This is a genomic window from Bradyrhizobium sp. CCBAU 11361, assembly GCF_028128935.1.
GTDB lineage: Bacteria > Pseudomonadota > Alphaproteobacteria > Rhizobiales > Xanthobacteraceae > Bradyrhizobium > Bradyrhizobium niftali.
Genome location: NZ_LBJZ01000198.1, coordinates 57,048 through 112,620, shown reverse-complemented (window position 1 = coordinate 112,620; position 55,573 = coordinate 57,048). Strand labels below are relative to the sequence as shown.

General features: G+C 65.2%; 61 protein-coding genes (2 of these 61 only partly in view). 10 read left to right on the top strand and 51 right to left on the bottom strand.

The window, feature by feature from the left end; genetic code table 11:
• The 33 genes from flhA to motA all read right to left on the bottom strand — a co-directional run.
• Positions 1-1,803, bottom strand: partial view of a flagellar biosynthesis protein FlhA gene (gene flhA / locus XI08_RS40360; RefSeq protein ID WP_271578703.1) — the 5' portion only. Its footprint begins 279 nt before the window's first position; the window shows 1,803 of its 2,082 coding nt (coding positions 1-1,803); its start codon is at positions 1,801-1,803; the stop codon falls past the left edge of the window.
• Between the two features lie 76 nt (positions 1,804-1,879).
• Positions 1,880-2,146, bottom strand: a complete 267-nt coding sequence (gene fliQ / locus XI08_RS40355) for a flagellar biosynthesis protein FliQ (RefSeq protein ID WP_008130649.1) — start codon at positions 2,144-2,146, stop codon at positions 1,880-1,882.
• The gene (flgD, locus tag XI08_RS40350) at positions 2,143-2,565 is read right to left on the bottom strand and encodes a flagellar hook assembly protein FlgD (RefSeq protein ID WP_027546129.1); all 423 of its coding nucleotides are present in this window, start codon (positions 2,563-2,565) and stop codon (positions 2,143-2,145) included. The genes fliQ and flgD overlap by 4 nt, the downstream gene beginning before the upstream one ends.
• Before the next feature lie 15 nt (positions 2,566-2,580).
• Positions 2,581-2,991 carry a flagellar biosynthesis repressor FlbT gene (gene flbT, locus XI08_RS40345; RefSeq protein WP_027546128.1) on the bottom strand — a complete coding sequence of 137 codons (411 nt, stop codon included), beginning with the start codon at positions 2,989-2,991 and terminating at the stop codon, positions 2,581-2,583.
• A complete protein-coding gene (gene flaF, locus XI08_RS40340; RefSeq protein WP_271578702.1) occupies positions 2,991-3,335 on the bottom strand; it encodes a flagellar biosynthesis regulator FlaF in 345 nt (114 codons plus the stop codon). Before flaF ends, flbT begins: the two co-directional genes overlap by 1 nt.
• A gap of 67 nt (positions 3,336-3,402) precedes the next feature.
• The gene (locus XI08_RS40335; RefSeq protein ID WP_027546126.1) at positions 3,403-4,449 is read right to left on the bottom strand and encodes a flagellar hook-associated family protein; all 1,047 of its coding nucleotides are present in this window, start codon (positions 4,447-4,449) and stop codon (positions 3,403-3,405) included.
• A gap of 3 nt (positions 4,450-4,452) precedes the next feature.
• Entirely contained in the window at positions 4,453-5,931 is a 1,479-nt protein-coding gene (flgK, locus tag XI08_RS40330; RefSeq protein ID WP_271578701.1) for a flagellar hook-associated protein FlgK, read from the bottom strand.
• 34 nt (positions 5,932-5,965) lie between these two features.
• Positions 5,966-7,198 (bottom strand): flagellar hook protein FlgE, encoded by a 1,233-nt coding sequence (locus XI08_RS40325; protein WP_027546124.1) that lies wholly within the window; start codon positions 7,196-7,198, stop codon positions 5,966-5,968.
• A gap of 90 nt (positions 7,199-7,288) precedes the next feature.
• The gene (locus XI08_RS40320) at positions 7,289-7,870 is read right to left on the bottom strand and encodes a transglycosylase SLT domain-containing protein (protein ID WP_271578700.1); all 582 of its coding nucleotides are present in this window, start codon (positions 7,868-7,870) and stop codon (positions 7,289-7,291) included.
• Positions 7,821-9,155, bottom strand: a complete 1,335-nt coding sequence (gene fliK, locus XI08_RS40315; RefSeq protein WP_271578699.1) for a flagellar hook-length control protein FliK — start codon at positions 9,153-9,155, stop codon at positions 7,821-7,823. Before fliK ends, XI08_RS40320 begins: the two co-directional genes overlap by 50 nt.
• Complete coding sequence (locus XI08_RS40310) at positions 9,152-10,345, bottom strand: chemotaxis protein (RefSeq protein WP_271578698.1); 1,194 nt, start codon at positions 10,343-10,345, stop codon at positions 9,152-9,154. The genes fliK and XI08_RS40310 overlap by 4 nt, the downstream gene beginning before the upstream one ends.
• Positions 10,342-11,667 (bottom strand): MotB family protein, encoded by a 1,326-nt coding sequence (locus XI08_RS40305; protein WP_271578697.1) that lies wholly within the window; start codon positions 11,665-11,667, stop codon positions 10,342-10,344. Before XI08_RS40305 ends, XI08_RS40310 begins: the two co-directional genes overlap by 4 nt.
• Positions 11,668-11,673: 6 nt before the next feature.
• Positions 11,674-12,375 (bottom strand): hypothetical protein, encoded by a 702-nt coding sequence (locus tag XI08_RS40300; RefSeq protein ID WP_271578696.1) that lies wholly within the window; start codon positions 12,373-12,375, stop codon positions 11,674-11,676.
• Positions 12,372-14,000, bottom strand: coding sequence for a flagellar basal-body MS-ring/collar protein FliF (gene fliF / locus XI08_RS40295; protein WP_027546118.1), 1,629 nt, complete (start codon positions 13,998-14,000; stop codon positions 12,372-12,374). Before fliF ends, XI08_RS40300 begins: the two co-directional genes overlap by 4 nt.
• 105 nt (positions 14,001-14,105) lie before the next feature.
• Entirely contained in the window at positions 14,106-14,255 is a 150-nt protein-coding gene (locus XI08_RS40290; RefSeq protein ID WP_167770980.1) for a hypothetical protein, read from the bottom strand.
• Positions 14,256-14,304: 49 nt separating this feature from the next.
• Positions 14,305-15,252 (bottom strand): flagellin N-terminal helical domain-containing protein, encoded by a 948-nt coding sequence (locus XI08_RS40285; RefSeq protein WP_027546117.1) that lies wholly within the window; start codon positions 15,250-15,252, stop codon positions 14,305-14,307.
• Positions 15,253-15,529: 277 nt separating this feature from the next.
• A complete protein-coding gene (locus tag XI08_RS40280; protein ID WP_027546116.1) occupies positions 15,530-16,471 on the bottom strand; it encodes a flagellin N-terminal helical domain-containing protein in 942 nt (313 codons plus the stop codon).
• A gap of 265 nt (positions 16,472-16,736) precedes the next feature.
• Positions 16,737-17,477: a flagellar type III secretion system pore protein FliP gene (gene fliP / locus XI08_RS40275; protein WP_027546115.1), complete on the bottom strand. Its 741-nt coding sequence runs from the start codon at positions 17,475-17,477 to the stop codon at positions 16,737-16,739.
• Positions 17,474-17,917, bottom strand: coding sequence for a flagellar basal body-associated FliL family protein (locus XI08_RS40270; protein ID WP_271578695.1), 444 nt, complete (start codon positions 17,915-17,917; stop codon positions 17,474-17,476). The genes fliP and XI08_RS40270 overlap by 4 nt, the downstream gene beginning before the upstream one ends.
• Before the next feature lie 42 nt (positions 17,918-17,959).
• Complete coding sequence (gene flgH, locus XI08_RS40265; protein ID WP_271578694.1) at positions 17,960-18,655, bottom strand: flagellar basal body L-ring protein FlgH; 696 nt, start codon at positions 18,653-18,655, stop codon at positions 17,960-17,962.
• The gene (locus XI08_RS40260) at positions 18,656-19,423 is read right to left on the bottom strand and encodes a hypothetical protein (protein WP_271578693.1); all 768 of its coding nucleotides are present in this window, start codon (positions 19,421-19,423) and stop codon (positions 18,656-18,658) included.
• A 67-nt stretch (positions 19,424-19,490) separates the two neighbouring features.
• Positions 19,491-20,621, bottom strand: coding sequence for a flagellar basal body P-ring protein FlgI (flgI, locus tag XI08_RS40255; RefSeq protein ID WP_027546111.1), 1,131 nt, complete (start codon positions 20,619-20,621; stop codon positions 19,491-19,493).
• Entirely contained in the window at positions 20,618-21,094 is a 477-nt protein-coding gene (flgA, locus tag XI08_RS40250; RefSeq protein ID WP_271578692.1) for a flagellar basal body P-ring formation chaperone FlgA, read from the bottom strand. Before flgA ends, flgI begins: the two co-directional genes overlap by 4 nt.
• Positions 21,095-21,107: 13 nt before the next feature.
• Positions 21,108-21,896 carry a flagellar basal-body rod protein FlgG gene (gene flgG / locus XI08_RS40245; protein WP_135175745.1) on the bottom strand — a complete coding sequence of 263 codons (789 nt, stop codon included), beginning with the start codon at positions 21,894-21,896 and terminating at the stop codon, positions 21,108-21,110.
• A gap of 17 nt (positions 21,897-21,913) precedes the next feature.
• The gene (locus tag XI08_RS40240; RefSeq protein WP_135175746.1) at positions 21,914-22,243 is read right to left on the bottom strand and encodes a flagellar hook-basal body complex protein FliE; all 330 of its coding nucleotides are present in this window, start codon (positions 22,241-22,243) and stop codon (positions 21,914-21,916) included.
• 2 nt (positions 22,244-22,245) lie between these two features.
• Positions 22,246-22,662, bottom strand: coding sequence for a flagellar basal body rod protein FlgC (gene flgC / locus XI08_RS40235; protein ID WP_027546108.1), 417 nt, complete (start codon positions 22,660-22,662; stop codon positions 22,246-22,248).
• 11 nt (positions 22,663-22,673) lie between these two features.
• Complete coding sequence (gene flgB, locus XI08_RS40230) at positions 22,674-23,075, bottom strand: flagellar basal body rod protein FlgB (protein WP_271578691.1); 402 nt, start codon at positions 23,073-23,075, stop codon at positions 22,674-22,676.
• A 65-nt stretch (positions 23,076-23,140) separates the two neighbouring features.
• The gene (flhB, locus tag XI08_RS40225) at positions 23,141-24,226 is read right to left on the bottom strand and encodes a flagellar biosynthesis protein FlhB (RefSeq protein WP_027546106.1); all 1,086 of its coding nucleotides are present in this window, start codon (positions 24,224-24,226) and stop codon (positions 23,141-23,143) included.
• Positions 24,227-24,239: 13 nt separating this feature from the next.
• Positions 24,240-25,280: a flagellar motor switch protein FliG gene (locus tag XI08_RS40220; RefSeq protein ID WP_027546105.1), complete on the bottom strand. Its 1,041-nt coding sequence runs from the start codon at positions 25,278-25,280 to the stop codon at positions 24,240-24,242.
• A gap of 2 nt (positions 25,281-25,282) precedes the next feature.
• Positions 25,283-25,657 (bottom strand): flagellar motor switch protein FliN, encoded by a 375-nt coding sequence (gene fliN, locus XI08_RS40215; protein ID WP_011089617.1) that lies wholly within the window; start codon positions 25,655-25,657, stop codon positions 25,283-25,285.
• Between the two features lie 76 nt (positions 25,658-25,733).
• Positions 25,734-26,048, bottom strand: a complete 315-nt coding sequence (locus tag XI08_RS40210; protein WP_027546104.1) for a hypothetical protein — start codon at positions 26,046-26,048, stop codon at positions 25,734-25,736.
• Complete coding sequence (locus XI08_RS40205) at positions 26,029-26,970, bottom strand: flagellar motor switch protein FliM (RefSeq protein ID WP_271578690.1); 942 nt, start codon at positions 26,968-26,970, stop codon at positions 26,029-26,031. Before XI08_RS40205 ends, XI08_RS40210 begins: the two co-directional genes overlap by 20 nt.
• Positions 26,967-27,863, bottom strand: a complete 897-nt coding sequence (gene motA, locus XI08_RS40200) for a flagellar motor stator protein MotA (RefSeq protein WP_271578689.1) — start codon at positions 27,861-27,863, stop codon at positions 26,967-26,969. Before motA ends, XI08_RS40205 begins: the two co-directional genes overlap by 4 nt.
• Positions 27,864-28,006: 143 nt before the next feature.
• On the opposite strand from motA, the gene XI08_RS40195 reads away from it, so the two are divergent.
• From XI08_RS40195 to XI08_RS40175, 5 genes are all read left to right on the top strand, one after another.
• The gene (locus XI08_RS40195) at positions 28,007-28,795 is read left to right on the top strand and encodes a DUF1217 domain-containing protein (protein WP_271578688.1); all 789 of its coding nucleotides are present in this window, start codon (positions 28,007-28,009) and stop codon (positions 28,793-28,795) included.
• 3 nt (positions 28,796-28,798) lie between these two features.
• On the top strand, positions 28,799-29,527 hold the full coding sequence (gene flgF / locus XI08_RS40190) for a flagellar basal-body rod protein FlgF (protein WP_027546100.1): 729 nt from the start codon (positions 28,799-28,801) through the stop codon (positions 29,525-29,527).
• A 36-nt stretch (positions 29,528-29,563) separates the two neighbouring features.
• Complete coding sequence (gene fliI, locus XI08_RS40185; protein WP_271578687.1) at positions 29,564-30,889, top strand: flagellar protein export ATPase FliI; 1,326 nt, start codon at positions 29,564-29,566, stop codon at positions 30,887-30,889.
• Positions 30,890-31,728: 839 nt separating this feature from the next.
• Positions 31,729-32,376 carry a MarR family winged helix-turn-helix transcriptional regulator gene (locus XI08_RS40180; protein WP_271578686.1) on the top strand — a complete coding sequence of 216 codons (648 nt, stop codon included), beginning with the start codon at positions 31,729-31,731 and terminating at the stop codon, positions 32,374-32,376.
• Positions 32,377-33,722: 1,346 nt separating this feature from the next.
• On the top strand, positions 33,723-34,787 hold the full coding sequence (locus tag XI08_RS40175) for a ketopantoate reductase family protein (protein WP_271578685.1): 1,065 nt from the start codon (positions 33,723-33,725) through the stop codon (positions 34,785-34,787).
• 42 nt (positions 34,788-34,829) lie between these two features.
• Here the strand turns inward: XI08_RS40175 and XI08_RS40170 are convergent, their stop codons facing one another.
• Positions 34,830-35,414 carry a LysE family translocator gene (locus XI08_RS40170; protein WP_271578684.1) on the bottom strand — a complete coding sequence of 195 codons (585 nt, stop codon included), beginning with the start codon at positions 35,412-35,414 and terminating at the stop codon, positions 34,830-34,832.
• Between the two features lie 186 nt (positions 35,415-35,600).
• Between XI08_RS40170 and XI08_RS40165 the strand changes: the two genes are divergently transcribed.
• Positions 35,601-37,112 (top strand): ATP-binding protein, encoded by a 1,512-nt coding sequence (locus XI08_RS40165; RefSeq protein WP_135175756.1) that lies wholly within the window; start codon positions 35,601-35,603, stop codon positions 37,110-37,112.
• A 3-nt stretch (positions 37,113-37,115) separates the two neighbouring features.
• Here XI08_RS40165 and XI08_RS40160 read toward each other — a convergent pair whose 3' ends face one another.
• The 8 genes from XI08_RS40160 to XI08_RS40125 all read right to left on the bottom strand — a co-directional run bounded on the left by XI08_RS40160 (position 37,116) and on the right by XI08_RS40125 (position 45,063).
• The gene (locus XI08_RS40160; RefSeq protein ID WP_271578683.1) at positions 37,116-37,856 is read right to left on the bottom strand and encodes an ABC transporter ATP-binding protein; all 741 of its coding nucleotides are present in this window, start codon (positions 37,854-37,856) and stop codon (positions 37,116-37,118) included.
• Complete coding sequence (locus XI08_RS40155) at positions 37,853-38,701, bottom strand: ABC transporter ATP-binding protein (protein ID WP_271578682.1); 849 nt, start codon at positions 38,699-38,701, stop codon at positions 37,853-37,855. The genes XI08_RS40160 and XI08_RS40155 overlap by 4 nt, the downstream gene beginning before the upstream one ends.
• Positions 38,701-40,524, bottom strand: a complete 1,824-nt coding sequence (locus XI08_RS40150; protein ID WP_271578681.1) for an ABC transporter permease — start codon at positions 40,522-40,524, stop codon at positions 38,701-38,703. The genes XI08_RS40155 and XI08_RS40150 overlap by 1 nt, the downstream gene beginning before the upstream one ends.
• Positions 40,525-40,659: 135 nt before the next feature.
• On the bottom strand, positions 40,660-41,817 hold the full coding sequence (locus XI08_RS40145; RefSeq protein WP_271578680.1) for an ABC transporter substrate-binding protein: 1,158 nt from the start codon (positions 41,815-41,817) through the stop codon (positions 40,660-40,662).
• A 59-nt stretch (positions 41,818-41,876) separates the two neighbouring features.
• Complete coding sequence (locus XI08_RS40140) at positions 41,877-42,461, bottom strand: alkylhydroperoxidase domain protein (RefSeq protein WP_271578679.1); 585 nt, start codon at positions 42,459-42,461, stop codon at positions 41,877-41,879.
• Positions 42,462-42,472: 11 nt separating this feature from the next.
• Entirely contained in the window at positions 42,473-43,072 is a 600-nt protein-coding gene (locus tag XI08_RS40135; protein ID WP_271578678.1) for a CMD domain protein, read from the bottom strand.
• 32 nt (positions 43,073-43,104) lie between these two features.
• A complete protein-coding gene (locus XI08_RS40130) occupies positions 43,105-44,142 on the bottom strand; it encodes a putative FMN-dependent luciferase-like monooxygenase (protein ID WP_271578677.1) in 1,038 nt (345 codons plus the stop codon).
• Between the two features lie 126 nt (positions 44,143-44,268).
• Positions 44,269-45,063, bottom strand: coding sequence for a MetQ/NlpA family ABC transporter substrate-binding protein (locus XI08_RS40125; protein WP_027546088.1), 795 nt, complete (start codon positions 45,061-45,063; stop codon positions 44,269-44,271).
• 52 nt (positions 45,064-45,115) lie between these two features.
• Between XI08_RS40125 and XI08_RS40120 the strand changes: the two genes are divergently transcribed.
• The gene (locus tag XI08_RS40120) at positions 45,116-45,271 is read left to right on the top strand and encodes a hypothetical protein (RefSeq protein ID WP_271578676.1); all 156 of its coding nucleotides are present in this window, start codon (positions 45,116-45,118) and stop codon (positions 45,269-45,271) included.
• 7 nt (positions 45,272-45,278) lie between these two features.
• On the opposite strand, the gene XI08_RS40115 is transcribed toward XI08_RS40120, so the two are convergent.
• Entirely contained in the window at positions 45,279-46,736 is a 1,458-nt protein-coding gene (locus XI08_RS40115; protein WP_271578675.1) for an MATE family efflux transporter, read from the bottom strand.
• A gap of 143 nt (positions 46,737-46,879) precedes the next feature.
• Between XI08_RS40115 and XI08_RS40110 the strand changes: the two genes are divergently transcribed.
• Positions 46,880-47,458: a TetR/AcrR family transcriptional regulator gene (locus tag XI08_RS40110; RefSeq protein ID WP_271578674.1), complete on the top strand. Its 579-nt coding sequence runs from the start codon at positions 46,880-46,882 to the stop codon at positions 47,456-47,458.
• 74 nt (positions 47,459-47,532) lie between these two features.
• On the opposite strand, the gene XI08_RS40105 is transcribed toward XI08_RS40110, so the two are convergent.
• Complete coding sequence (locus XI08_RS40105) at positions 47,533-48,720, bottom strand: CaiB/BaiF CoA transferase family protein (RefSeq protein ID WP_271578673.1); 1,188 nt, start codon at positions 48,718-48,720, stop codon at positions 47,533-47,535.
• Positions 48,721-48,883: 163 nt separating this feature from the next.
• Between XI08_RS40105 and XI08_RS40100 the strand changes: the two genes are divergently transcribed.
• Together XI08_RS40100 and XI08_RS40095 are read left to right on the top strand one after the other, a co-directional pair.
• Positions 48,884-49,771 (top strand): VOC family protein, encoded by an 888-nt coding sequence (locus XI08_RS40100; RefSeq protein ID WP_271578672.1) that lies wholly within the window; start codon positions 48,884-48,886, stop codon positions 49,769-49,771.
• 120 nt (positions 49,772-49,891) lie between these two features.
• Positions 49,892-50,623, top strand: coding sequence for a hypothetical protein (locus tag XI08_RS40095; RefSeq protein ID WP_271578671.1), 732 nt, complete (start codon positions 49,892-49,894; stop codon positions 50,621-50,623).
• Between the two features lie 142 nt (positions 50,624-50,765).
• Here the strand turns inward: XI08_RS40095 and XI08_RS40090 are convergent, their stop codons facing one another.
• From XI08_RS40090 to XI08_RS40060, 7 genes are all read right to left on the bottom strand, one after another.
• Positions 50,766-50,903, bottom strand: coding sequence for a hypothetical protein (locus XI08_RS40090; protein ID WP_271578670.1), 138 nt, complete (start codon positions 50,901-50,903; stop codon positions 50,766-50,768).
• A 31-nt stretch (positions 50,904-50,934) separates the two neighbouring features.
• Positions 50,935-52,041, bottom strand: a complete 1,107-nt coding sequence (locus XI08_RS40085) for a HoxN/HupN/NixA family nickel/cobalt transporter (protein ID WP_271578669.1) — start codon at positions 52,039-52,041, stop codon at positions 50,935-50,937.
• Between the two features lie 162 nt (positions 52,042-52,203).
• Positions 52,204-52,974: an amino acid ABC transporter ATP-binding protein gene (locus XI08_RS40080; protein ID WP_271578668.1), complete on the bottom strand. Its 771-nt coding sequence runs from the start codon at positions 52,972-52,974 to the stop codon at positions 52,204-52,206.
• A gap of 16 nt (positions 52,975-52,990) precedes the next feature.
• A complete protein-coding gene (locus XI08_RS40075) occupies positions 52,991-53,833 on the bottom strand; it encodes a transporter substrate-binding domain-containing protein (protein WP_271578667.1) in 843 nt (280 codons plus the stop codon).
• 43 nt (positions 53,834-53,876) lie between these two features.
• On the bottom strand, positions 53,877-54,518 hold the full coding sequence (locus XI08_RS40070) for an amino acid ABC transporter permease (RefSeq protein WP_271578666.1): 642 nt from the start codon (positions 54,516-54,518) through the stop codon (positions 53,877-53,879).
• Positions 54,519-54,524: 6 nt separating this feature from the next.
• Positions 54,525-55,190, bottom strand: coding sequence for an amino acid ABC transporter permease (locus XI08_RS40065; protein WP_271578665.1), 666 nt, complete (start codon positions 55,188-55,190; stop codon positions 54,525-54,527).
• A gap of 100 nt (positions 55,191-55,290) precedes the next feature.
• Positions 55,291-55,573, bottom strand: the 3' portion of a protein-coding gene (locus tag XI08_RS40060; protein ID WP_271578664.1) for a Gfo/Idh/MocA family protein. 818 nt of this gene lie beyond the right edge of the window; 283 of the gene's 1,101 nt are visible here — the last part of the coding sequence; its start codon lies off the right edge, out of view; the stop codon is at positions 55,291-55,293.

Below are 55,573 nucleotides of genomic sequence, written 5' to 3'. Positions count from 1 at the left end.
GCGATTGCCGAGGCGGACCACGTTGAGCACGCCGTTGTCGGAGAGGTCGCCGCAGATCTGCTGGGCAAGGCGCGTGCGGACATGTTCTGCGACCTGTTCGGAGCGCCGCACATGGGGCGCGATCTCGGCGATCGCCTCCAGGATCAGATGGAGGTTGCGGATCGACACGCGCTCGGCCAGCAGGATCTTCAGGACCGACAGCAGGCCCGAATAGGAGATCTGTGACGGGCAGAGATCCTCGATCAGGCGCTTGTATTCGGGATCGAGCCGGTCGAGCAGCGCGCGCATGTCCTTGTAGGACAGGAGCTGGGCGAGGTTCGCCCTGATCACTTCGCTCAGATGCGTGAGCAGCACCGACAGATTGTCGACCGGCTTGCAGCCCTGCCGCCTGACTTCGTCGGTGAAGGCTTCCGTCACCCACAGCGCCTTCATGCCGAAGGCGGGTTCGATCACCTCCTCGCCGGGCACGTCGGGCTTGCCGTCCTTGTCGACCAGCACCAGCACCTCGCCGAGCCTGAGCTCGCCATGCGCGACGCGGGTGTCGTGGATCCGGATCTGGTATCCCTTGGGATCGATCGACAGATTGTCGGTGAGCTTGATCTCCGGAACGACGAAGCCGTACTGCTTGGCGAACTTCTTGCGGATCTTGGCCACGCGATGGGCAAGCTCGGTGCGCGAGCCCAACAGATGGACCGAAAGGTGGCCGCCGAGCGCCAGTTCGATCTCCGCGGTCTTGAGCGATTCCTTGACGGATTCCTTGGCCTCGGCCTGGGTGCGTTCGTCGGCCTTGCGCGCATCCTCTTTCCGCTCCCGCGCCGCCTGCCGCCTGGGCAGCGTGTAACCGACGAAGGCCATGACGCCGCCGAGCAGCACGAACGGCGCCATCGGCAGCCCCGGCATGAAGGCGAGCACGAACATCATCAATGCGGCGGCCGACACGGCGCGCGGATAGCCGCTGAGCTGCCGCAGCACGGCCTGCTCCGCCGAGCCCCTGGTGCCGCCCTTGGAGACCAGCAGGCCCGCCGACAGCGACACGATCAGCGCCGGCATCTGCGACACCAGGCCGTCGCCGACGGAGAGCTTGGTATAGACGTCGGCGGCGCGCGACAGCGTCAGGCCGTGATGGGTGACGCCGATGATGATGCCGCCGAAGATGTTGATCGCGGTGATGATCAGGCCGGCGATGGCATCGCCGCGGACGAATTTCGACGCACCGTCCATGGCGCCGAAGAATGCGCTCTCCTCTTCGAGCTCCCTGCGCCGGCGCTGGGCTTCCTTGTCGTCGATCAGGCCCGCCGACAGGTCCGCGTCGATCGCCATCTGCTTGCCGGGAATGGCGTCAAGGGTGAAGCGGGCGCCGACTTCCGCGATACGGGTCGCGCCCTTGGTGATCACGACGAAATTCACAGTGACGAGGATCGCGAAGATGATCAGGCCGATGACGAAGTCGCCGCCCATGACGAATTTCGAGAAGCCGGCGACGACATGGCCCGCGGCCTGCTCGCCCTCGCCGCCGCGCGACAGGATCAGGCGGGTGGTCGCGACGTTGAGCGCCAGCCGCAGGATCGTTGCGATCAGCAGCACGGTCGGGAAGGCGGAGAAGTCGAGCGGCCGCTGGATCCACAGCGCGACCATCAGGATCAGCGCCGACAGCGCAATCGAGAACGCCAGGCCGAGATCGATCAGGATCGGCGGTATCGGCAGGAACAGGATCGTGAGCATGGCCACGATGCCGCCTGCAAAAAAGGCATCCGCCCCGAGTCGTCGCGGGGTTGGCAGGCTAGCAGCTAACGTATCGGCCATGGGTCACCGGCAGAGGGTCCGCCCCGTAATCTGCCGTGCAAAGCTTACGCGAGGGTGGTGGCCGAGGCCTCGCGGCTCAGAAGCCGCGCTCGATATGCGAATAGACCATCTCGGTGAAGGTGGAGAGATGCGCGCCGATGAAGGAGCCGGAGATGGCGACGACCACCAGAATGACGATGATCTTCGGAACGAAGGTCAGCGTCACCTCCTGGATCTGGGTCAAGGCCTGGATCAGCGCAATGATGGTGCCGACCAGCATCGCCGCCCCGACGGCAGGCCCGGAGGCGACGATGATGGTCCAGATCGCCGCCTGGACGATGTCGAGGGCGTCCCGCTCGTTCATGACTGGCTGATCGTGAGCCCGGGCCCGATCGCGACTTTCGTGCCGTTCTCGAGGGTCGCGACGGAGCCGTCGCTGTTGATGGAGACCGACTTGACCTTGCCCGAGAAGGTCGCACCGGTCGAGTCGGTGAAGCTGACGGTTTTTCCGATCAGCCCGTCGGCCTGCGACAGCGATTGCGAAGACAGCAGCGCATCCAGCTTGGTGTTGGTCTGCATGGCCTGCTCGACCGTCGAGAGCTGGGCGAACTGGCTCATATATTGCGAGGTATCCATCGGATTGGTCGGATCCTGGTTCTTCATCTCGGCGACGAGAAGCTGAAGAAAGGTATTGTAGTCGACGCTGTTGCTCGACGTGGACGTCGTGGAGCTGGTCGAACTGGACGACTTGCTGGTGCTGTCGGTCGCGCTGGTAACGTTCATCTAGCCTCTCCGCTGTCAGGCAGCCTCGAATGGGATGTTGGTGGCGACGCCGGCCAGGATGGCCTGCTCCACCGGGAACAGCGCCCGGATCCGCTTCAGCGCCTCGAAGTAGCGGGTTGCACCGACCAGCTCGTCGATCGCGACAAGCCCGTCCAGCATCTCGCGGCTTTCGCACACCGCGACCAGGGCCGCGTGGTGCTGGCCGTAGAGCGCCGAGGCATCGCGGACATCGGTCGGGTTCATCAGCATGAGCTGGACGATGAAATAGAGCTGCCGCATCGCCGTGGTGGCGTCGGAGGCCTGCATGATCTGCCCCTCGAGCAGAAACATCACGTCGTTGACGAGCTCGACGGAGACCTTGCGGTCCACGCGCAGCACCGCCCCGTTGATGTAGATCCGTTCGCCCGCCCGCAAGGAGATCTTCATTAGAGTGCGTCTCGGATCAGGCGGTTGATTTCGATGAGCTGCATCACGTCGCCCGACTTCTCTTCGCGAAGGCGATCCGCCTCCTTGATGACCCACAAGCCGATCGAGATGATCTCGGCGCGCAGCTTGTCCGGGAGGCCGTTTTCCGGGTGCGCGAGATCCTCGATGAAGATCGTCCACAGCCGGCGCACATAGAGCAGGCTCTCGACCAGATCCTCGAAACTGAAGCGCCCCTTCTGGATCCGCTCGAGCCGGTCGATGCCGAGGCTGAGCGCCTGCCGCTCGCGGCCTCTCTCCTGATAGCCGCTCTCTTCAACGACAGCTTCATAGGCTTCAAACGTCATCAGGACCACTCTGCGCAGAAAACTGGATAGCAAGACAAAGGGTGCGAACCTTGCAAATGAGCTTGGCTCAGAGGTAGTTGATGAGGCTGATCTTCTGGAGCTGCGAGGTCAGCGCCAGCGCCGTCTGGATCTGGGTCTGCAGGGTGTTGACCCGGACCGCGGCTTCCGCCGGATCGACCTTCTCCATACCGATGATCTGATTGTTGAGAATGTCCTGCTGCGCCTTCAGCTTGTCGGTTGCGGAGGTGAGCCGCTGCTGGACCGTGCCGACGCTGCCGCCGAGCGTAGCAAGATCCGTGATGGCGTTACCAACGAGGCCGATGGCCTTGTCAACGACGACCTGGAACGTATCCTGGCTCAGCTTCGCGTTCCCGAGATCCGCCATCATGGTGTAGGCCTCGGCGAGCCTGCGGAAGCCGGTCTGGTTGGCGCTAACGGACGTATCGGCGATCTCGGTCGTGGAAATACGGCTCTGCATGACCTGGTCGGTGGCCGATGACCAGTTGGTGTTCCAGGCCGGGCTCGCGAACTCGGCATCGAAGGTGGTGTTGAGAAAGGTCTGCATCTGGGCCGCGGTAATGCTGCTGACGCTCGCCGAAGATTGCGAGAAACCGAAGGTCGCAAGGAAATCGGCGTCGACCTGGTTCTTGCTGGCCGAGCCCGCGGTGTAGGCCGTGATCGGCGTGTTCTGCGTGTTGATGCCCGAAAAAAGAGACGAGCCGTTGTAGGAGACGTTCAGCGCGCCGATCAGATCCTGGAGGTTGGAGGACGCAGGCGGCAGGATGATCCGCCCACCGCCGTCGGTACTGCGGGCCGCGATCAGGTCCTTGAGGAAGTCCGTTGCGGTCTTGCCGAGCTGGGTGATCCGGTCTTGCGTCGTGTTGAGGCGTCCCGAGACGAGCTCGTTGGTATCGACGAGTTGATCGGCGAAGCCCCAGTCCGCCCGCAGGGTGAGGTCGCCTCCCGTCGTGGCACCAAGCTCGAGGCCAACATCGGCGAAACGGCTGGTGGTCGCCTCCTTCGACGCCTTGCTCAGCGCAGCCTGGTTGTTCGTGATCGAGGACCTCAACGACGACGACAGCATCAAGGTCGAGATGTAGTTCGCGCTCATCATGGCTTAATTCCCCACGGCGGCCAGCAGGCTCTGCAACATTTCGTCGACGGTCGAGATGATCTTCGACGAGGCCGAATAGGTGCGCTCGACCTGAAGCATCAAGGACATCTCGTCGTCCATGTTGACGCCGCTGACGTTGGACAGCGCCGCGGTGCTGCGGTCGAGCAGCGTTTTCTGGTAGGTGACGTTGGAGTCCGCGGTCTTGCGCTGGTTTTCGATCCAGCTCGTCGACGACGACGCGAAGTCGATCAAGCTGCCACTCGGCTTGCCTTGCGTGGTTGCATCGAACGGCTGCGACGCATCCATGTTGCCGATGAGCTGGTGTAGCCGGACCGAGTAGCCGGCGTTGCCGGCGGTGTTGTATCGATAAGCCGGGTTGCCGCTGATCGCGCCGTCGCGCAGCAGGTTCGGGTTTCCGCCCAAGGCCGGATCGACGGAGGCAGCGACCGTAATCGTGCCGGCGAGGCCGACCGAGACGGTGGCGCTCGCCGGTATCGCCGGCGCGCCGGGATAGGTGAAGAGACCGGGAACGTCGGCCAGGGTCGGGACGGGCGACTGGTCGCTTTCCTTGAACGCATTGATCAAACCGCGCGCGACTTCGTCGAGCTGGCTCTGGTATGTGACCGTATCATTGTCGCGCAACTGGGCGAGGCCCGCAAGCTTGCCCGACTTCAGCGGCATCACGGAATTGGCGCCGGTCACCGGCACGCCGTCGATATAGACCGCATTGCCCGTGGTGCCGGGCGTATAGATGTTGGTCGCGGTGAAGCTGACGGTTCGCGCCGTCTTGTCGAACAGCACGACGCCGCTGTCGGTGTAGAGCGCCGCGTCGCCGTTAGGTCGCAGCGACATGGTGACGCCGAGCTCCTGCGACAGCTGCGAGACAATGTTGTCGCGCTGATCGAGATAGTCGGTGATGTCGTCGCCTGAGATCGTGCCCTTCACGATCTCGGTGTTCACGGTCTGGAACTGGGAGAGCAGCTGATTGATGTTTTGAACCGACGTTTTCATGTCGGCATCCGCGCCCTCACGAACCGACTGCACGGTCTGGGTCGCCTCATTGAGCGCGGTCGCCATGTCCTTGGCGGACGTGACCGCCGCCTGCGCCAGGGTGGTGTTGTCCGGGGCGTTGGCATATTGCTGCAGCGCCTTCTTCAGCGCATTGAGCTGCGCCGTCGGCGACTGGTCGAGCTCCGTATCGTCCACCGTGGCAGATGCGATCTTCTGGAGCCCGTCATAGATCGCGTTCTGCTTGGCCGACGACGAGGTCGCGACCAAGACGTTGTTGTAGAGACCCGAGCTGGCGGCGCGCTGGATCGCCGCCACATAGACGCCGGCCCCGGGGAGGTTGTCCAGCACGGCGATCTTGCGCGAATAGCCGGCTGCGCTGGCACCGGCAATGTTGCGCGAGATGGTCGAGGACTGGATACCCGACGCCATGAGCGAAGCGCGGGCGGAGTCGAGAGCGGCGGTAAGGGACATGATTTGCTCTGGCCCGGGATGAGCGCTTGAGGATTCAGCGCTTCAGGTTGACGACGACGTCCAGAAGGTCGGAGCCGGTCTGGAACGTTTTCGAGTTCGCAGTGAAGCCGCGCTGCGCCTCGATCATCCCGGTGAGTTCGTCCGCGAGATCGACGTTGGAATCTTCCAGGGCGCTGGACTGAACCGTACCGAGCCCGCCGGTGCCGGCATTCGCGGCCTGCGCATTGCCTGAATTCATGTTGGTCGAATAGACGTTGCCCGGCTCCGGCGTCAGATTGTCCGGGCTCGCGACGTCGGCGAGCATGATCGTGTAGAGCGTCAGCTGCTGCCCGTTCTTGAGGGTGGCTGTCACGTGACCCGCGGTGTCGACATTGACCTTGTCGATGGCCGAGGGAACGCTGCCATTGACGGTGGCCTTGAAGCTGAAGTCGGTGCCGACCTGCGTCATGTTCGACAGGTTCATGGTGAGCGCCGCGCCGCCGGGGACGGTTACGGTGAGACCCGTCGGGCTCGCGGCCGCCAGCGTGCCTTTTCCGGCCGCCGTGGTATCGAAGGTGAAGGTGGTTGCGGCAGCAAGTGAGGCACCGGTCGCGGAGTTATAGAGCTGCACCTGCCAGGTGTCCGAGCCGGCCGCCGTCGCGGTGTGGGACATATAGACGTCAAGCGTAACGGCCTGGCCGATATTGTTGTAGGCCACGATCGAACTCTTCGATGAATATGACGCCGGACCGGGCGGGCCGGCAATGACAGCCGCCGTCGGATCCAGATTGCCGGTCGTGAGTGTCCCCGCCGTCGACGGCACCGGCACCTGCGAGACCTGCGCGACGTTCACGATCTGCATTCCCGAGAGGCTGTTCTGCGAGAAATTGGTCACGAGGCCGGGCTGTCCCAGAAGGTAGAAGCCGGCCGCGTTGACCAGATTGCCCTGGGCGTCCGGCACGAACGAGCCGGCTCGCGTCAAAAACTGCTGCGTATTGTTGGCGTTCGACACCACGAAGAAGCCGTTGCCCTGGACGGCGAGATCCGTGGTCGACGTGGTGAACTGCGTATGTCCCTGGTCGCTGATGGCGTAGCGAACGGTCGTCTCGACGGCGCCGGAATCGTAATTACCCGAACCGCTCTTCAGGATCAGCGAGGAGAATTCGGTGGAGGCCCGCTTGTAACCGGTCGTGTTGACGTTCGCGATGTTGTCCGAGACCGTCGACAGCTTGTTGGACTGCGCAGACATGCCGGAAACGCCGGTGCGCATAACACCATACAGGCTCATGAATTGGGCTCCTTTGGTAGGTTGCAGCTACAATGAGGGTTCTTGCTTGCGCGGGGCTGATGATCGGGAACCATGCACAACTTCCTGTTGTCAGGTTGTCTTCGGCTGACAGAAGGAGCGCGCGTTGTCGGTCCACGCGCCGAAGCCGCTCGAGACGAGGTGAGCCACGATGTGACAGACATAGCGCTTCTGCGCCGGCTGGTTGTTCGGGCCTGCGTTGTAGCGTGCGACCGCCATGGTCCAGCTGCCCTCGCGCTGCTTCAGCTCTTTCAGGAAGCGTGCGGCGTATTCGACGTTCTTCGCGGGATCGAACATCGCGCGCACCGAAGCGAACTTGTCGCCGTGATAATAATGGTTGATCTGCATGCAGCCGAGGTCGATCAGCTTGATGCCCTTAGCTCGCATCGCCTCGAAATTCGCGATCGCGTCGTTCATGTCCTTCGCGAACACGGTCTGGCCGTCGGCGCCGAGCGCGTAAGGGTGAAGCGAACCGCGCCGTCCGGTCTCGGTGAGGCCGACCGCATAGAGAATGCCGAGCGGAATCCCGTGCTCATGGGACGCGCGCGCCATCTCGCGCTCGCAGGGGCGCGCGCTGTCGGCGGCCGCCTCGGCGGCGCCGGCGTTACAGATAAACAGGGCCGCGACGAATCTGCGGCGCCACGTCCTGGTCATGACGCGTCTCCTGGTTGGACTGGCGCTCCTGCCGGGCCTGTCTCGCATCGCCGTCCGATTGTCCCGACGACGTGCCGGCGCCGTCGAACGTGCCTTGCGACTGTGACGAGGGCTGTTGCTGGCCCGAGAACTGCGGCTGCGACTGGCCGGAGCCGCTCTGGAATCCATCCAGCGAGCCGTGCTGGACGGGGGCGACGTCGGCGACGTAGCCGGCCGACTGCATCAGCTCGCGGATCGAGTCGCGCTGCTGGTCCAGCATCTGGCTCGTGTCCTTGCGTTCGGCCGCGAGATGGATGGAGACCTCCGAGCCGACGAGGCGGAGGCGCACGGTGACATTGCCGAGCGTCGGTGGCTCGAGATTGACCGTCAGGATCTTGAGCGGCTGGTCCGGCGCATTGGTCTGGGACGTCGCGAGATCGGGTGCTGCGGACGCCGCCGGCGCCGAGGATTCCTTCAGCTCGGTAACCACCGCGTTGGCGACCTGTTGCGGCGCGTTGAACTGCGCCGGGGGCAGATGGGTCTCCTGCTGGACCACGGTGACCTTGGTCGCCTCGGGCAATGCGTCCCGGGCCGAAGCCTTGACGGCACGTTCGACATTGGCCGTGACGGCCTCGAAGCCCGGCGTCGCGGGCATTGCCTTTGACGAACTCTCGTTGCCCTGCAGCGCGGCGGCCGCCACCTGCGAAGCCGCGGCCTGTGAGCGCGTGCCTGTCGGACCGGCAGAAGGCGGCGCGGAATCGGCGATAGCGACCTTCGCCATGCCCGTCGCCTGAACCTCGCCCTTCGTCGCGGAGGAGCGCTCGTCGCGCGCGGGCGCGTCCTTCCTGTCCCCAGCCGGTGACTGCACCTGCAGCTTCACGACCGGCACGGCGGCGAGCTCCTGTCCGACGATCGCGGGAATGCTCGGCCGGCTCGCAACGTCCGCCTTCGCGGCCTGGTCGACCGGATTTTGCGTCTCCGACGACTGGTCGGACTTCTGGTCGGACGACTTGTGACCGGACTTGGCCTCGTCGGTCGCCTCGGTGCGTTCGCTCACCGCCTCGTCCTTCCCGGCCGGATGCGCGAGGTGCGCGCGCAGCGTTCCGGCCTTCACGGTCGTATCGCCGCCCTCGTCTTTGAGCGCCCGCTTGGCCAGGTTCGAGACGGTGTGGAGCAGATCGTTGAACGACGAATCCGCCTGCGATTTCGTCCCGGCGCTCTTCGCCGAGCGCGACGTCCCGCGCATATTGAGGCTCCCGGCGAGCCCCGAAAAAACCTGTCCGGCGGTTCCGCTGAGCTTGGTCATGGGCGGCGATCCCTGGTGAGAAGTTCGAGTTCGCCGAGCTCCTTCCGCGCACGCGCGAGAGTCCCGGTCGATGAGGCGAGATCGAGACGCGCCGGCGTGGCCGGAGGCTTGTCGGCGGTGGCGGCAGATCCGCCCGCGAACGGTTTGCGGACATCGAGCGCGAGCTGGACCGTTGCATTCAGCAGGGGAACGTCGCGCTCGGGCAGCTTCGACCGGTCGAGCGCCTTCAGCTCGGCGAGACCGCCGTCATATTCGTCGGTGAGCACCCGCGAGGCGCCACGGAAGAAATGCGCACGCTCGCGCTCCGGCGAGGCATCGGCGCTGAGCGTCAGCGCCCGCTCGCCGGCGAGCCGGGTCACGGCCATCCGTCCACGCACCATGGCACTGCGCGCGATGACGAGATAGAGCTTGAGGCGGCTACTGCGATCGATCTGCTCCAGCATGGTGACGATCCGCGCAAAGCGGCGCTCGTCGAGAGCGAGGCTCGATTGCGTCAGGCCCGTGGAGAAGCGCTGCCAGAAATCGCCGGCATAAACCGAGTTGCGGTAATGGCGGATATAGGCCAGCGTCAGGAACTCGAACTTGTCGAAATCCTCGGCCTGCCCGACCAGCAGGATCTCGCGCCGCAGCGCAGCCTCCTCCACCAGCGTGCCGGGCAGGAGCAGGCGCGCGTCGTCCAGACGCTCGATCGCGAGAGAGGCCTCGGTGCGTGCGAATAGCGCGCCCTGGACCAGCGCGACCTGTCCGCCCAGACCCGACGGAATCGTCCTGGGCTTGACGTCCCTGAGCAGCTCGCGCGCTTCGTCCTGCCGGCCCTCGACATAGGCGAGCGCGCCGTCGAACAGCCGCCCGTCGACGTTCATCTTGTCGCGCGGCAGCTTGCGGACTAGTTGCGGCGCGCCGCCGCTGAGCAGGTAGATGACGACGGCCTGGCCGTTCTGCGGGTTGCTCCACACGCTCGCATCGGCGGCGAGAAATTTCTCGCCGATCTGCCGGATCAGCGCGATGTGGCCGCCATGCGCGGCGGTGTCGCCGTTGGCGATGCCGTCCTGCACGGCCTGCAATGCGCGCACGAGCTCGTAGGGTTCACCCGATGTCGACGCCGGAGCCGGCGCCGGATCGGCCAGCGCGCGTGCCGCCGCGAACGGCAGCAGCACCAGCAGGGCGGCACGGAGGAGCGGCCTGATCAAGGGCGCTTCTCCCGGATCAGGATCTCGATCCGGCGATTTTGCGCGGCCGCCGGGTCGTTCGGAAGTTTCGGCCGCCGGTCGGCGTAGCCTTCGACATGCTCGATCCGCTGCGCATCGACGCCGGAGCGGACCAGCATGTAATAAGCCATCTGCGCACGCGCAGTCGACAGCCGCCAATTGTCGTAGGTTTCCGACTTGTACGGTCGATTGTCAGTGTGGCCGCGGACGATGATCATGCCCTGGCGTTTCATCAGCAGCGGCCCGATCTTGTCGATGACGCGGATGAGCTCGGGCCGTGGCTCGGCCGAGCCGACCGCGAACATGCCGAAGCTTGCATCGTCGGTCAGGCTGACCAGCAGACCTTCCTCAACCTGACGCACCTCGGCCGCCGGTCCCGCGCCCGCCTTGATGTCCGACAGCGCATCCGCGATCGCGGACTGAAGCTGCTTGACGGTCGGCTGCTGCGTTTGCGCGGCGTCGCGCGGTTCGGAATCCTTCGACGTATCGCCGGGACGCCCTTGCGCAGCGACACTGGCCTGAGCACCCGGCTGCGCGTTCGCCTGCGCGCTGCCTTCGCGCGAAGACTGCGACGGCGCGGGTCCCGGCGGTAGCAGGGGCGACAGGCTTGCGGACGACGCATCGGCGTTCGGCGCCACGCTTCCGCCGGCGTCATCCGCCTTGGCACGGCGCGCCTGCGGCTCGCCCTGGCCCGTCCCGGTCGCGTTGTCGCGCGCGGACGCATTCGGCTTTGGCTCGCTCTCGATGAAGCGATCCGAATCCTTGGATGCCTGCGGCGCCAGTCTCCAATAGCCGGGATCAAAAGGATCGCGATAGGCGTCGCCGCCCTTGAGGCCATCCTCTTCCGCGGAGGTCAGCGCGCCGGCGCGGCGCTGGCCCGAGGCCTGGTTCGCGCTATTGGCGATCTCGGCAAGCGTCGCATAGGGATCGCGGAACAGAACCTTCTCTTCGAAGGAGGCAGGCTTCTCCGCCGTCGGCGAGTCTCCGCGACGTTCTTCGTTCGGCCCGGCCGGCTGACGCTTGCCATCCTGGCCTTCGAACTGCGTCGGCTCCTTCTTCGAGAGATCCTTGAGGCCCTTCGGGGCGGGTGCGTTCTCCGCGAGCTTGATCGGATTGAAATAGCTCGCGACCACCTGCTTCTGGTCCTGGTTGAGCGCGTTGAGCAGCCACATGACCAGGAAGAACGCCATCATCGCGGTCATGAAGTCCGCATAGGCGATCTTCCATACGCCACCGTGATGCGCCTCCTCGGCGAAGGCGCTGCGCCGGCGGACGATCACGAGCTCTTGCTTGACCTCCTCCATGGCAGGCTACCTGCGTGCCTCGTTCAGGCGCTCGCTCCATGCCGCGATCTTCGTCTCGATCACGGTCTGGTCGGCGACGACGCGAACCTCGAAAGTCTCGGCGGCCTCGTACTCGATGCCCGTTCGCCGGGCCGTCTCGAGCTGCGTCTTCACCAGGTCAAGCAGTTCGCTCGGGCCGGTGATCTTGAACACCGGCACCGGCGAGTTGCCGGTCAGCGCCGCGATTTGCTCGACCAGCGACCCGATCGCCTTGTCGCGGACCGCATCGGCGAGGAACGGCAGCAATATTCGGGCAACGGAGCTCGCAATGTTGGTCTCGATCTCGCGGCAAGCCGCCTCGAAGCCGCTCACGATCGTGACCGCCTGCTGGTCGGACCATTTGGCCCGCTCCTCGCCGAGCCGGATTGCGCTGCGCACGCGTTCCTCGGCAACCCTGGCATCGCCTTCCGCAACGCCGGCGGCGTGGCCGCGCCGGTAGGCATCGTCCAGGAGATTGACCGGCGGGGCTTCCGTCGCGGGCGCCGGAGGCGGCGACTGATGCTGCGGCTGCGACTGGGTCTGAGGCTGTGGTTGAGATTGAGGCTCGCGCCGGACCTCCTTCGGCCTGGTCAGCACGTCCGGGATCTTGGGCGGCGGAGGCGGCGGCGGCGACTTGACCCGGCCGTTCGCGTCGAACTGCGTCAGGAGTTTTCCGATTGCCGCGTTCATGCCGCCTCCTCGCGTCGCATCCAGTCTTTAAGGATCGCTGCTGCCTGGGCCTGATCAAGCCGGACGATCTGCTCCAGCCGCTTCTGCGGCGTGCGCTGCATCTTGCCTTCGAGGTCCTCGACGAGGTTGAGCTCGGGGTCCTGACTCTCGGCCAATGCAAGGGCTGTGGCTGCTTCAAGCTCAGCGGCCTCCGCCGCCTCGGTCTGCTCCTGCGCCGCGCGGTGGGCCAGAATGCCGTTGACCGCGGGGCGAAGGCCGAACCAGACGAGCATCGACGCCACGGCCAGGATCGTCACCGCGTTGATGACGCTACCGAGCTGCTTGTTGATCATCTCGACGAAGCTGATCGGCGGCACCGGCGCCAATTCGCGCGAGCCTTCGATGAAGTCGACGGCCGTGACCTGGATCTGGTCGCCGCGCTGCTTGTCGAGTCCGCCGGCGGTCGCCGCGAGCTGACTGATCTCGGCGAGCTTGCTGTCGACGATGGCCTGGTTGCTCTTGTCGCCGAGATCGGCGACGAGGCGCGCGCGGTTGACCAGCACGGCGATGAAGAGCTTCTTGACCAGATAGCCGTCGCTTACCGTCGTCGTGGTCTTGGACGACACCTCGAAATTGGTGACGTCCTCGCGGCGGGTCTTGTCCTCGCTGGAGTTCTTGGAACCGCCGCCATTCACCTGCTGATCGGGAAGGTTCTGCTGCACCGTGGTCGGCGTCGAGCGGTCCGCATTCTGCGACGACTCCTTCTCGCGCACGTTCCGCACGGAACGCTCGGCGCGGCTCTCCGGATCGTAGACGGTCTCGTTGGTCTGCCGCTTGTCGGTGGAGAGCTGCGGCGCGACGCTCACCTCGAAATTGTCGAGACCCAGATACGGCGTCAGCGCCTTGCGGATGTTCTCCTGAACCATCCCGCCGACCGTCTTCTGGAGGCTTGCCATCTTGGTCGGGGCAGCGGTGGCCTCGTCCTCTTCGGCCAGCAGCATCGAGCCGTCGGCATCCAGCACCGTCACCTTGTCGCGGCTCATGCCGGGGATGGCGGCCGCGACGAGATGGCGGATCGACTGCGCCGTGCGCGCCTCGATCGCTCCGTCGGTGCGCAGCACGACGGACGCCGAGGGCGGCTGTTGCGTCGCGCGGAACGAGCCGCGCACCGGCATCACGATATGCACCCGCGCCGCCTTCACACCCTTCATCAGCTGCACCGTGCGCGCGATCTCGCCTTCGAGCGCGCGCAGCTTCGTGACTTCCTGCATGAACGAGGTCAGGCCGAGCGAGCCGATCTTGTCGAACAGCTCGTAACCGGAATTGGCGCTGGTCGGCAGCCCCTTCTCGGCGAGCAGCATCCGCGCCTGCATGGTCTGGCTCGGACGCACCGAGACGGCGTCTCCGGCCGTATTGACGTCGAAGGCAATATTCTGCTCGCGCAGGGCAGCGCCCATGCGCGTCACATCTTCGCGGGAGAGGCCGGTATAGAGCGTCTCGAATTCAGGCCGGCTCAGATAATAGGCGCCGCCGACGACGGTGACGAGAACGGCAAAGCCGATCAATCCCAGGGCCATCAGGCGTCGCGGCCCAAGCTCCAGCAGATTGTTGAGCAGTTGCTGTATCTGCGCACGACTGAACAGCATGTGACCTCGTACCAATGCGAACATATGGGACACTCCGCTGCCAACCTTGTCTGAAGGTTGCGCAGGAACACGAATGTGTCGGTTCGCGGGCGAGGCGTTGTAATTTTACAAGAAGTCGGGGGACGCTATCGCGCGGATCGGCAACAGGTGCACGGCCGGACGCATCGCGGCGCGATCGGCTGCGGCGTGTTGCTTGAAATCTGGCGTCAGGAGATCGATTGCGGGCACATCTTGTGCCGTCATATCCGCCGTCATGGCGGAGACCGTGCTCCCTTGGGAGCACGGTCGATTTCGAAGCCGCGGCTTAGCGGAACAGCGACAGGATGCTCTGGCTGTTCGCGTTGGCGATCGAGAGCGCCTGAACGCCGAGCTGCTGCTGGGTTTGTAGCGCCTGCAGGCGCGTCGATTCCGCGTTCATATCGGCGTCGACGAGCTGGCCGACACCGCGGTCGACGGAGTCCATCAGGGTCTTGACGAATTCCGTGTTGGTCGCGAGGCGGTTCTTGACGGCACCGAGATTGGCGGCGGCCGATGCCACCGTGTTGATCGCAGTGGTGACCTGCGCAATGTAGGCATCGAGCGTGGCCTGGTTCGCCGCCGAGTCGGTCAGCGCGCTGATGCTCATGTTGTCGACCGACGCGAAACCGGTCGTGCTGTTGCCGGTCACCGTGTCCAGGATGCCGGTCTGGGTTGCGCCGCCGGTGGTGTAGAGCGCGTAGCTGGCGGTCGTCACCGTGATGGAGCCGATGGTGGGTGTACCGCCGACACGCGAGTACGACGACACGAGGTTGAAGCTCGTCGGCGTGGCCGAGGAACCGGTCGAGGTGTTGATGCTCAGCCAGTTGATGCCGTTGAAGGTCGCCGAGTTGGCCTTGAGCTTCATGTCCTGCTGGATCTGGGTGATGTCAGCCTGGATCTTGGTGCGGTCGATGCCGGCGGTCTTGGCTTCGACCAGCAGCGCCTGGAGCTTGGTCAGACCGCCGGTCTTGTCGCCGATAACCGAGGTCAGAGCGGTATATTCGGTGTCGACGGTCGCGGACGACAGACCGAGCGAGTCGGAGATGGCGGAGAGCGCGGCGTTGTCGGAACGCATCGACGTCGCGATCGACCAGTAGGCAGCGTTGTCCGAAGCGGTCGAGACACGCTGGCCGGTCGAGATCCGGTTCTGCGTGGTCGCGAGCTGCGAGCTGACGTTGCGGAGGGTCTGCAGCGCGGTCATTGCAGACGAGTTGGTGAGCAGACTAGAACCCATTTTGATGTCCCTTTGAAGATTGAATTGTGTTTGGGGGACATACCGGGCTTGCACCGGTACGACAGGGCGGCGTCATGCCTTTGGGCGCGCGGAAATGCGGTGAAGGGCCCAACCTGTCGTAGCGGAGAGGTTACCCGCCGAAGCTTGTGCGAGGCTTGTGGCTCTGTGACCCCGCTGCAACAGCGGGGCCGGATCATGGCGTGGACGCGGCGTCACGCCAGACAAAAAAGGGCCGCGCTTCGCGAGAAGCGCGGCCCTCCCCCAGACGAGTTGAGGTTTAGCGGAACAGCGACAGGATGCTCTGGCTGCTGTTGTTGGCGATCGAGAGCGCCTGCACACCGAGCTGCTGCTGGACCTGGAGGGCCGCAAGGCGGGTGGACTCCTTGTTCATGTCGGCGTCGACGAGCTGGCCGATACCGCGGTCCACGGAGTCCATCAGGGACTGGACGAATTCCGTGTTGGTCGAGAGGCGGTTCTTGACGGCACCGAGATTGGCGGCGGCCGATGCCACCGTGTTGATCGCAGTGGTGACCTGCTTGATGTAGCCATCGAGCGTGGTCTGGTCAGCCGCCGAGTCGGTCAGCGCGCCGATGGCGATCGTGTCGACCGACGCAGCGGTCGAGCCGGTGCCGGTCACCGTGTCCAGGATGCCGGTCTTGGTTGCGCCGCCGGTGGTGTAGAGCGCGTAGTTGGCGGTCGTCACGGTGATGGAGCCGATGGTCGGCGTACCGCCGACGCGCGAGTACGACGACACGAGGTTGAAGCTCGTCGGCGTGGCCGTGGAACCGCTCGAGGTGTCGATGCTCAGCCAGTTGATGCCGTTGAAGGTCGCCGCACCGGCTGTGGACTTCAGCTGCTGCTGGATCTGGGTGACGTCTGCCTGGATCTTGGTGCGATCGACACCGGCGGTCTTGGCTTCGACCAGCAGCGCCTGGAGCTTGGTCAGACCGGAGGTGCTATCGCCGATAGCCGTGGTCAGAGCGGTGTATTCGGTGTCGACGGTCGCGGCCGACAGACCGAGCGAGTCGGAGACCGCAGCGAGCGCGGCGTTGTCGGAGCGCATCGACGTCGCGATCGACCAGTAGGCGGCGTTGTCCGAAGCGGTCGAGACGCGCTGGCCGGTCGAGATGCGGTTCTGCGTGGTGGAGAGCTGCGAGCTGACAGACCGGAGGGTCTGGAGCGCGGTCATGGCGGTCGAGTTCGTAAGCAGGCTTGACATTGCGAATGTCCCTTTATGTACGCGTTACATTTTCACGAGGGGACATACCGGGCTTTCACCGGTACGGAGGGGCGGCATCATGCCTTTGGACTGATGTGGGTGGGGTCCAACCCGCCGTGACGCATTGCTAGCACGCCGAATCTTGCTTGCGGATTAAGATCGGCTTGAATTCTGCTGTAAAATCATATGGTTAACATTACCCACTGCTAACCATAAGCGGGTACTTGTCGCTAACCATAACCGGCCGGCCGGCCGGCGATCGCTGCTACGAGAACGACCGCACCAGTCCGGAGGCCAGCAGGTTCCAGCCGTCGATCAGCACGAAGAACAGCATCTTGAACGGCAGCGCGATAATCGTCGGGGGCAGCATCATCATGCCCATCGACATGGTCAGCGTCGCCACGATCATGTCGATGACGAGGAACGGCAGCATGATGAGGAATCCGATCTCGAACGAGCGCCTGAGCTCGGAGATCATGAAGGCCGGAATGATGACGCGCAAATCGATGCGCTTGTCGTCGAACTTCTTGCGGAAGCTCTCCGCGGCGAGCGCCTCGAAGGTCTGGAGATCCTTGTCGCGGACATGCGCCAGCATGAACTCGCGGAACGGATCGGTGATCTTCAGATAAGCCTCTTCCTCCGAGATCTCGTTCTTCATGAGCGGCTGGACGCCGGTCTCCCAGGCGCGGTCGAAGGTCGGCGCCATCACGTAGAACGTCATGAATAGCGCGAGGCTGACCAGCACCAGATTGGCCGGCGTGGTCTGGAGGCCGAGACCGGAGCGCAGGAACGACAGCGCCACCGCAAACCGCGTGAAGCTCGTCACCATGATGAGCAGTCCCGGCGCCACCGACAGCACCGTGATCAGCGCCATCAGCTGGATGATGCGGCCGCTGGTCGAGCCGTTTCCGGGCGGCAGCAGCGAGTTGAGGTCCGGAATCTGGGCGAACGCCATCTCGGGCAGCACCGCCAGAATCAACGCGAGCAGCAGGACTCTCAATTTCACTGAATCACCAACGTCTCAATGATCAATTCGCGCACCTTGCCCGAAGAGCGGACATTGGCGCGTTCGGCGAGGTCGTCGCGCAGATGCTGGAGCCCGCGCGATCCCTCGAACTGCGCGACCGAGGCCGACCGCAGATAGGTGACGATGTCCTCGCTGATATGGGCGGCCAGGATGCCGGCGTCCTCGTCGCTCATGCTCTCGGTCACCATGGAGGCCTCGACACGGGCCCAGTTGTTGGCCGGCGCGCCGAGATTGGTCACGATCGGGGACAGTTTTCGAAGCCGCGCACTGCCGGCGTAGCTCGACGCTAGCGGCGGCGGCGTGGCGCTCTTCTTCGCGTCGGCGACGCGCTCGGCGGCCGCAAACAGATGCAGGCCGGCAAGGGCACCGGCACCGATCGCGACCAGGGTCAGCGCCAAAATGGCGGCAATCAGGCGCATCACGTCCCCTGCCCCCGCGACGCGGCCCGGCCGGCGCGAACCTCAGAACGGTGCCACGGCGTCATAGATCCGATGTCCCCATCCAGGCTGCTGCACGTCCGACAGATTTCCGCGACCACCATAGGATACCCGCGCCTCCGCGATCTTCTCGTAGGAGATCGTGTTGGTTCGCGAGATGTCGCGCGGACGCACGATGCCGCCGACATTGAGCACGCGCATCTCGGTGTTGACGCGGAACTCCTGCGAGCCGCTGATCATCATATTGCCGTTCGGCAACACGTCGGTGACGATCGCGGCGATGGACAGCTTGATGTCCTCGGTGCGGTCGATCTGGCCGTTGCCCTTGATCTGGGTGTTGGTGCTGAGGTTGGCGGTGGCCTCGCCCTTGTCGGCCCATCCGGCGACGTCCATCAGCCAGTCGAGCCCGAACTTGATCTGCGAATCGCGCGAGCGGCCGGTCTTGTTGTCGAGCTTGGCCTTGTCCTGCATCGAGATGATCACCGTCACGACGTCGCCGGTGCGCCGAGCACGGGGATCGCGATAGAGATCGGTGCCGTCGTCCCAGGTCGAGCGATAGCTGACCGGCGTACGCACGCGGGGCGTCACCGGGATCGGGTCGGCCTGGCTCCGCAGGCCGCTGCCGACCGGCGACAATCGCGGACCGTTCAGGACTTCCGCCGGATCACTGACGCATCCGGCAAGCATCAAGAGCGGCAGGATGAGGATCAGGTTCTTCATCTACTTCGTCTTTCCGTCGTCCACGCGGCGCATTCCGCCGAGCAGGTCGGCGAGGTGCGCGGCGCGCGCCGTATCCATCTCGTTGAAGATCGCGCTCGAGTTCCTCGGGCTGAGCTTGGCGAGCACGGCGGCGGCGGTCTCGTCCGCCATGCCGGCGATCTGGGTGGCGGCAGCATCCGGCTTCATGCGCGAATAGATCTCGACGACCTGCGCCTCGGCCTTCTTCAGGAAGTCGTCGCGCAGCGCCATCCATTTCTCGTATTCGGCGCGTTTGGCCTCGACCTCGGCGATGCGCTCGCGGAGCTGGTTCTCGGCCTTTTCCAGCTCCTTGAGCTGCCAGGCCAGTCTCGCATCGACGGCGGGATCGGCCACGTTGCTGCAGAACAGGGCGATCTCGTTGTCCGCGGTCGCAGCGGCCTGCGGCGGTGCGGGCTTTGGCGGCGCCGTGACGCTGCCGGGCTTGGCCGGACGTACGGGCGCGGGTGCAGGCGCCGGTGCCGGTGCAGGCGTCTCGGAAGCCGGCACCGCACCGGTGATCGCCGGTCCGGTATCTTCGGCCGCCCATGCCGTCGCCCGGATGGACGCGTTGTCGCCCGGGACCGGCGTGCGCGGCTTCTGCGGTCCGGGCGCGCGGGCGCGCGCGAAGGAGAGCAGGTTGAGCGGCTTCGACGACTTGGCCTCATCCAGCGCCAGCACGGGCGAGGCGCCCGCGAGCGCCGCGGCCGCGACCAGGAGGAGGAGTTTGGCTTTGTGATCCAGCTTCAGCATCGGGCCGCGTGCGATTCTCGGTCGAGACCTCAGCATTGAGCGACCAAGCTTGCACGACGCTTATGCATCATTGGACGATGACATCGGCCTGGAGCGCGCCGGCCGTCTTGATCGCCTGGAGGATCGCGATGATGCCTGATGGCTTGAGGCCGATCTGGTTCAGCCCGCGCACCAGGCGCTGGAGATCGACACCGCTCAGGATCGCCACCTGCGAGCCGGCCTCGTTAGCCTCGACCACGGTCTGCGGAACGACCACGGTCTGCCCGCGCGAGAACGGCGCCGGCTGCGACACCACGGGCATCTCGGTGACGCGGACCGTCAGATTGCCGTGCGTCACCGCGACCGTCGATATCCGCACGTCCCGTCCGATCACCACCGTGCCGGTGCGCTCGTTGATCACCACCCGCGCCGGCGTGTCCGGCTCGACCGTCAGTTCGCCGATTTCGGCGAGGAAACGCACCGGACCGATATGGCGCGGCTTCGACAAGACGATGGTGCGGTAGTCGCGCTCGAACGCGATCTGCGCGCGATAGCGGCCGCCGGCGTAGCGGTTGATCGCATCGAGGATGCGCGTTGCGGTGACGAAGTCCGGGTTCTTGAGCTCCAGCACCAGGAATTCCATCTCATGGAGGCTTCCCTGCACCTCTCGCTCGACCAGCGCGCCGTTCGGAATGCGGCCCGCGGTCGGGGTGCCCTGGCTGACGTTCTGCGCCTGACCTCCCACGCTGTAGCCGGCGACCGTGACCGCCCCTTGCGCCACCGCATAGACCGCACCGTCCGCCGCGCGCAGCGACGTCATCACCAGCGTGCCGCCGAGCAGCGAGGTCGCATCGCCGAGCGACGACACCGTCACGTCCATCCGCTCGCCCGCCCCGATCGAAGGTTGCAGGTCCGCGGTCACCATCACGGCCGCGACGTTGCGCGTGCGCAGGGTGGTCGGACGCGCGGGATTGGTGGTGCTCGTGGTCTCGTTCCTGACATTGATGCCCATGTTCTCGAGCATCGATTGCAGGGACTGCTCCGTGAACGGAGCGTTGCGAAGCGTGTCGCCGGTGCCGTTCAGACCGATGACGAGGCCGTAGCCGACGATCTGGTTTTCGCGCAGCCCCTTGATGTCCGCGATGTCCTTGATGCGGACGGCGGCCTGGGCGCTGGCGGCGGAAACGATAAGGACGAGCGCAAGCAGGAGCCTGGTCATGATCCGTCCACGACCTTGACGGTGCCGTCCGGCTGGACGACGCCCCTGATGATCACGCCGGTGTCGGTGTTTCGCACTGGAATCAGCGCGCCGGCGGCGCCCGATTGCATCGCCGAGCCGTAGGTGACGATCGACAGGCCGCTGTCTTCGACGACGACCTTGACCATGGCGCCGCGGGCGACGGTCCAGGGGTCTTCGACCGAGTTGGTCGGGATGGGCTGGCCCGGCAGCAGCGCGCGCCGGGCCATGCGGCCGACCAGGACCTGTCGTCCCTCGATGAACATGGCGACGCCGAGTAGGTTCGGCGCGAAGGTGCGCTCCGTGATCATGTCGTCCCGGATCAGCTCGCCGGCGCGGATCGACACGGCCGGCACGGGAAGCCGCTTCTCCTCGGCCGCAGCGACGCGCGCCGAGACGAGAACCAGCAGCACGGCGGCCAACCCGCGCACGATCAGGCCCACCCTGTTCAACATGGACACACCGGAACTAGCGAAGGCCCTTCGATACGGTCGAGGCCATTTCATCCGAGGCCTGGATGACCTTGGCATTCATTTCGTAGGCGCGCTGCGCCGATATCAACTCGGTGATTTCCTTGACCGGATCGACGTTCGAGGCTTCGAGATATTGCTGGTTGATCTTGCCGTAACCGGAATCGCCCGGCAGGCCGACGACGGGCGTGCCGGACGCCGTCGTCTCGCGGTACAGATTGCTGCCGAGCGGCTCGAGGCCCGCCTCGTTGGCGAAGTTGGCGAGGTTGAGCTGACCGATCTGCCGCGGGTTCACTTCCGTGTCCAGCTTGGCGAACACCTGCCCGGTCTGGTTCACCGTGACCTGAACGGTGCCCTGCGGGATCGTGATCGCGGGATCCAGCAGATAGCCGTCCGTCGTGACGAGCTGGCCGTTAGGATTGGGGCTGAACGCGCCGGCACGGGTGTATTGCACTTCGTTGTTCGGGCCCAGCACCTGAAACCAGCCGCGGCCGTTGATCGCGAGGTCGTAGGGGTTGCCGGTCTGCGTGAGCGTGCCCTGAATGTGCAGCTTGCGGATCGCCGTCGACTTGACGCCGAGGCCGAGATTGGAGCCTTCGGGGATCGGCGACGAGCCGTTGACGTTGGCGACGCCCTGCATGCGGTCCATCTGGTAGAACAGATCGGTGAACTCGGCGCGCGCCCGCTTGTACGACGTCGAGTTGATGTTGGCGATGTTGTTGGCGATGACTTCGATATTGGTCTGCTGGGCATTCATGCCCGTGGCCGCAATGGCAAGCGATTTCACAATGTGACTCCTTCAGATCAAATCGACATACGAACGACTTCTTGGTAGGCCTGCACGACCTTGTCGCGAACCGCGACCGCCGTCTGCAAGGCCTGCTCGGCCGACATCAGCGCCTCGACGACGCGCCGCGTCGATTCCTTGCCCTGCATCGCCGAGATCGACGCTGCCTCGCCCGCCTTCAGCGTGCCGATCGCGTCCGTCGTCACCTGCTTCATCACCGAATCGAAGCCGACGTCGCCGCCGGACTGGATCGCGGTCGGCGCCGCAGGCGAGATCGCCTGCGCCTCGGTTGCGCGGCTCGCCGCCTGGCCTGCGGAGATCGCCGTGGACGAAATTGCCTCAAGCATTGTCAGCTCCTCAGAAGGTCGATGGTCATACCCAGCATCGACCTCACCTGTTTCACGACCTGGAGATTGGCCTCATAGGACCGGTTGACTTCCCGCATGTCGGCCATCTCGATCATCATGTTGACGTTCGGCAGCTTGACGTAGCCGGACTTGTCGGCGGCGGGATGCCCCGGATCGTACTCGACGCGGTACGGCGTGGTGTCGACGCCGACCTCCTTGACTTTCGCGAGCTGCGCGCCCGAGGCACGGTCCAGCGCGGCGTCGAAGGTGATCGTCTTGCGCTGATACGGATCGGCGCCGGCGGTCCGCCCCGTCGAGGTCGCGTTGGCGAGGTTTTCCGAGACGATGCGCATGCGCGTCGACTGCGCTTCGAGCCCCGAGCTCGCGACCGTCAGGGAGGCGCTCAGTGAGTCCAGCATGTCAATTCACCTCAGGTCTTCGTGCTCGACAGCAGCATGCGGTGGAACGACCGCACGACCGCCGAATTCATCGAGTAGTCGCGATTGACGTCGCTGCCCTTGATCATTTCCTGCTCGAGGCTGACGGAATTGCCGGAGTGGACCACTTCCCAGCTGTCGTTCTTGGCGGTCGCGCGCGTGTCGGTCTCGGCCGGGGAAAGCTGCATGTGCGTCGGCGACGTCGTCGCGAGCCGGACCGGCATTCCGTCGAGCACCTTGTTGAACGGCTCGACGTCGCGCGCCTTGAAGCCCGGCGTATTGGCGTTGGCAACGTTGGTGGCGATGGTCGACTGGCGGAGTTCGAGATGCCGCGCTTGCGACGATGCGAGTTCGAAGAGATAAAGCGGTCCCACGACAGCCCCATTCTGGTCCATTCGAGAAGGACCCTAGGGCGTTAAGCTTTCGTCAAGCTGTTGGGCGAAGCACCATCCTCGGAAATCTACTGGACCTTCTCGGGCCGCGTCGTCTGCTTCGACTGCAGGAAGTAGATGATCTCGGCGACGGGCCGGAAGAATTCGGCCGGAATCACCTGATCGACCTGAACGGCCTCGTAGAGCGCGCGCGCCAGCGCCTTGTTCTCGATCACTGGGATCCTGTTCTTCTCGGCGACTTCGCGGATCTTCAGCGCGATCACGTCCATGCCCTTGGCCACCACGAGCGGCGCCGGGTTTTCCTCGCGGTTATAGCGCAGCGCGATCGCAAAGTGCGTCGGGTTCGCGATCACCAGCGTCGCGCGCGATGCGGAGGCGATCATCCGCTGTCGCGAGCGGTCGCGCGCCAGCGAGCGCAGGCGCGCCTTGATCAGCGGATCGCCTTCGGCCTGCTTGTGCTCGTCCTTGATTTCCTGCTTGGTCATACGCAGCTGGCGCCGCCAGTGGAAGCGCGCCCAGGCGAGATCGATCGCGACCAGCACGATGGTCGCGATGCAGATCGCCGAGACGATCCGCATCGCGATGCTGAGAATCATCTCCGGCAGCGCGACCGGATCGGTGTACATCGCCTCGAACGCCCTTGCCTCGGACGAGCGCAGCACGAAGGCGACGACGGCGGTCACCGAGGCGAGCTTGAACAGCGACTTGGCGAACTCGACGAGGCCCTGCGTTCCGAACAGCCGGTTCCAGCCGCTGATCGGGGAGATTCGCGAAAGGTCCGGCATGATGCGCTGGAGCACCAGGCTGGGCGCGTTTTGCAGCAGCGACGATGCCAGCCCGAACACGAGCAGGATGACCACCAGCGGCACCAGGAATCGCAGCGCCTCGAGTCCCACCACGGTGAGGAGGTTCTGCGCGTCCGCCCCGGTGCTGAGCGGGAAGCCCTCCGGATCGTCGAGGAGGTTCTTCAGGGTCGGCGTCAGTCGCTGCACGCCCTGACCGATCAGGAACATCTGAATCACCATCAGCGCCGCCATCGACGCGAAGATGGAAGCCTCCCGAGAGACCGGGATTTTGCCCTCTTCGAGCGCATCGCGGACTTTCTTCTCGGTCGGCTCTTCTGTCTTGCTGTCCTGATCGGATGTTTCTGCCATGCCCGTTCAGCGGTCAGCGGAAGACCAGCTCATCCTCCTGCTCGGGGTTGAGCTCGATTTCGCCCTTCTCCGCGAGGTCGAGCGCGAGATCGGTGATCACGCGCCGCGCCTCCAGCACGTCGCGCTGGTTCGACGGCTCGCCGATGGCGAGCTCGTGCTCGACGACGCGGCGGACGCGCGATGCGACCGAGGACAGGATCAGCTCGCGGAAATGCTTGTCGGTCCCCTTCAGTGCGACGACGATGCGATCGGTCGGCACCTGATCGAAGATCATGGTGCGCGCCTTCGGCGTCAGGTGGATCACGTCGTCGAAGGTGAACAGCAGCTCCTTCAGCACTTCGGCCGACTTCGGCCGCTTCTCCGACAGGCTCTTCAGCATGTCCTCGATGTGGCCGCGCTCCATCTTGTTGATGATGTCGGCGACGCGGGCATAGGTGTCCGCACCGAGGTTGCGGGCGAAGTTCAGCGTCAGATCCTCGTGCAGCGTCTTCTCGAGGACCCTCATCGCATCGTCGGCGATCGGCTTGAGGCTGAGAACGCGCCGCATCAGCTCGTTGCGCAGGCTCGAGGGAAGCTGACTCATGACCTTGGCGGCGCAGGCCGGCTTGACCTTGGACAGGATGAGGGCCGCGGTCTGTGGATGCTCCTTGGAGAGGTAGCTCGCGAGCGAGTTTTCCGACACCGACGAGACGCGGTCCCACACCGACCGGCTCGAATTGCCAAGCAGGTCCGACATGATCGCCGAGACCTGGTCGGCGGGAAGCACGTCGCCAAGCACGGCCTCGAGGCCGCCGAGCGTGCCGAGAATGTTGGCACCCATCGAGAACTGCTGGGCGAACTCCTCGACGATCGACTCAAGCTCCTGCGCGGTGATCGGCCGCAGCTCGGCCGCGGCCTTGGTCACGATGCGGATATCCTGCGGCTCGAACTGCGCGAGCACGCTCGCGGCCGCCTGCCGGCCCATCGCCAGCAGGAGCGCCGCGACCTTTTCCGTACCACCCAGCGCGGCAACGCCTCGCTGCTTGACGGGAGCGATGCCCACCTGTGCCGCCATGGTCAGGTATCACCCTGCCCCAGCGGTCCAACGATCTCCGTGAGCGAGACACCGAAGCGGGAATTGTCCTCTTCGACGACGACCACCTCGCCGCGGGCGACGATACGGCCGTTGACGACGACGTCGACGGGCTCGCCGACCCGGTGATCGAGCGGAACCACCGCGCCGCGCCCGAGCTTCATCAGGTTCGCCACCGGAATGGTCGCCGAACCCAGCACCACCTGCATGGTGACGGGAATGCGCAGGATGGCATCGACATTGGCGAACTTGCCGCTCTCCTCGGCCGTGCGCGCGGCGATCTCGGCCAGCCGCTCCAGCGGAGACGTCTCGGTCTCTTCCGATGCAGATGCAGACTCATAGTCGAAGGATTGCGCCATGTGGTATCGCCTCTTGGTATTTCCGCTCCCGGCGCGCCGCGGCGTTCCGGTCGTTTTTGGTTCGCCGGCCTCGGCTTCAATGCTTGTTCACGTCGGCGCCGCCCGCGGTCGCTGCGGATGCAAGTCCGCTCCTGGCGTCGAGCGCCGCGATCGCCTCATTGGCCTGGTCGATCTTCGTGCTCAGCACGTTGGCGAGCCGTCCGAGATTCGCGGTCGAGTCGTGCGCTGCGGTGATGACCGTATCGAAGGCGCCCGCCGTCTCGTGAACGATGGTCGAGAATTCGCCCTGGTAGCTGCGCAACCGCGCCAGCTCGCGGTGCATCCGCGTCACCCGCATGCTGGTGAAGGCAAGCGCAATCAGCAGCACCGCATCAACGAGATAGGATATCATCGACGAACTCCCGTTTCTGATCCACGGGATCTGCCACCTGCATGGCGTAATAGCCATCGAGCTGGCCGATCTGACACCAGAACAGCACCTGGTTGTTGCTTTCGAGGCGGGCCAGCGTGCGCGGCGTGGCTTCGAGCTCGAGCACCTGCCCGACCTGGAACTTCACGACGTCGCCGAGGGTCACCATCTTCTCGTCGAGCACCGCGCTCAACGTCACTTCGGTGCGGTGGACCTCGCTCTCCATCTGCTCGCGCCAGCGCGGATCGGACGCACGGCCGTCGCTGACGACGACGTGGGCGAGCTTCTGGCGCAGCGGGTTGAGCGCGGAGTGCGGAATGATGAGGAACATCTGGCCGCCGCGATAGAGCGCCTGCAGCATGATGTTCGCGCAGATCGACATGTTGCCGCTCCGCCCGATCGCCAGCGAGGCCATCGCGGTTTCGACCCGCTCGACACGGAAGGTGACGTTGGAGGTGCCGGCGAAGGCGGATTGCAGCGCCTTGGCGAAGCGGTCGAACAGGGCCTGGACCAGGCGGATCTCGATGTTCGAGAACGAGCGCTCGACGTCGAGCGGCGGTTCGGCGCCATCGGAGCCGAACATCGCCTCGACCATCGTGAACACGAAGTCGCGGTCGAGCATGATGATGATGCGGGAGTCCCACTGCTCGGCATAGAGCACGGCGGCGACCGCATTGGCCTCGTAGTCCTTGATGATGTCGCCGACCCGATCATTGGTGATGCCGTTGACCGAGAAATAGCAGGGTGTTCCCGCCATCGGCTGCAGGCTGTCGGTGCAGGATGCCGCCATGCGATCGAAGATCACATTGAGCATCGGCATGCGCTCGATCGATATGCCGGCCGCGTCCAGCAGGTAGTTCGGCAGCTGCTTCCGCTGATCGACTTCGACGTCTTCCATCGTCATGCGCGCGCCGCCTTCGGCTCAACGTCGGCCACGACGGCTTTCGGACCCGCGATCGTCTCGTTCTCGACCACGTCGATCGAGGGCCGCTCGCCGCTCGAGATCATCTTGCGACCGTGCTCGACCGCGATCTGCGGCATGGCGCCGTTCATGAATGCCAGCAGCGTCTGCTTGACGATGATGTAGGGCCGGCACTTCTTCTCGCGCGTCATCTTGATCTTGATCGCGAAGGGCGAAATGATGCCGTAGGACAGGAAGATGCCGGCGAAGGTGCCGACCAGGGCCGCACCGATGAAGCCGCCCAGCAGCTTCGGCGACTGGTCGAGCGCGCCCATCGCCTTGATGACGCCGAGCACCGCGGCGACGATGCCGAGCGCCGGCAGCGCCTCAGAGACCGTCACCAGCGAATGGTAGGGCGCCAGCTTGCCCTTCACGATGGTGTGGATCTCCTCGTCCATCAGCGCTTCGATCTCGTGCGTGCGCGCATTGCCCATGATGATGAGACGAACATAGTCGCAGATGAACTGGAGCAGCGACGGGTCGCCGAGCACGCTCGGGAACGCCTTGAAGATCTCGGAGGACGCGGGATCGTCGATATGCGCCTCGACCTCGTTGCGGCCCTTGCCCCGCAGCTCGCGCATCAGGGCATGCAGCGCCCCGAGCAGGTCGAGATAGTAGCGCTGACCCGGCACCGCGCCGGTGATGGCCTGCATGCAGGCGACCCCGGTATCCACGACCGTCTTCCACGGATTGGCAACGATGAAGGTGCCCACCGCGGTGCCCACGATGATCACGAACTCCCACGGCTGCATGAGCACAGCCAGATGCCCGCCCATGGCGGCAAATCCGCCGAGCAGCGCCGCCACCGTGATGAAAATCCCCACGAAACTGAGCAACGCGCAACTCCATCGCCGATCCCACCGGGAATATCTAGTCGGCGACGCTTGCGCGAAGCTGGCTTCCCGCATCGCCAGCCTCACGCAAGCAATTCGCGGCAGCTTGGGACGCAGTCGCAATTGCGGCCAAAGAGGCGCGGGTCATGCTATCCACCATCGCGGACTACACCAGATTGACCCAGGACCTGGGCAAGTCGATGACGCAGGTCGCGAAGCAGCCGGATGTCAGCCGCGAGACCGATTACTTCCTCGGCCATATCGGCAGCGTGAAGACGATCGACGACTTCCTGAAGGACTATCGCCTCTACACCTATGCGATGAAGGCCTATGGCCTCAGCGACATGGCCTACGCCAAGGCGTTCATGCGCAAGGTGCTGACCGAGGGGGTCTCGGACAAGGACGCTTTCGCCAACAAGCTCACCGACACCCGTTACCGCGAGTTCGCCACGGCCTTCAATTTCGCCGCCCTCGGCGCCAACGCGACCTCGACCACCGCAGCCACGACCGGCACGGCCACCCAATACGTCACGCAGACGATGGAGCAGAAGGCCGGCGACCAGAACGAGGGCCTGCGGCTGGCGCTCTATTTCACCCGCAAGGCTTCCACGATCACGAGCGCCTACCAGATCCTCGCCGACAAGGCGCTGACCCAGGTGGTCCAGACCGCGATGGGCTGGTCGCCGACGATCAGTTCGTCCGACATCGACGCCCAGGCCAAGATGATCACGGACAAGATCGACCTGACCGATTTCCAGGACCCGACCAAGGTCACCAAATTCGTGCAGCGCTTCGCGGCAATGTGGGATGCGACCCAGGCCCAGAGCGACAACTCGACCAACCCCGCGCTGGTCCTGATCGGCAGCGCGGCGACGTCGGCCAGCCTGGATACCGACATGCTCGCGACACTTCAGAACATCAAGTTCAACAGGTAAATCATGCAATCGGCTCTCTATGTGGGATTGTCGGCCCAGGTCGCCCTCGAAAAGCGCCTCCAGACGATCGCCAACAACGTCGCCAACGTCAACACGGCGGCGTTCCGCACCGACGTGGTGAAGTTCGAGACCGTGCTGTCCAAGGCCGGCGCGAACCCGGTCGCGTTCTCCTCGCCCGGCGACAACATCATCTCGCGCGAGACCGGCAGCATCACCGAGAGCGGCAATCCGCTCGACGTCGCCGTGGTCGGTCAGGGCTGGCTCGCCTTCGCCGGCCCGAACGGCACCGTCTATACGCGTGACGGCCGCCTCCAGATCGCCGCCAACGGCGACCTTCAGACGGTGGCCGGCTTCCCCGTCATCGACGCCGGCGGCGCGCAGATCACGCTCGACCCGAACGGCGGGCCGGTCTCGATCGCCCGCAGCGGCGCGATCACCCAGGACAACAACGAGATCGGCACCATCGGCCTGTTCAACATTCCCGCTGACGCCAGTCTCGAACGCTACGGCAATTCGGGGGTCACGCCCGACCGGCCTGCGACCGCCATCGCCGACTTCTCCCGCGACGGCTTCAAGCAAGGCTATGTCGAGGGTTCCGGCGCCAATCCGATGATGGAATTGACCAAGCTGATGGCGGCCTCGCGCGCCTTCGACGGCACCAATTCGATGATCGAGGGCACCGAGAGCTCGCTTCAGAACGCAATCCGGACGCTGGGCGAGCCCGGCAAGTAGAGTGCGCCTCGCGCGCAATGAGGGTGGACGGTTTCCTTGAACGCTCTTCGGCAACTGGAGTGGGCGCTGCTGGAGCTTCAGCAGAGCACTCCCCTGGCAAGCGTCAGCGGCGCGATCTCCGAGATCGCGCCGACGCATTTCCGTGTCTCCGGCCTGTCGCGCTTCGTCAGGCTCGGTGAACTCATCGGCGTCAACTCCGGCGGCAAGCCGCAGATCGGCGAGGTGGTGCGGATCGACAGCGAGGGCATCATCGCCAAGCCGTTCGACCGGCAATTTGCCGGTGGCCTCGGCTCCGTCGCCTACCGGATGCCGCCACTGTCTTTCGCGCCCGATCCGAGCTGGAAGGGCCGCGTCATCAACGCGCTCGGGGCCCCGCTGGACGGACAGGGACCGCTGACGCCGGGATCGCGGCCCGTCTCGGCGGAGGCCGAGGCGCCCTCGGCCATGAAGCGCGCGCGCGTCCACAAGCCGCTGCGCACCGGCGTGCGCGTCATCGACCTGTTCGCCCCGATCTGCGCCGGCCAGCGCGTCGGCATCTTTGCCGGCTCGGGCGTCGGCAAATCGACGCTGCTGGCGATGCTCGCCCGCAGCCAGGGCTTCGACACCGTCGTGCTGGCGCTCGTCGGCGAACGCGGCCGCGAGGTGCGCGAATTCATCGAGGACGTGCTGGGCGCCAACCGCAATCGTGCGGTCACCATCGTATCGACGGGCGACGAAAGCCCGATGATGCGGCGCTTGGCGCCGAAGACGGCCATGGCGGTCGCCGAATATTTCCGTGATCGGGGCGAGTCGGTCCTGCTGGTGGTCGATTCGATCACCCGTTTCGCCCACGCTGCCCGCGAGGTCGCGCTCGCCGCCGGCGAGCCCGCGGTCGCGCGCGGCTGCGCGCCGACGGTCTTCACCGACCTGCCGCGCCTTCTGGAGCGCGCCGGCCCCGGCGAGGAGGGATCCGGCACCATCACCGGGATCTTCTCCGTGCTGGTCGACGGCGACGATCACAACGAGCCGATTGCCGACACCATCCGCAGCACGCTCGACGGGCACATCGTGCTCTCCAGGCACATCGCCGACCAGGCGCGCTATCCGGCCGTGGACGTTCTGGCCTCGGTCTCCCGCCTCGCCCACAACGTCTGGGACCCCGAAGAGCGCGAATTGGTGAGCAAGCTGCGTACCATGATCGCCAAATACGAGGACACGCGCGATCTTCGCCTGATGGGCGGATACCAGTCGGGACGTGATTCGGGCCTCGACCAGGCGATCGACCTGGTTCCGAGGATCTACAGCGCGATGCGGCAAGACGCATCGGCTCAGCCGAGCGCCGATCCGTTCCGCGAGCTGAGGGACATGCTCAAGGGCGATTAGCAGGCAAGACGGCGCAGGACGCGCCCTGCTCATTATTTCAACAGCCGGTCCGCGCATGCAGCCACGCTGCCGGCGCATGCACACCCATCGCCGCCACCGCGGTCCGTCGTCAGCGCATCAACCGTTCGGATGAATGATCGGGCGGCCGCGATGGAAGCGGCTGAGGGATGACACCGCGACCGCGGCCGCAACAACCGCCGCGTGTAATCCCTGCAAATTCCCTCGGCGATTCTCCGGACTCATCGCACAAGTTGTGGATGACTCATCAACGCAATCGCCCTTTGTCATGCACAAGCTTCGATCAACTTGCATCGACGGCGGACAATTACGTGCCCTGCAATCAAACCGTCGTATAACTGCGGGCATGCTCGTAGGACTCCGTATTGCGTTCACTATCATGTGTCCCTAAGAGCGAGATTGTCTTGAACGTTACATTCATCTGCAACGACATCCAGTCTCCGTGAGTGTCTCTACTTGATTTTGTTGAGAAGGTCATTCATCGTTTCGGTGGAATATCAAGAAACGTCTTCTCGTGACTTGTACTCAGAGGCTTCGGTTGAACAATTCCGGTCCATCGTCCGTTCGTGGCGGCAACTCGGGCTCCCGCGCGACGACGACGCGATTGGCATGCCCTCCGCGAGCCGGCCTCTCGCTCCGGACGACGCGACGCACGCTGATCCAGGTCGGGCGCGTTGCAGTCCGTGCCGTCGAGCAGGAATCGGGCACGACGTGCTTCTCGGACATCTCCGGAGGTCTGACGTCTTCCGAAGCATTCACGAACCACGGCGCAAGGCGGCTTCGGGACGCCGCAGACGAAGTTCCGGGGACGAGGTAAATCCATGCCGTTGGCACGAGAAGCCGTCGAGCTGCTGGTCCAGGCGGCGAGGGCTTGGTATTTCGAAGGCAACCAGCATGGATTGCGCGATCGGGAATGGATGGCGCTGCGCTTTCTCCACCGCGCCAACAGGTTTTCGCGCACACCGTCCGCGCTCGCCGGCTTCATCGGCGCCACCAGGGCGACTGCATCGCAGATCGTGAAGACGCTGGAGAGCAAGTCCTTCCTGGTGCGAAAGCCCTCGCACGAGGACAAGCGTTCCGTGGTGCTCCACGTCACCGCGCAGGGCGAGAAGTGCCTGAACCAGCACGACCCGATCAACCACGTGTTGAATGCGGTCACGGCGCTCGGAACCGACGAGTGTCTCAGGCTGCGCGACTCGCTGCGGGAGATCCTCAATCACCTCGACGCAGCTCACCAACGGCTCGACGCCAGCATCTGCCGGGACTGCATGTTTCTCGCCGAACGCGGCCCTGGCATCGGCCAGGTCGCCGCGAAGGGGCGCGCAACCGCAGAATTCATGTGCCGGCTGTATCGCGCCCCCGTCTCGCTCGAGGAGACCGAGCTGCTCTGCACCAGTTTCGAGCGCACCCGCGACCGCCCGAAGATCGAGGAGCATCTCGACCGCGCGCGCGTGGCGAGCCAGGGATGAGGCGAAGGCCCGCAGCCTGAGCGCAACGTCCGCACGGATCGCGCGGCCAAAGCTTTTGGAAGATTTCGCGACGCTCGCAATGAGGGCACCATCAGCTCCGTCATCCCCGCGCAACGGCGAAGCCGTTACGCAGGGGTGACGGTGAGAGATAAAAGCCCGTAGTTTCCACATCGTCATTGCGAGCGCAGCGAAGCAATCCAGAATCCGTCCGCGGCAAGACGCTGGATTGCTTCGCTGCGCTCGCAATGACGGAGCAAGAGGCATAGACTTCGCCTCCAAACACCACTGTCATTCCCCGCGACCCGGCTACGCCAAGGCTTCGCCGGGGTTGAGGTCGAGGGGCGCCGAAGCTTTAGCGTAGGCGGCAGGCGGGGAATCCAGTACGCCGCGGCCTATCGATTGAACTACGACCGCCTCGAAGTACTGGATCGCCCGCCCCAGTGCGCAAGTGCGCACAAGGCGGGCGATGACAGCGAATGTGTGGTCGCAGACACGCCTTCGCGCTCTCGCGGCGGATTTCGCCCGAGCTTTGCTTCATCGCTCCACCCTCTCTAGGCCAAGAGGGCGCAGGGAAGGCCGGGTGCCGGCTGGCACCCACGGTCCGCTGTGCGCGTGTAGCGCATGAAAAGATGCACAGCGGCATACAGGTGCAGCCAAAACACTCGGCCTTCCCTGCGCAGTGGTTGGACGGCTTATGCCGTGCTCTCCCGGGAGCCGAGTTCCTTCTGGCCTCCCTCGCCCCGCGAATTGACGATGCCGTCCGCCCGGTTGGGCTCGCGTGCACCTCCGCGAAAGGCTTGACCGTAGCAACGACGGTCAGGACCACACGGTTTTGCCGTACGCGCATTCGCTGACCGCCGCAGGGTTCTCCGGCCTTGTCGACGTAGCCGGAAAAATGCTGGCGAGACGAACTTTCAGCGCCGCTCATCTGCACGCGGTTTCGGGCTCACGGGGACTACCCGCCCTGCCCGCACCATGTCGTGCCGACGCTGCCGCGTCCACCGCAACCCGGCTCGCGAAAAATGACGACACATGATCGCCCCTCAAGGTCAAGCCGGGATGGGCGAACACATACGACAAATCCGAATTTCGGTAAAGCGGAATATTTTTGCGCAGGCGGATTGACAGGCCGTGCGGGTGTTTTGCCCGTCGGGCTTTGAGGCCTCGGCATCCGGGGCAAAAACCCTCGCATGACGCGTTGCTCCGGATCATTGCGGGAATGTGTGGTAGTCTTGTATGCATTATCCCAGTTGCCATCGCCGGGCACTTCGCTTTAGATGCCGCCAACTCGCCCTCGGATGACGGCCGAGGCTCAAAAATCCGCAAAATTGTCAAAGGGACGAAGCATGGCGCGCAATATTCTGATTCTTGGGGCTTCCTACGGCTCCCTGCTGGGCACGAAGCTGCTGATGGCGGGGCACAATGTCACCCTGGTCTGCCGCGCCAAGACTGCTGAGCTGATCAATCGTGACGGTACCGAGGTACGCATCAAGCTGCGCGACGAGGCGGTGCACCGGGCAATCTTCTCGCGCGACCTGCCCGGCAAGCTCGACGCGGTGACGCCGGGCGATGTCGACGTCTCCCGTTACGACATGGTCGGCCTTGCGATGCAGGAGCCGCAATACACCAACCACACGGTGCGCGTGCTCATGGTCAAGATCGCCGCGGCGAAGCTGCCGTGCCTGTCGATCATGAACATGCCGCCGCTGCCCTATCTGAAGCGGATTCCGGCGCTCGCAGGCATGGATCTCGAGGAGGCCTACACCAATGCGCAGGTGTGGGAGCGGTTCGAGCCGGGGCTGGTGACGCTGTGCTCGCCCGACCCGCAGGCCTTCCGCCCGCCGGAAGAAGCCGCGAACGTGCTTCATGTCGGCCTGCCCACCAACTTCAAGGCATCGGTCTTCGCCGACGACAAGCACAACAAGGTGCTGCGCGAGCTCGAAGCCGACATCGACGCGGTGACGCTCGACGGCCTCGACGTGCCGGTGAAGCTGAAAGTGTTCGATTCCCTCTTCGTGCCGCTGGCGAAATGGTCGATGCTGCTGACCGGCAACTATCGCTGCATCACGCCGCACGAGCCGCAGTCGATCCGCGACGCCGTGCACGGCGATCTCAAGCGCTCGCAGACGATCTACGATCATGTCGACGCGATCGCCCGCCGCCTCGGCGCCGATCCGCAGGACCAGGTGCCGTTCGCGAAATACGCCAAGGCGGCCGAAAGCCTGCTCAAGCCGTCGTCGGCCGCGCGCGCGGTGGCCAGCGGCGCCCCCTTCATCGAGCGCGTCGACCTGCTGGTGAAGCTGATCTCGCATCAGCTCGGCGTGCCCAACCCCGAGATCGACCGTACCGTCGAGACCGTGGACCAGAAGCTGAACGAGAAGATCGTGCAGGGCGGATCGGGCGCGCAGTAGCGGCGCGCCGCTTCTGTCACGATCGCCACGCTGCCTCGGCGCTCACGCGCTCAGGAATGATTGAAGCCAGATCAGGCCGGTCACCGCGACGAGCGTGACCGCGCCGGCGCGCGTGATGATCTCGGGGTGGCCGAGACGACGGACGCCGCGGCCGAGCGTGGCGCCGAACGCAATCCACGCAGCTCCCGCGGCGACGATCTGAAGCGCGATCATTCCGAGCCAGGGCAGGAGCTCGAACAGTCCGGCCTGGAGCGGCAGGAGCAGGAAGGCGAACACCATCGCCTTCGGATTCAGCAGCGTGGTGATCAGCACCTGGCGGAACGTCACCACGGCGCCGCCGCGCAGCTCGCGTGCGTTGACGCGCCAGAGCATGACGGCAAGGCCCAGGATGTAGACACTGACCGCCACGCGAAGCACGACGGCCGCAAGCGGAATGCCGCTCACGACGGGACCGAGCGCCAGCCGCAGCAGCGCGATCGCCGCGAGATAGCCGAACAGCTCGGCTGCGAGCAGATGGAGCGACCGCGAGATCCCGATCCCCGCCCCCGACGTCGCGAGCAAGGTGTTGGTCGGTCCCGGCATGGCGAGGAGGAAGCAGGTCGCCGTGAAGAAGGTCAGGAAGTTCATGCGCCCAGCTAACAGGTCTCGGGTTCATGGACCTTGATCTGCGTCATTCCACGCGGGCGGAACGGTTCCCGGTCACGCCTGAACGCCGCCGTGGGCAACAGAGCATGATTCGCGCTGCGGCGCTCGACGCGCCGCGGCCGGGTTGATAAGCCCCTGTCCGCGAATGATGGGGACTTGAGTCGGGACATGACGGTTGCGATCGAGATGGGGCTGACCACGGCGGGCGCCGCGGCGGCCATGGACCTCGAGGAACTGCTGGCGACCCGCCTCCTGGTGCAGGGCAATTCGGGCTCCGGCAAGTCGCATCTGCTGCGGCGGCTGCTGGAGCAGAGCGCGCCCTGGGTGCAGCAGGCCATCATCGACCCCGAGGGCGATTTCGTCACGCTGGCCGAGCGCTTCGGCCATCTCGTGATCGAAGCCGAGGATCACACCGAACGCGGCCTTCAGGTCGCCGGTGAGCGCGCGCGGCTGCATCGCGTCTCCACCGTACTCAATCTCGAGGGCCTCGACGCCGAGAACCAGATGCGGCGCGCCGCCGCGTTCCTCGGCGGCCTGTTCGACGTCGATCGCGACCATTGGTATCCAATGCTGGTGGTGGTGGACGAGGCGCAGCTGTTCGCACCGGCGGTCGCAGGCGAGGTGTCGGACGAGGCGCGGAAACTGTCGCTCGGCGCCATGACCAATCTGATGTGCCGCGGCCGCAAGCGCGGGCTCGCCGGCATCATCGCGACCCAGCGGCTGGCGAAGCTCGCCAAGAACGTCGCGGCGGAAGCCTCCAACTTCCTGATGGGCCGGACCTTCCTCGACATCGACATGGCGCGCGCCGCCGACCTGCTCGGCATGGAGCGGCGGCAGGCGGAAGCCTTTCGCGATCTCGAGCGCGGGCAGTTCATGGCGCTGGGACCTGCGCTGTCGCGCCGTCCGCTGCGATTGAACATTGGTGCGACCGACACCCAGCCGCGCAATTCGACGCCGCGGCTGATGCCGATGCCGGAAGCCGCACTTGAGGATATGCGCGCCGTGATCCTGGCCGCGCCGCCGCCCGATGCCAGCCGGCCGCAGCGCCGGCCGGCGCCGGACCTGCTCGAACAGCTCCGCGCGGCGAAGGCCGCCGCGCCGGAGATCCGGCCCGAAGCGATCGAGCTGCCGGTCAGCGCCGAGGAGCTCGCCGAGCGGCGCGAGCGCGTCGACCGGACCTTGCGTGCCGTGCTCGCCGAGCCCGATGCCGGCTTCCGCGCCATCGGCGTGCTCTATCAGGAATTCGTGGTCCGCTGCCGCATCGAGGGGCTCGGCGCGGCGGTACCTGACCTCAACGAATTCCGCCGCATGCTGACGCATGCGCGCGCCGGGCTCGGCGCTGACATCGCCGATGACGACGCCTGGCAGGACGTCTCGCTGCGCGCCTCGATCCTGCCCGACGACATGCAGGGCGTGTTCATGATGATCGCCCGCGCGGCGAAGGAAGGCTGGCCCTGCCCCGGCGACGCCGCGATCGCCCGCGCCTATGGCTCGCATTCGCTGCGCCGCGCGCAGCGCCTGCTCAGCTACATGGAGGAGCAGGGTCTCATCGTCTGCCAGCTCGACGGCGGCGGACGCCGGATCGTGACGCTGGTGGAGCTGGCCTGGGCGACCGCGCCGGGCGATCCCAACGGCGACGATCTGCCGGCGGAGCCGGCGCAGAGCGCGGCTTCGGCCTGATCGCTAGGCCGCCTCGGCACCGCCGAGATAGGCGTCGCGCACCCGCGGATCGTCCTTCAGCGCCCGCGCGGGACCGGAGAGCACGATCTTGCCGGTCTGGAGCACATAGGCCTCGTGCGCGATCTCGAGCGCGAGGCTGGCGTTCTGCTCGACCATGAACACCGACACGCCCTCCTGGTTGATGGTGCGGATCAGCTCAAGCACGCGATCGACATAGAGCGGCGACAGGCCCATGGTCGGCTCGTCCATCACGATCATCCTGGGACGGCTCATCAGCGCGCGCGCCATCGCCACCATCTGCTGCTCGCCGCCGGACAGCGAGCCTGCGCGCTGCGACAGCCGCTGGCCGAGCTTCGGAAACAGCGTCAGCATCTTGTCGAGATCCTGCGCCACCGCATCGCGGTCGTTGCGCACGAAGGCGCCCATCAGGATGTTCTCGCGGACGGTCATGTCCGCGAACAACCGCCGCGCCTCCGGCACCGAGGCGATGCCGCGGCGAACGATCTGCGGCGTGGAGAGCCCGATCAGCGAGGCGCCGTCGAACGTCACGTCGCCGGAACGCGGTTTGACGAGGCCGAGGATGATCTTCATCGTCGTGGACTTGCCGCTGGCATTGCCGCCGAGCAGGCAGACGATGTGGCCGCGCGCGACCGTGATCGACAGGTCGAAATGCACCTGGGCCTGGCCGTAGAAGGTGTTGACGTCGGTCAAAGCGAGCAGCGGTTCGGGTACGTTGGTCGTCATGCCGCGCTCTCCTGCTCCGCCGTCCCCGACAGGCCGTGACCGAGATAGGCCTCGATCACCTTGGGATCCTTGCGCACCTGTTCGCCCGGCCCTTCCGCGATCTTCTTGCCCTCGTCCATGACGATGACACGGTCGGAGAGGCGCATCACCATCTCCAGCTTGTGCTCGATCAACAGGATCGTCAGCCCTTCCGCCTTCAGCTCGGCGACGAGCGCCTGCATCTCCGCGGTCTCGGTCGGGTTCATGCCGGCGGTCGGCTCGTCGAGCAGCAACAGGCGCGGCCTAAGAGCGAGCGCGCGGGCGATCTCGACGCGGCGGCGGTTGGCGTAGGAGAGACTGTAGGCCGGCTGGTCGATCCGCGGCAGCAGCCGCTCGCCGAAGCGGGCGAGGATGGCCTTCACTTCCTCGCGCAGCCGTTCTTCCTCGGCCTTGACGCTGGCGGGACGGAGCAGCGCCAGCCCCAATTCCAGCAGCGGGCCGATCACCGGCACGGCCGGCTTCACCGCACGCAGCCGCGTATGCGCGCCGATCAGGACGTTGTCCATGACGCTGAGATTGCCGAAGACGCGGCCGAGCTGGAAGGTGCGGGCAATGCCTCCGGCCGCCAGCCGTTCCGGCGAGAGGCCGGTGATGTCGTGACCTTTGAAGCGGACCACGCCGGCGTCGGGCCGGTCGAGCCCGGTCACGAGGTTGAACAACGTCGTCTTGCCGGCGCCGTTCGGGCCGATGATGCTGACGAGCCCGCCCCTGGCGAGGTCGAGATCGATGGCGTCGACCGCGGTGAGGCCGCCGAAGCGCCGCGTCAGCCCGCGCAGGGACAGCATGGTTGTATGCTGCTCTGCCATCACATCGTCCCCAACAGGCCCTGCGGCCTGAATCGCACCAGCAGCAGGAGCACGATGCCGTAGATCAGGATGCGGTACTCCGCCGCGATCCGGAACAATTCGGGCAGGCCGACCAGCGCCACCGATCCGACGATGGCGCCGACGACGTTCCCCAAGCCACCAAGGATCACGACCGTCAGCGCCAGGATGGATTGCTGCGTGTTGAAGGTCTCGTGGTTGATGTAGGAATAGAGATGCGCGGCGATGCCGCCGCTGACGCCGGCGGCAAACCCGCCGAAGATGAAGGCGAGCGACTTGTAGCGGTTCAGGCTGAGGCCATAGGCGCGCGCGGCGATGTCGTCGTCCCTGATGGCGCGGAAGCTGCGGCCGAGATGCGAGCCGAGCAGGCGCGCCTGGAGCAGCGCCAGCACGATCATGACCGCGAGGCTGAACCAGTAGATCGAATTTGGACTGATCAGGTCGTAGCCGAACAGCGACAGCGGCGGAATGCCGGAGATGCCGATCGGACCGCGCGTGACGCTCTCCCAGTTCAGGATCACCAGCGACACGATCTCGCCGATGGCGAGCGTTGCGATCGACACGTAGTGTCCGCGCAGGCGGAACGACGGCGAGATCAATGCGGTTCCGAGCGCGGCGCTCATCAGGCCGCCGCCGATGATGGCGAGGCCGACCGGGACGGCGAAGCTCAGCGACAGCAGCGCCGAGGTATAGGCGCCGATCGCCAGCAGCGCCGCGTGTCCGAGCGAGACCTGGCCGATCGTGCCTGCAACGAGCGTCAGGCTGAGCGCGAGCATGCCGAGCAGCCAGGCGTTGATCAGGGTCTGGAGCACGTAGAAGGACACCGGGAACAGCGGCAGGATCGCAAAGGCAGCGGCTGCGACCAGCAGCGCCCAGCGTGGAATGCGCACCGGCCGGCTCGGCGCGATGAAGGTGCCGGTGAGCGGCTCGGGCGGTGCCTGCCGCGCGCTGGCGAACAGGCCGTTCGGCCGTAACACCAGCACGACGACCAGCAGCAGGAACGCGAACAGGTTGCGATAGCTGGTGCCGAACACGGCGACGCCGTAGCTCTCCACCAGTCCCAGCAGGAGGCTGCCGATCACCGCGCCCGGCACGTTGCCGGCGCCGCCGACGACTTCGGCGACGACGCCCTTGAGCGTCGCCTGAAGGCTCATCGCGGTGTCGATCTGGTTGTAGTACATGCCGACCAGCATGCCGGAGACGCCACCGAGTGCCGCGGCAATGCCGAACACCGCCTGATTGACACGGTTGACGTCCACGCCCATCTGCATCGCGGCGTCGCGGTCCTGCGCGGTGGCGCGCACCGCCCAGCCGAGCTTGCTGTAGCGCAGGAACACGAACAGCAAGAGCGCGCTGGTGATGCCGACGCCGGCGATGAGCAGATCGAGCGGCCCGATCGTGCCGCCACCGATCTGGAAGCGGACGTCCGGCAATTGGCTCGGCAGTGCGCGCGGATTCGGCGAGAAGGTCAGCATCACCAGCTGATCGAGTACGAAGCTGATGCCGATGGTCGCGAGCAGAGGTGCGATGCGCACCGAGTTCTGGAGCGGACGCAGGCCGAACCGCTCGATGACCAGTCCGACCAGCGCGGCGGCGACCGCGACCACGATGATGGTGAGCGGAAGCGGCGTATGCAGCTGCACCACCGCCACCCAGCCGATATAGGCGCCGACCAGATAGATCGATCCTTGCGCAAAGTTGATCAGCCGGCTGACGCCGAAGATCAGCGCGAGCCCGACCGCAACGAGGGCGTAGACATTACCGACGATCAGCCCGTTGATCGTGTAGTCGAGCCAGGAAGACACGCAGCGTTCCTATTGAAAAGAGAGCAGGCCGGAGCGAGCAAGCGCGATGAGATCATCGCGATTTAGTTTGTTTTACGCATGATCTCTTCGGAAAACCGCTTCCCACTCTTCCGGATCATGCGTCCGGCCATCATGTCAGGTCGGCTTGCCGTCCCAAAGCGCGAACTGCCCCTTGCGCACGACCAGCTCGGCATTCATGGCGCCCTTGACCCGGCGACTCTCGACGTCGAACGTCGCGGTCCCGAAGATCACGCTCGAGACATCCTTCACTTTCGCGAAGGCGTCGCGGATGGCGCGGCGATCGGCGCCGCCGATCTTCACGACCGCGGCGGCCATGTGCATCGCGTCATAGGAATAGGCATTGAAGGCGTCGGGCTCCTGCCCGTTGTACTTGGCCTTGAAGCCCGTGATGAACTTCTTCACCTCGGGCCTGGGATCCTCGGGGAAATAGCGCGTGCCGAGATGGACGTCCTCGACCGCCTCGCCGCCGAGCTCCAAAAATTTCGGCGAGTAGACCGAGCTTGCCGCGCAGATCGTCTGCTTGAGGCCAACCTGACGCGCCTGGCGCGCGATCAACGCACCGTCGGAATAATAGGAGATCAGGATCAGCCCGTCGGGACTGGCATCGCGCACGCGCACCAGCGTGGAGCGGAAGTCGCGCTCCTCCGCGATATAGCCCTCGGTGACCGCGATTTCGGCGCCGTATTCCTTCGCCGCCTTGACGAAATAGTCGCGGCTGGTGCGGCCCCAATCGGTGTTGAGGTGGAGTATCGCGAGCTTCTTGAGACCGAGGCGCTTGACGGCATAGGCCGCCAGCAGCGGCTGCTCGTCGGCCTGGCTGACGGACGTGCTCCACATGAAGTCACCGCCCTTGGTGAAATCGGGATGCGAGTTGGTGAAGCCGAACTGCACGAGGCCACCGCGCTGATAGATCGGGGATGCCGCCATCGAGGCGGGACTCGAGAAATCGCCGAGCTCCATGACGATCCGGGGATCGGAGACGAACTTCTGGGCAATGGCCACCGACTGGCGCGGGTCGCTCTGGCTGTCCTCGAATTGATAGGCGAGCTTGCGGCCATTGATGCCGCCGGCCGCCTGGATCTCGTCAAGCGCGAGATCAAAGCCCTGCTTCCACTGCGTGCCATATTGCGCGTTCGGCCCGGTCAGGGGGCCGCTGACGCCGAGCAGGATCGGCTCGGACGACTGCGCAAACGCGCTGCGCGAGAAGGCCGCTCCCGCCATCATGGCGGCGAGCGAGCCCTTGACCAGGGTACGGCGATCGATGTTGCTCATCTACGGCTCCATCCACTCAATGTTGAAACAAGCAGCAATTTCCATGCCGGTGAGATTGCCTATTTCGAGGGCTCACCGAGCGACAGCATCAGCCGGTTCGCCCAGTTGAAGAACGAGGCGCCGTTGATGACGTCGACGATCTCCGCGTCATCGAGACCGGCGCGGCGCAGCTCCTCGACATTGTCGGGGCCGAACGCGATCGGCGTCGCGGCCAGCGCCACCGACGCCTTGACCACGGCATTCCAGCGCTCGCCGAGATCGGCCTTGACGCCCTCGTCGAGCAGCCGCTGCACGTCGTCGCGGCGCTTGGAATAGGTGCTGGCAAATCGCGCATGCACGGAAGCACAATAGATGCAGCCGTTGTAACGCGAGGTCGCGGCGGCTGCGAGCTCGCGCTCGGCGCGCGGCAGGCCGTCGGCGACGTTGTAGAAGATGTCCTTGTCGGTCTTGGTGCGGGCTTCCAGCACCTCGGGATCGCGCACCAGCAGGCGGAAATATTCCGACTTGACGCGGGCGCGATCGACGAGGCCGGCGAAGTGCCGCTCGGTCAACTCCGCCTCGGGCAGCGGGTCGATCCACGACACCCAGCCGAGCTCGTCCTGGGTGAAGACGACGGGCGGATTGACTGTGTTTGCAGCGCTCATGATGCAACCTCCTACGCGCTTGCCGCTGCGAGCGTGCGCAAGCCGCTGACGACGCGGACCTGAAACGACAGGAACGCAACGAGTTGGGAGAACGTGACGATGCCGGTGGTCGACCAGCCTGCGGCGAGCAGCACCTTCATGTCGGCGGATGCGGCATCGCGCGGCCGGAACACCAGCAGATGCGCATGCTCGAGCGCCGCAACCAGCCGGGCGCCAAGCTGCGGTTTGCGTTCCGCGCTGACGCGATAGATCAGACCGGCCTTGTTCTCGACCGACAACGGTCCGGCCGGGAAGGCGCCATAGGGACCCGAGGTCTTGCCGCGCTCGATCTCGATCTGGATCGGCTCGACCAGCGCCGTTCCATCCGCATTCGCTGCGAGCTTCTCGCGATAGAAGGCGGCGACGGGGGACTCGCCATGGAGCCCCGTCACGAAGGCCGCAACCGCGGCACGTTCGGCAAGCGAAAAATCGCCGGCGTCGATCGGCTCGAACAGCGAGAAATAACTCTTCTGCGCGTTCTCGCGCGCCTGCACGCGCTTGCCGCGGATGCCGTCCAGGGTCGACCCCGGTTCGATCCCGGCGAGCGTGTCGATGATATCCTTCGTAGCCATCATTCAGCCTCGTACAACGCCATTCATTTCAATTAGCCCGCCAGCGCAACATCGGCCGCCGCCGTCCGGGCCCAGCCCAGCGCCGGCGCCACCTTGTCCGCGACCAGCTCGATCGAGCGCAGGATATAGGGGTGCGGGGCATCGACCGAATGCGCCTGGAAGACCAGATCGGTCACCCGCTCCAGCGTCGCATCGCCACGCAGCGAGGCGATGACCTCGTCGGCGGCGCCGACATGAGTGTCGAACGCGGTGATCATCTCCTCCAGCGACTCGCCCGGGGGAAGGTGGCCGCCCTTCATGAATTGCGGCAGCGCGCGCCGCAATCCGATGTCGGCAAGGCGCATCGCCTCACGATGGTCGTCGGCAACGAAGACGCTGCGCGAGGCCATGATGCGCGGCTCGCGTCCCGGGGGCAGCGCTGCGAGATAGGCGTCGATGATCGGGTTCTGGATCTCGGCCAGCGTTGCGCGCGGCGCCTCCTTGGTCCGCGGCTGCGTGCGCGAGAGCAGGAGACCGTCACCCGCCTTGCCGGCGCGGGCGCCGCCGGCGACCGAGAATGTCGCCTGCCAGATCCGGCCGTCCAATTGCGGCCGCTGCGGATAGAGCGTGTCGCCGCCGGTGAGCGGCTTGCCGGCGAGCGCGGTGCGGACGACCGCGAGATTGCGCGCAAAGATCTCGTTGCGCTGGGCGCCGTCGAGACCGAAGGCGGCAAAGGCCGACGGATTGCCGCCGGTGCCGACGCCGAGCTCGAACCGGCCGTCGCAGAGCAGGTCGAGCACCGCGGCGTCCTCCGCCACCCTCACCGCGTTCTCAAGCGGCAGGGTGACGATGCCGGTGCCGAGGCGAATGCGCGAAGTCTGTGCGGCAACGTAACCCAGAAAGGTGAAGGGCGACGGCAGGCCGCCCTCGCGCTCGTGAAAATGGTGCTGCGCGATCCACGCGGAATCGAGCCCGGCCTTCTCGGCGCGCACGATCTGCTCGGCCGCGAAGCGATAGCGGTCCGCCGGCGGCGCCTCGTCGAGAAGCCGCGTGAAGAAGCCCAGTCTTTTCAGATTTGCGAACCGTTTCATGCCAACCGCGCCCAACGTTGCAACAGCCCGCATAATGTCCGCTGCCGCAGCGCGAGGCAAGCAGCCGCCGCGCAGGGCTGCCACCCCGGAGCCATCCATTCCTGCCGAAGATACGACGCCGGCTGCCTACCAGCTGGGCAGCACCGCCCCCTTGAACTTGGTCAGGACGAACTCCTTCACCTCAGGCGTGTGATAGCTGTCCACCAACACCTTGACCCAGGGCTTGTCCTTGTCGGCGGCGCGAACCGCGATCAGGTTGACATAGGGTCCCTTCGGATCCTCGCGCAGGATCGGATCCTTGACCGGATCGAGGCCCGCCTGGGTTGCATAGTTGGTGTTGATCGCGGCTGCGTCGACGTCGTCGAGCGCGCGCGGCGCCTGCGCAGCGTCGACCTCGATGAACTTCAGCTTCTTGGGATTCTCGGTGATGTCGAGCACCGTGGGCTTGAACCCCGTGCCATCCTTCAGCTTGATCACGCCCTTGTCGCGCAGGAGCAGCAGCACGCGGCCGCCGTTGGTCGGATCGTTCGGGATCGAGACCTTGCCGCCCTCCGGGATATCGGCGAAGGCCTTGTGCTTCTTCGAATAGACGCCGATCGGGAAGTTCACGGTCAGGCCGACGGCCTCGATCTTGTAGCCGCGGTCGGCTTTCTGGTTGTCCAGGTACGGCTGGTTCTGGAACGAATTGGCCTGGATCTCGCCTGCATCGAGCGCGGCGTTCGGCACGACATAATCTGAGAACTCGAGCAGCTGGATATCGAGCCCCTGCTTGGCGGCGATCGGCTTCACCGCCTCGAGGATCTGCGCGTGCGGCCCCGGCGTCACGCCGATCTTGATGGTCTCGGCGCTAGCTGCGGCCGACCATGCGGCGAGCACGGTCGAGAGGATCAGGGGGAGGCGAAACGACATCTTGGTCTCCATACGTCTGCGACAACGATTGGAACCGTATTCGCTTCTCCGTAGGACGAAATCAATGAAATGGAAATCCATATTGGCCGCCTGGGCGGGCGAGCCTTTCTCCATTCGGCACCAAACAGGAAACGAATTCGCGGCGCCGACGGCGCTACAGTTGCTGACCCAGGCGCTACTGCTGTCGGTGCTCGCGGTTGGCGTCGCCAGAATCCATTGATGCCGGTCTACTCGGACCGCCAGGTCGATGGCGACAGCATGATCAGGGCACAGATCGCGGCATAAGCGGCGAGCGCCACCGCGACCATGGTGGCGAGCCCCGCCATGCCAGCGCCAAAGCTTGCCACCGCGATCCAGCCACCGCCGGCGGCGATCAGGATCCGCGCGATCGAGGAGGCGAGCGGTCCCATGGCGCGTCCGGTGCCCTGGGCCGCAAAGGACGTGACGAAGCCGAAGCCGAGCGCGGCATAGGCCGGCGCCACGATGCGCAAATAGGTCATGCCTTCGCTCACCACCTCGGCATCGTGGCTGAAGAGATTAAGCCAGGCGGTCGGGAAGATCGCGACCAAGAGGCCGATCGTCCCGGTCATGACCATGCCGACGATGCCGCTGATCCAGCCGATCCGACGCGCCCGCGCGGTCTGGCCCGCGCCCATGTTGACGCCGACCATGGTCAGGGTCGCCGTGCTGATGCCGAACAGCAGCGGGATCATGATGTAGTCGAGGCGCGAGGCGATGCCGTAGCCGGCGAGCGCCGAGGTGCCGAACAGGCCGACCGCGCCGGTGACGAGGATGACGGTGAGGTTGGTCAGGATCGCATTGAAGGCAGTCGGGATGCCGACCTTCAACATGTCGCCGAAGATTCTTGGGCGGAGCGGCACGATGTGCAGCGTCAGACCGGTCGCACCCGAGGCCATGTAGCGCAGCAGGAACAGCATGGCCGCGCCATAATAGAGGCCGAAGGCGACGCCGGCACCGCCGATGCCGAGCCGCGGGATCGGCCCGAGGCCGAAGATGAGCGCCGGCGAGACCGGAATTGTCACGATCGCGCCGACCAGCGTCACCAGCGCGGGCACCTTGACGTTGCCCGAACCGCGCAGTGCCGCTGCCTGGAGGTTGACGATCCACGCCGGAATGGCGCCGGCGAACAGATAGTTGGAATAGGTGGTGGCCGAAGCGAGCGCATCGCCCTGGCCGCCGAGGGTCCGGTAGAGCCACGGGCCACCCAGGATCACGCCGAGCGTGAACAGACCGCCGGCGAGGATGGCGAGCACGACGGCATGAAACAGCGCCGCCTCGGCGTCGTCGCGGCGACCCGCGCCGACCGCGCGCGCAACCGAGGACGCAACGCCGCTGCCGAACCCGCCGTTCGACATCATGGTCATCAGCATGAATATCGGGAACACCAGCGCGGCGCCCGCCAGCGCATCGGTGCCGAGAAAGCCGACATAATAGGCCTCCGCGATATTCACCGCGGTTTGCGCCACCAGCACGGTCACGGTCGGCGCGGCCAGCTTGAGCAGCGTCGGCAGGATCGGCGCGGTCAGCAGGGCCGCTCGCCTCTGCTCAGCCGCGCTTGGGGTGACGGCGACGCCTGGCGCAGCCGCCTGGCGAAGCGGAGCCGCGGTATGGGCCACGACTTGCGCGCCGGACGAAGCCGGGGCGACGGCATCCTCGACTGACATGGCCATGGTCCTTGCGCGCCTGCCGGACCGCCGCCGATCGGCCGCCCATTGCATGACGCCCATAATGTAATATTATGATCGTAATGCAATAGCCCCCTCCTCACGATTTCGTTGGCCGGGGTGGGCATCCCAAGGAGGCGCGATTGGCGCGGTACGACAAGGGACACCGGGACGCGACGCGGCGGCACATCGTCGACGTCGCCTCGACGCAGTTCCGCGAGAGCGGCATCGCCGCCGTGGGTCTCGCCGGCATCATGTCCGAGGCCGGCCTGACCAACGGCGCCTTCTACACACATTTTGAATCCAAGGAGGATCTGGTGCGCGCGGTGCTGCTGGATGCGCTGGGGCGGCGCGAGCAGCGGCACAAGGACAATCTCGAAAACGGCATCGCGCTGGAGACCACGATCCGCGACTACCTCTCCCCGCGCCACCGCGACCACGCAGCGACCGGTTGCCCGACCGCGGCGCTCGCGTCTGAGATCGCGCGGCATCCGAAGGCGACGCGCGAAGCCTTCACCGGAAAGATGTCCGACATCATCGCGCTGATGGCGGCGCAGATGCCGGATGGCTCGGCCGCGGAGCGTCGGCGACGCGCGGTTTCGGTCTATGCGACCATGGTCGGCGCGCTGCAATTGTCGCGGGCCGTGAGCGACAGGCAGTTGTCGGAGGAGATCCTGGAGAATGCGGTGAAGGCCGCGTTGTCGCTTGCGAATGGGCGGTGACGCGTTCGAAATCTTCGGCGGCCCACCTGTGGCCATTTGTCGGCCGCCGCAACCGCGGTCGCTCGCTGGCCCCGCTAGACGATGCCGCTTTGCCGCAGCGCCGCGATCGCGGCCGCGTCATAGCCGAGCTCCGCGAGGACACGATCGGTATGCTCGCCGAGCGTCGGCGGGCGGCTCGCGATGTCACCCGGCGTTTCCGACAGCCGCACGGCGGCTCGCGCCACCGGCGCGGGCTTCGGCAAGCCCGGATAATCGACGTCCTGCATGAAGCCGGCGGCGCGAATGTGCGGATGATCCAGCGCCTGTTGCGGGCTGAGCACGGGCCCGGTCGGAATCATTGCCTTGCCCAGCGTGTCGACGGCCTCCTGCGTGGTGCGCTCGGCGCACCAGCGCGCCATCCGCTCGCTGATGACGGGGCCGTTGTTGCCTCGGCTGATGTCGTCGGCAAAGCGCGGATCGTTCAGCCACTGGTCCTCCTCGCCCATCAGCTTCGCCCAGCGCTTGAACAGCGGATGACCGGTGACCTGGCACAGCACCCAGCCGTCCCTGGTGCGGTAGATGTCGGCTGGCGCGGCGGTCTGGCCGAGATTGCCTGTTGGAACGCGGTTGACGTTGATGACGGCCTGTTCGATCAGCGTGGCATTGGTGAAGGACAGCGCGGTAGCCAGCAGCGCGCCCTCGACGATCTGCCCGCGCCCGGATTTCGCACGTTCCATCAGCGCGGCGAGCGTGCCAAACGCGCAGTGCAGCGCGGTTCCGAAATCGACCCAGTTGACCGCGGCGCGGTAGGGCGGATCGCCGGCGCCGGTCATGTACACCGACCCTGACATGACCTGGCCGACGCCGTCGAAGCCGACGCGGTCGGACCAGGGCCCCGGCCCGCCGAATGCGGTTGCCGTCGTCAGGATGATGTCGGGCTTGATCGCCCTCAGCGAGTCGTAATCGAGCTTCATCGCGCGCAGGGTCTGCGGCGGCAGATTGGCGACGACCACGTCCGCGGTCGCAACCAGGCGGCGCATCACCTCCTGCCCCTCCGGCTTCATCGGATCGAGCGTGATGCACTTCTTGTTGCGGTTGACCTGGAGGAACAGCGCGCCTTCGCCGCCCGCGCCGACCGGTGCCACGAAGCGATCCTCGCTGCCGTCCCGCTTTTCCACGCGAATGACCTCAGCGCCGAATTCGGCCAGCAAGGTCGCGCAATAGGGCCCCGCGATATAGCGTCCGAAATCGAGGACGCGCACGCCTTCCAGAACTCCCCCCATCGACCCTTTCCTTGATGTCTTCCCGCCAGATTACAGGGACTGGTTGCCGGGGCAAGGTGGCTGACAGCATGCCTCTCTCAGCAGATGTGATCGGCGGGCGGTTCGACTGGCCGATGTTCTGCTCTACTATGGCCCGTCCGCACCCCACGCAGAGCGCACAGCCATGCCGCAACAATTCGATCGATCCGCTGAAGATCTCGGCAACGCCATCCATTTCGAGCACGTCAACATCCAGGTCCCGGATCAGCGCCTGGCAACGTTATTCTACGTCACGGGACTTGGGCTCACCCGCGATCCCTATCTGATGGTGTCCGACACCAACATGTGGATCAACGCCGGGCGGAGCCAGTTTCACCTGCCGAGCGGCAGGCCGCAGGTGCTGCGCGGCCATACCGGCCTCGTCATCGAGGGACGCGAGGCGCTGCTGGCGCGATTGGCATCGGTCGCAAAGAAGCTCGAGGGGACGGCATTCACGTTCGCCGAGCACAATGACTATGTCGAGGCAGTCTGTCCGTGGGGCAACCGCATGCGCGTCCATGAACCGGACGCGGCGCGCTTCGGGCGCATCACGCTCGGCATTCCCTATGTCGAATTCGAGGTGCCCATGGGAACGGCGCCGGCGATTTGCGCCTTCTATCCTGACATCATGGGCATGCCCGCCGAGCTGCGGAATGGCGACGGCAAGGTTGCGGCAGTGAAGACTGGCCGCGACCAGCATCTGCTGTTTCGCGAGACCGATCGGCCGCAACCCGACTATGACGGGCATCACGTGCAGATGTACATCACCGACTTCTCCGGTCCGTACCGCAAGCTGCTCGCACGCGACCTGATCTCCCGCGAGGACAATCAATACCAGTACCGGTTCTGCGACATTGTCGATCTCGACAGCGGCAAGAAGCTGTTCACGGTCGAGCACGAGGTGCGCAGCGCGACCCACCCGATGTTCATGCGGCCGATGGTCAATCGCAACCCCGTCGTCACCAACCGGAACTACGCCTTCGGCCATGATCAGACGTCGTGGGCGATGGGGCCGGATCAGTACGACGGATAGGACGCGGCAAGTTCGGATCCAGCCGCAGATCGCGGCGCGCGCTCACCTCTTCTGCTAAGGTTCAGACGCAGCGGGACAATTTCGACTTTCGCCCGCGCCTTGCACGTGAGTTTTCCATCAATGATTAAGCGCGGTCTGTCGGTATTCGATCCGCCTAAAGACCTGGTCGACGCCTCTGGGGTGACACCCAAGCTGAGTGAAGACGAGCGCGTTATCTGGATCGGCACGCCAGGATGGTTCAGTACTTTCTTCTGCTCAACGGCAGTTCCTACGTGGGGAGCTTTTTGCCTGGCGCTGTTCGCGTATCATGGAATTTATGCGCTAACACCCGAGCAACACGCCATTGAAGGGCTCGTAAGAGGACGATGGATAGTTGTCTGCGTGATAGTCGTATTTGCTTTCATACCTCAGTTATTCGCGCTGCGCATAGGCGGGGCCTTTGCGTATATTCTCACGACAGAACGAATGATCGTAAAAATCGATCAGACAAGAACGTTCGTCAGATGGCTCAGGTACTTCAAGAGCGTCGCCGATGCGGATGGCTTTGCTGCCTATGATTTGAGATACCTCAACGGCGCTCGCGTCTATGCCGGCTTGTGGGGCTACGGAAATGTAAGCGTCCGCCATATCGTCGGCTCGTTTGGCGAACTCAGATACGACCCATATAGATCTGAGCCAGTTTTTCGTGACCGCAGATACGTGGAAGTATTCTGGCGCAGGTTGCCTCACTTCCGTTTGGCCGAGACACCTTGCAACGTGTACTTCGGTATCAAGGATGTGGGCGGGCTAGGTGATCTTCTTAATGATCAATGCGCGGCCGATATTGAGCGCATAGCTTCCCGACGACGCTGACGCGAAAGCTGGAGGCCCGTCAAATGGGCTAATTCGGCGGACCGCGCTAATTTGTAGGCATGTCTGGAAGTGGCCCTTCGCGACATACCGCGCTGCCGCACGAACTTGGTCGCTATAGGAGCAAAGCGGAGGTAGTCACCAGTCACCTGACGCCGTTGCGGCGCGGTGCCTCGTTGCCAGTGACCTGGACCGGAGGCAATTGCTGCGAGGCGCCGCTGCTGCTCTGTGCGAAGGTGTCGCCGCCATCGCCGAGGAGAATGCAGCTCGTCAGGACCGACAATGCTCCGCATCGCCGCCGCAGCGTCGTGCGTCTAGACCACCTCGGTCGCATCGACGCTCCGGAGCACATCCGGCCTGCGCCGCCGGTCGCCGGCAGACATGCGGCGATAGGTCACGACCGAGACGAGCCAGGCGAGCGCGAACAGCGCAATCACCGCGAAGCCGAAATTGGCGAGCGAGTCGTTGACGGCCTCGACGAGCGACCACAGCCCGCCGGACAGGCCGAGCCGGTCGCCGATAAGCCCCAACGCCTCGATGCCGCCGATGAACAGCGCGACCGCGACCGAGGCGCCGGTAATCGTGAGGTTGTACCAGAGCTTGCGATAGGGATCGACGAAGGCCCAGCGATAGGCGCTCACCATCAGCGCGGAATCGGCGGTGTCGACCAGCGCCATGCCGGCGGCAAACAGGGCGGGGAACACCAGCACATGCGCGAGCGAGGCGCCGCGCGCGGCTTCGGTGGCAGAGATGCCGAGCAGGCCGATTTCGGTCGCGGTGTCGAAGCCGAACCCGAACAGCAACCCGAGCGGATACATGTGCCAGGGTTTGGTGACGAGGCGGAACATCGGGCCGAGCAGGCGCGCCAGGAATCCGCGGGCCGCGAGCAGCGCCTCGAGCTGCGCGGCGTCATGAATGCCTTGCTCGCGCACCTCGCGCAGGATCCGCCACAGGCCGACGAAGATGGCGAGATTGATCGCCGCGATCACCAGCAGGAACAGCGCCGACACCGAGGTGCCGATCAGGGCGCCGATCTCCTTCAGCAGGCTGTCGCCGCCGAGGCTGACGACGCCGAGCGCGAGCAGCGTGGTCGCGGCCAGGACGACCGTGGAATGACCGAGCGCGAAATACAGGCCGACGCTTCGCGGCGTGTCGCCCGCCTGCATCAGCTTGCGCACGACATTGTCGATCGCGGCGATGTGGTCGGCATCGACGGCGTGACGCAGGCCGAACACCCAGGCGAGCAGCGCGGTCGCCATCACCGCGGGCCGGTCGCCGAACATCGCGAAGGCGAAGGCCCACGCGGCGATGTTGGCGGCAATCAGCCCGCCGAACAGTACGCCGGGCCCGAACGCCCGCCTCGCGACACCACCTGACTGAACCACGCCACCCCTCCGAGTATGATGTTTATACCAACCCATCATACTCGCCGGCAAGGGCGGGGCCATGTTCGGGGGACACAGCCGGTCACCCGGGAACGCGCGTCTCCACGATCGGCGATGGCGATCGTGACACGGCGACCGCAGCTCGCGTCGAGCGCCTGGGCGGCGTGCGGGCGACGGGCGATCGGACCCATCCCCGTCTCAATGCGCCGCCAGCATTTCTCCCAGAAACTTCCTGGTGCGATCGTGCTGCGGATTCCTGAAGAAGCTTTCCGGCTCGGCCTCCTCCACGATTCGGCCGTCGGCCATGAAGATCACGCGATCGGCAACCTGCCGCGCAAACCCCATTTCATGGGTGACGCAGATCATGGTCATGCCATCCGTCGCGAGCCCGATCATGGTGTCGAGGACTTCCTTGACCATTTCGGGGTCGAGCGCGGAGGTCGGCTCGTCGAACAGCATCACCTTCGGCTCCATGCAGAGCGCGCGCGCAATCGCAACGCGCTGTTGCTGGCCGCCCGACAACTGGGCCGGATATTTCCCGGCCTGGTTTCCTATTCTGACCCGATCGAGCAGACGGCGCGCGGTCTCTTCGGCTTTCGCCCGCGGCACACCCCGGGAGCGCATCGGCGCCAGCATGCAGTTCTCCAGCACGGTCATGTGCGGAAACAGGTTGAATTGCTGGAACACCATCCCGACCTCGCGACGCACCGCATCGACCGAGCCGGCAGCGTCGTTCAGCCGCGTGCCGGCGACAACGACTTCGCCGCGCTGGTAAGCTTCCAGCGCATTGATGCAGCGGATGAGGGTGGACTTGCCCGAACCGGACGGCCCGCACAGAACGATTTTTTCGCCCGGGCGGACCGTCAGGCTGATATCGGTCAGGACCTGGTAGGTGCCGTACCATTTGCAGACCTCGCGCATGGCGATCATCGGCTCTGGAGCAGTTTCCATCGCGACTACACCCGGCATGGCGTTCTCTCCCTGCCTAGCTGACGTTGAAGGGAATACCGGGAATGCTGTCGGGGAAAGCCGGCAGCGGATTATTCATCCACTTCTGATAGATCTTCGCCAGCTCGCCATTGGCCCTGATCTTCTCGATGAAGTCGTTGGCGAAGGCGTTGATCTCCTTCTCTCCGAGCCGGGTGCAGGCGCCGTTGTAGAGCTTGGTGAATTCGAGCTTGTTCTCGTAATAGCCGGGTTTCGATTCATCGAGGCGCGGAACGTAGAAGATGTTGCCACCGACCGCCTGGACCTGACCGGACAGCAGGGCCTGCATGGTCGGCGCGTCGCCGTCGAAGCGGCGGATGGTGGTGCCTGAGGGCGCGGCCTTGGTCACGTCGCTGTCCTGCACGCTGCCGCGCGCAACGCCGATGACGTATTTGCCCATGTCGGCCGGAGATTTGATCTCGAACTCCTTCGGCGCGATGAAGGTGATGATGTTCGCACCATAGGGTTTTGAGAACTGCACGGCCTTGGCCCGCTCCGGTAGCATGGCCATGGTCGCGAACAGGATATCGACACGACCGGAGGTCAGGGCCGGGATACGATTGGCGACCGCCAATTGCGTGAACTCGGCGGGCACACCGAGCTCCTTGGCGAACAGCGCCGAAATCTCCGCATCGTATCCATCCTGCTTTCCCGTCGCATCGACAAATCCCCAGGGCGGATTATCGCCCTGGATGCCGATCAGAACCTTGCCCCTCGCCTTGATCTCCGACGGCGTCACCGCATAGGCGGCGCGCGTCAGCACGAATGGCGAGGCGATCGTCGCGGCTCCGAGCGCCAGCAAACGGCGCCGATTGAGTCCTGTGGTCTTTGTGCTGGTCATCATTCCCTCCTCTGTCCTCGTCCTGTTGTCTGTTGTTGCCTCTTCATCGCGCGGCGACGGCCATCCGGCGTTCGAGCTGCGCGCCAACGAGCGACAGCGGCCAGCAGATGGCGAAATAGAGGGCGCACACCAAGCCGAGGACGAGCAGCGGCTTGAAGTTCTGGTTGGACACGATGGTCCCTGCCCGCATCAACTCGGTGAAACCGATGATCGCTGCGAGCGACGTTCCCTTGATCAGCTGGACCAGAAATCCGATCGTCGCCGGCAGCGAGATGCGGATCGCCTGCGGCAGGACGACATCCTGCATCCGCGAGGCGTAGTTGAGGCTCAGCGCCTTGGCGGCCTCGACCTGGCCTTTCGGCACGGCCTCGATCGCGCCGCGCCAGATTTCGCCGAGGAACGCGCCGGAATGCAGCGTGAAGCCGATGGAGACCGAAACCCAGGCGTCGAGCTTGAGGCCCGCCAGCGCCAGCCCGTAATAGACCACGAACAATTGCATCAGGAGCGGCGTGCCCTGGAACAAGGCGATGTAGCCGGCCGCGACGCGCTCCAGCGCGCGGTGGCCCGACGTGCGCGCGAGCGCCACGCCGAGGCCGGCAATCGAACCGACCACGAAGCCGATCGCGGACAGCGCAAGTGTCCATTTGAGGCCGCCGAGCAGAAACAGGAACTGATTCCGGTCCATGGCCCCTCACTTCACGGGATAGCTGAAGTAACGCGCGTTGATCAGCGCGAACATCTGCATCAGCATCCACGACATGACGAAATAGAGCAGCGTGACGACGCCATAGACCTCGAAGCTGCGGAAGGTATTGGTCTCGATCGTCTGCCCGACCGAGGTCAGTTCGTAGGCCGAGATCGCAGACGCGATGCTGGTCGTCAGCGTCAGCATGATGAACTGACTGGTCAGCGACGGATAGATCGCACGCAGCGCCGGCTTCAGCACGATCAGGCGGAACACCTGCGCCCGGCTCAGGCTGAGCGCGAGACCGGCTTCCACCTGCCCCTTGTTGATCGACTGCACGCCACCGCGGATGATCTCGATCGCGTAGGCCCCGCCGTTGACACCGAGCGCGATGATCGCGGTCAGTGTCGGGTCGAGGCGAACGCCGACCAGCGGCAGCGCGAAGATGAAATAGATCTGCCCAAGGAACGGCGTGTTGCGGATCGCCTCGACAAAGGCGATGACGAGCCAGCGCAGCGCGGAGACGCGGGATTCGCGCAGCACGACGCCGCCAATCCCGATCGCAAGCGCCAGCACCATGCCGGACAACGCAAGCTCCAGCGTGCCGACACAGCCCCACAGCAGGTCCGGAAGTCCGTCCAGCACGGGGCTAAAATCGAACGTGTAGTTCACCTCGTTCCTCCCTCCGGGCGGCCGTCTTGCCGGCGTCGTTGAGATCGCGCCGCGGCTCTGCCAATCCTGGTCCGCCGAGCGGCGGCAAATGTGTTTGCGCTCAGGAAGTCCTTTGCTTGTCTGGCGTTGCCGGCACGACCGGACTTGCGAGCGTTTCGTAGCGATGGCGCAGGTCGACGCGTCGGCCACCGGCGGCTGCCTCGGCGACCGCCAGGGTCGCGATCAGGCTTCGCGCGCCGTCCTCGACCGGCTGCAATGACCGCGCATTGCCGCGAATGATGTCGCGGAAATGGTCGAGCTGGGCGACGTAGGGGTCAATCGAGGAGGCATGGATGCGCTGGGCCTGGATCGGCTTGTTCCAGTCCTGCGCGCCGCCGGCTTGC

Coding starts and splice junctions, on each gene's coding strand:
- XI08_RS40300 (WP_271578696.1), bottom strand. CDS start 12,375: ATGAACGCGGCAATCGGAAAACTCCTGACGCAGTTCGACGCGAACGGC.
- XI08_RS40165 (WP_135175756.1), top strand. CDS start 35,601: ATGACGGTTGCGATCGAGATGGGGCTGACCACGGCGGGCGCCGCGGCG.
- XI08_RS40175 (WP_271578685.1), top strand. CDS start 33,723: ATGGCGCGCAATATTCTGATTCTTGGGGCTTCCTACGGCTCCCTGCTG.
- XI08_RS40320 (WP_271578700.1), bottom strand. CDS start 7,870: ATGACCAGGACGTGGCGCCGCAGATTCGTCGCGGCCCTGTTTATCTGT.
- flgK (WP_271578701.1), bottom strand. CDS start 5,931: ATGTCCCTTACCGCCGCTCTCGACTCCGCCCGCGCTTCGCTCATGGCG.
- XI08_RS40205 (WP_271578690.1), bottom strand. CDS start 26,970: ATGACGATGGAAGACGTCGAAGTCGATCAGCGGAAGCAGCTGCCGAAC.
- flgA (WP_271578692.1), bottom strand. CDS start 21,094: ATGTTGAACAGGGTGGGCCTGATCGTGCGCGGGTTGGCCGCCGTGCTG.
- XI08_RS40080 (WP_271578668.1), bottom strand. CDS start 52,974: ATGCCGGGTGTAGTCGCGATGGAAACTGCTCCAGAGCCGATGATCGCC.
- XI08_RS40285 (WP_027546117.1), bottom strand. CDS start 15,252: ATGGGTTCTAGTCTGCTCACCAACTCGTCTGCAATGACCGCGCTGCAG.
- XI08_RS40305 (WP_271578697.1), bottom strand. CDS start 11,667: ATGGAGGAGGTCAAGCAAGAGCTCGTGATCGTCCGCCGGCGCAGCGCC.
- XI08_RS40120 (WP_271578676.1), top strand. CDS start 45,116: ATGAAATGGAAATCCATATTGGCCGCCTGGGCGGGCGAGCCTTTCTCC.
- XI08_RS40270 (WP_271578695.1), bottom strand. CDS start 17,917: ATGCGCCTGATTGCCGCCATTTTGGCGCTGACCCTGGTCGCGATCGGT.
- XI08_RS40100 (WP_271578672.1), top strand. CDS start 48,884: ATGCCGCAACAATTCGATCGATCCGCTGAAGATCTCGGCAACGCCATC.
- flgF (WP_027546100.1), top strand. CDS start 28,799: ATGCAATCGGCTCTCTATGTGGGATTGTCGGCCCAGGTCGCCCTCGAA.
- flbT (WP_027546128.1), bottom strand. CDS start 2,991: ATGAAGATCTCCTTGCGGGCGGGCGAACGGATCTACATCAACGGGGCG.
- XI08_RS40105 (WP_271578673.1), bottom strand. CDS start 48,720: ATGGGGGGAGTTCTGGAAGGCGTGCGCGTCCTCGATTTCGGACGCTAT.
- fliK (WP_271578699.1), bottom strand. CDS start 9,155: ATGACCAAGCTCAGCGGAACCGCCGGACAGGTTTTTTCGGGGCTCGCC.
- XI08_RS40135 (WP_271578678.1), bottom strand. CDS start 43,072: ATGGCTACGAAGGATATCATCGACACGCTCGCCGGGATCGAACCGGGG.
- flgI (WP_027546111.1), bottom strand. CDS start 20,621: ATGACCAGGCTCCTGCTTGCGCTCGTCCTTATCGTTTCCGCCGCCAGC.
- flgC (WP_027546108.1), bottom strand. CDS start 22,662: ATGCTGGACTCACTGAGCGCCTCCCTGACGGTCGCGAGCTCGGGGCTC.
- XI08_RS40180 (WP_271578686.1), top strand. CDS start 31,729: ATGCCGTTGGCACGAGAAGCCGTCGAGCTGCTGGTCCAGGCGGCGAGG.
- flhB (WP_027546106.1), bottom strand. CDS start 24,226: ATGGCAGAAACATCCGATCAGGACAGCAAGACAGAAGAGCCGACCGAG.
- XI08_RS40145 (WP_271578680.1), bottom strand. CDS start 41,817: ATGAGCAACATCGATCGCCGTACCCTGGTCAAGGGCTCGCTCGCCGCC.
- XI08_RS40115 (WP_271578675.1), bottom strand. CDS start 46,736: ATGTCAGTCGAGGATGCCGTCGCCCCGGCTTCGTCCGGCGCGCAAGTC.
- XI08_RS40280 (WP_027546116.1), bottom strand. CDS start 16,471: ATGTCAAGCCTGCTTACGAACTCGACCGCCATGACCGCGCTCCAGACC.
- XI08_RS40160 (WP_271578683.1), bottom strand. CDS start 37,856: ATGACGACCAACGTACCCGAACCGCTGCTCGCTTTGACCGACGTCAAC.
- XI08_RS40085 (WP_271578669.1), bottom strand. CDS start 52,041: ATGGGTTGGTATAAACATCATACTCGGAGGGGTGGCGTGGTTCAGTCA.
- fliQ (WP_008130649.1), bottom strand. CDS start 2,146: ATGAACGAGCGGGACGCCCTCGACATCGTCCAGGCGGCGATCTGGACC.
- XI08_RS40170 (WP_271578684.1), bottom strand. CDS start 35,414: ATGAACTTCCTGACCTTCTTCACGGCGACCTGCTTCCTCCTCGCCATG.
- XI08_RS40290 (WP_167770980.1), bottom strand. CDS start 14,255: ATGACGGCGGATATGACGGCACAAGATGTGCCCGCAATCGATCTCCTG.
- XI08_RS40220 (WP_027546105.1), bottom strand. CDS start 25,280: ATGGCGGCACAGGTGGGCATCGCTCCCGTCAAGCAGCGAGGCGTTGCC.
- flaF (WP_271578702.1), bottom strand. CDS start 3,335: ATGACGTTTGAAGCCTATGAAGCTGTCGTTGAAGAGAGCGGCTATCAG.
- XI08_RS40335 (WP_027546126.1), bottom strand. CDS start 4,449: ATGATGAGCGCGAACTACATCTCGACCTTGATGCTGTCGTCGTCGTTG.
- flgH (WP_271578694.1), bottom strand. CDS start 18,655: ATGAAGAACCTGATCCTCATCCTGCCGCTCTTGATGCTTGCCGGATGC.
- XI08_RS40130 (WP_271578677.1), bottom strand. CDS start 44,142: ATGAAACGGTTCGCAAATCTGAAAAGACTGGGCTTCTTCACGCGGCTT.
- XI08_RS40070 (WP_271578666.1), bottom strand. CDS start 54,518: ATGGACCGGAATCAGTTCCTGTTTCTGCTCGGCGGCCTCAAATGGACA.
- fliF (WP_027546118.1), bottom strand. CDS start 14,000: ATGCTGTTCAGTCGTGCGCAGATACAGCAACTGCTCAACAATCTGCTG.
- XI08_RS40075 (WP_271578667.1), bottom strand. CDS start 53,833: ATGACCAGCACAAAGACCACAGGACTCAATCGGCGCCGTTTGCTGGCG.
- XI08_RS40210 (WP_027546104.1), bottom strand. CDS start 26,048: ATGATATCCTATCTCGTTGATGCGGTGCTGCTGATTGCGCTTGCCTTC.
- XI08_RS40140 (WP_271578679.1), bottom strand. CDS start 42,461: ATGAGCGCTGCAAACACAGTCAATCCGCCCGTCGTCTTCACCCAGGAC.
- fliN (WP_011089617.1), bottom strand. CDS start 25,657: ATGGCGCAATCCTTCGACTATGAGTCTGCATCTGCATCGGAAGAGACC.
- XI08_RS40095 (WP_271578671.1), top strand. CDS start 49,892: ATGATTAAGCGCGGTCTGTCGGTATTCGATCCGCCTAAAGACCTGGTC.
- flgD (WP_027546129.1), bottom strand. CDS start 2,565: ATGAACGTTACCAGCGCGACCGACAGCACCAGCAAGTCGTCCAGTTCG.
- XI08_RS40195 (WP_271578688.1), top strand. CDS start 28,007: ATGCTATCCACCATCGCGGACTACACCAGATTGACCCAGGACCTGGGC.
- XI08_RS40260 (WP_271578693.1), bottom strand. CDS start 19,423: ATGCTGAAGCTGGATCACAAAGCCAAACTCCTCCTCCTGGTCGCGGCC.
- XI08_RS40325 (WP_027546124.1), bottom strand. CDS start 7,198: ATGAGCCTGTATGGTGTTATGCGCACCGGCGTTTCCGGCATGTCTGCG.
- flgB (WP_271578691.1), bottom strand. CDS start 23,075: ATGGACCAGAATGGGGCTGTCGTGGGACCGCTTTATCTCTTCGAACTC.
- XI08_RS40155 (WP_271578682.1), bottom strand. CDS start 38,701: ATGGCAGAGCAGCATACAACCATGCTGTCCCTGCGCGGGCTGACGCGG.
- XI08_RS40240 (WP_135175746.1), bottom strand. CDS start 22,243: ATGCTTGAGGCAATTTCGTCCACGGCGATCTCCGCAGGCCAGGCGGCG.
- XI08_RS40125 (WP_027546088.1), bottom strand. CDS start 45,063: ATGGAGACCAAGATGTCGTTTCGCCTCCCCCTGATCCTCTCGACCGTG.